This window comes from Pseudomonas sp. R19M (assembly GCF_050312585.1).
Classification (GTDB): Bacteria; Pseudomonadota; Gammaproteobacteria; order Pseudomonadales; family Pseudomonadaceae; genus Aquipseudomonas; species Aquipseudomonas palleroniana.
The window spans coordinates 113,784-169,917 of sequence record NZ_JBNPJV010000093.1 but is presented as its reverse complement, the minus strand read 5'-3'; the positions used below and the strand labels follow the sequence as shown (position 1 = coordinate 169,917).

Here is a 56,134-nt window from a genome sequence, read left to right as displayed (position 1 = left end):
TCGGGAAGGATGTGGCTGAACAGCGATTTGCCGTGTTCCTCTTCCAGCGCACGCGTCACGCCGACGATGATTGCATCGCCGGCGTCGCCCAGCAGCGACTCCAGGTCGTTGCTGTAATCTGCGTGCCCCAGCGCGAGCAGCGCGCAGCATTCACGTAGCGTGTCGAGCAGCGTGCTCCATTGCGCGGGCGTGGTCGGGCTGTGAGGGACCAGGCCGTAATATTTGAGCGCAAGATCGAAGCGCACCGAGCCGTCACTCTTGAGCCCGTCGCCAACGCGATGGAGGATGGCCAATAGCACCTCGGCATCCATCGTCCAGTAGGTGGGGATATCGCGCAGTACCACGGGTTGATTGCACAGCGTGAAAACCTCCGGGATGGGAGGTTTTGGATGCCTGGGGGTGTTGACGAGGGCGGTGAGGGAGTCCAGCAGCGTGTCGGTGTAGGGCGTCTGGGAGGGTTGCCGGTTGTGTAGGTATTCGACAAAGTCCTCGTCGGCCTCCAGCTTTTGCAGCGTGGTAAACGCGGCCTGGCATTGTCGGCCGAGCTCGGAACCGGGGAGCGGGCGGTAATAGAGGCTGGCAGCCGCTGCGCTGGAGGCGGAGCTGGCCAGCGGGGTGACTGCGTCGATCAAGTGGTACAGGGTGTCGAGTTGGGCGGGGCGTTTTCTGCAAAAAATCGATAACGATAGTGGGTCCATGGCGGGTCTCGGCCGAGTCGGTAAAACCCGATGTTAGGCAGGCGCTGCCGGGCCGGGACCTATATAGATACCTACCGGTATGTTGGTGACTTTTCCGACAAAAATACTAGGACTTTGTACCGCCTCGATGATTGGCGTAAACTGGCGGCAAGCCTGTGAGGAGTTTCCATGACTGCCATAACCATTACCGACGCCGCCCACGATTACCTGGCTGACCTGCTGTCCAAGCAGAACACCCCGGGTATCGGCATCCGCGTCTTTATCACCCAGCCCGGCACCCAGTACGCCGAGACTTGCATCGCCTACTGCAAGCCTGGCGAAGAGAAGCCGGAAGACACCGCCCTGGGGCTGAAAAGCTTCACCGCGTACATCGATGCCTTCAGCGAAGCCTTCCTGGACGACGCCGTGGTCGACTACGCCACCGACCGCATGGGCGGCCAGTTGACCATCAAGGCGCCCAACGCCAAGGTGCCGAACATCAACGCCGACAGCCCGGTCAACGAGCGTATCAACTACTACCTGCAAACCGAGATCAACCCGGGGCTGGCCAGCCACGGCGGCCAGGTGAGCCTGATCGACGTGGTGGATGACGGTATCGCCGTACTCAAGTTCGGCGGCGGCTGCCAGGGCTGCGGCCAGGCGGACGTGACCTTGCGTGAAGGGATCGAGCGCACGCTGCTCGAACGTATCCCGGAGCTTAAAGGTGTGCGCGATGTGACCGACCACACGCAGAAAGAAAACGCCTACTACTGAGTAAGGTGTTCACTGCGGACAAAAAAACGGCGCCCCGTGAGCGCCGTTTTTTATGCTTGAAATTCAGATAATTACGAGAACTATCTAACAAATAAGATCAACTGTGGGAGCGGGCTTGCTCGCGATTGCGGTGTATCAGTCACCAAGGCGCTGACTGACATTGCGCATTCGCGAGCAAGCCCGCTCCCACATTTTGGTCCGCCGTGCATTCAGGGGCGATAAAGGTGGGCGTGACCTGCGCGGTACAGCGAGGACTCACTGAACCCGTCATTGGCCAGCACCCGGCCCACCACAATCAGCGCCGTACGCCGGAAGCCCTTGAGCGCAACCTGCTCGGCGATGTCCGCTAACGTACCCACCACCCAATCCTGATCCGGCCAGGTGGCCCGGTGCACCACGGCAATCGGGCAATCCGCGCCATAGTGCGGCAGCAATTGGGCGACGATCTTCTCTAGATGATTGACCCCCAGGTGAATCGCCAGGGTGGTGCCATGGCGGGCCAGGCTGTCGAAGTCTTCCCCGGCCGGCATGCTGGTTTTATCTGCGTAGCGGGTCAGGATCACGCTTTGGGCGATATCCGGCAGGGTCAGCTCGGTTTCCAGCAGTGCCGCACACGCCGCCACGGCGGTCACCCCGGGAATGATCTGGAAGGGGATGCCCAACTCGCGCAAGTGCCGGATCTGCTCGCCAATCGCCCCATACAGGCTGGGGTCGCCCGAGTGGACCCGCGCCACATCCTGGCCGTTGGCGTGGGCGGTCTTGATCAGCTCGATGATCTGCTCCAGGTGCAATTCGGCGCTGTTGACCAGCGTTTGCGCCTGATGACCTTCCAATACCGCCGCCGGCACCAGCGAGCCCGCATAGATAATCACCGGGCAGCTGCGGATCAGCCGCTGGCCTTTGACGGTGATCAGTTCCGGGTCGCCGGGGCCTGCGCCGATGAAGTAGACGGTCATGGGGAGTTCCTGTTGAAAAACGGGCGAGCATGAAGATTGTTCATGATCGAGGAGGGCAATTATCGGGATTTCAGCCGGCGCACGCCAATGCAAAGGTGGCCTGGGGGGATTTTCGGCGGCTGATCAACAAGCGGGCAGGGGCGTTGGCGAGCTGCTCGGCCAAGGCCAGGGCGGCGCTTTCGGCAACGCCGTAACAGCCGGTATGGGCAAAGGCAATCGCGGATTTATGGCTCAGACGGTGTTCAAACGTCGCCAGGTGTTGCGCACTGAAACAGCGTAAGGGCAACCCCAACTGTTCGGCCAGCGCGAGCAATCCCGGTTCATGCTGTTTGTGATCGATACTCGCCAGTGCCGTGACCTGCTGGCGCTCGATACCGCCCTCGGCCAGGGCGGCGTCAAACAGCGCCAGCAGGGCGTGAACCTCACAGCCCCGCTGGCAACCCAGGCCGACCACCAAGGTCATGCCGAGTAGTGGCCGTCGCGATTGCGCCGGAACAACCAGGCGCTGATCAAGCCCAGGGCCAGCCAGAACAGCACGTTAGTCAATTGCGAGGCAATCTTGAACTGCGCTTCCAGGGCCTCCGGGGCCAGCATCGAATGCACTGCCGGCTGCGGCGCACCGATGATATGGGGCACGGCCAGGATCGCCACGCCCAACACTTTGAGCAGCCAACTGCGGCCAAACACAAGCAGCGCGATACCGGCAGCGGTGGAGGCGGCGGTACCGATCCACCAGATCTGGCGCTGGGCCAGGTCTGCCGCGGCGGTGCCCGGCAAGTCGGGTGGCAAGCCCAGGGTCGGGGCCAGTACGAACGTTGCGTAACCGGCCAGGCCCCACAGCAGGCCCTGCGCCGTGCGGGTAGGCGCGCGCAAGGTGTAGAGGCCGGCCAGCATCAGCGCGAAACCGACAGCGACCACCAGGTTGCCCCCGGTGGTAGACAGCACACGCTGCCAACCGTCTTCAGGCTCCCAGGCCTCGGCATCGTGGGTGTGGGCGGCGGCGCCTGCGGCATGTTCATGGGCGACTTCGGCCGTCGCCGGGGCCTTTTCAAAGGTCTCCGCCTGCAGAATCAGCGGGGCGACCCAGAAGCTTTGCAGCAAGGTCAGCAGCAAGGCGGCCAGCAAGCCGGTGAAACCTGCGGTTTGCGCAATACGCTTGATCATGTCGACAGGTCTCAGTGGCACGGGAACGCGGCGCTGTGGCGGGTATCGTGCGCGGCGTTATGCACCGCCTCGATATGCGAGAAACCGGCGAAGTAAACCAGGCACGCGCCGAGGATCGACGCACCGATGGCGGCCGTCAGGCGTTGGCTCAAGGTAGAAGTGCCACTGGTGGCGTGCGAAGTGCTGCTGATGATCGACATGGCGCGTCCCTTTTCTTCGGTTTCAGGGTGACACGAGCGCATGCAAACCCCGCGAGCCAGGCCCGCAGAGTTCTGAACAGCGCCCGCCCACCGCGGGTTTGTTATCTGATTTTTCGGGCCGGTCTCCGGGCTCGCGAGGGGCACTCTGCACAGAGGCCTGAAAGCATCGCCTTCCCATGCATTCGCACAGTGGCTGTGACACTTCGCTCGCTTACCGTTGCGGGGGCAGCACCGGACTTGCCATAGATGGCTCACCGGTTTCCCGTTTCACCCTTTGCAGGGCACCCGAAACAAGACACGTAGGAAAGCATGCAGGGCGACGGTAGTCAAATTGGTCGTGCCCCTGTAGCCTTGCATCTTCGAGGTTCTTCGGCCCAGGCCGGAGCTAAGAAGGGAACGCGGTTCAAGCCGCGGCTGCCCCCGCAACTGTGAAGGGTTCAACTGACTGCCACGCCACTGCCGATAACGCGGGAAGGCGCAGCCGGCGCCGGTCGCAAGACCCGCAAGCCCCAAGCCAGGAGACCTGCCTCGCAACCGATTTTCCAATTCAACCGGGCGGGGTGATCCGGTGACGAAATCCGCTGCTGCGCGCCGCCGCAGGGCCTGTCGTCCCGTCTGCCCGCCCCAAAAGGGCATCCGATGAAAACACTGGCCAAACTCCCCGTCACCATCGTTACCGGCTTTCTCGGCTCGGGCAAAACCACCTTGCTGCGGCATATGCTCGACAACGCCCAGGGCCGTCGTATCGCGGTGATCGTCAACGAGTTCGGTGAACTGGGGATCGACGGTGAAATCCTCAAGCAGTGCTCCATCGGTTGCACCGAGGAAGAAGCCAATGGCCGCGTCTACGAGCTGGCCAACGGCTGTCTGTGCTGCACGGTGCAGGAAGAGTTCTTCCCGGTGATGCGCGAATTGGTGGCGCGGCGCGGCGACCTCGACCATATCCTGATCGAAACCTCCGGCCTGGCCCTGCCCAAGCCGTTGGTGCAAGCCTTCCAGTGGCCGGAAATCCGCAGCGCCTGCACGGTTGACGCGGTGATCACCGTGGTCGACAGCCCAGCCGTGGCCGCCGGCACCTTCGCCGCCTTCCCGGACCAAGTGGACGCCCAGCGCAAACTGGACCCGAACCTGGACCACGAATCGCCGCTGCACGAGCTGTTCGCCGATCAACTGGCCAGCGCCGACCTGGTGATCCTCAACAAGACCGACCTGATCAACCCCGAAGATCTGGCCCGTGTGCGCCTGGAAGTGGCCGAGGAGTTGCCGCCGGCGGTGAAGATCATCGAAGCCAGCAGCGGCCGCTTGCCGCTGGACGTGCTGATCGGCCTGGGTGCCGGCTCCGAAGAACACATTGACGGTCGGCATAGCCATCACGATCACCACCACGACGGCGAAGAGGATCACGACCATGATCACGACGCCTTCGACTCCATCTCCATCGACCTGCCGCAAACCGACGAAGCGCTGTTGCTCGACGCCCTGACTCAGTTGGTAGTGCAACACGGCATCCTGCGCGTCAAAGGCTTCGCCGCGATTGCGAATAAACCCATGCGCCTGCTGATCCAGGGCGTAGGCACGCGCTTTGACAAGCACTTCGACCGTGCCTGGGGCGCCGATGAAGCGCGGACCACGCGCCTGGTACTGATCGGCCAGGAGCTGGATGCGGCGGGTCTCGAAGCGCAACTGCGCGCCGCCCTCAGCGTCTGACCCATGCACCTGCTCAGGACCCAGCCCGGTGGTTTCGTCTCGGACGACAATATCGCCGACCTTGGACAAACCCCCGCCGAACTGGTGATCCTGTGCAGCGGCGATTCCAGCCTGGCGCTGTTGGCCGAAGCGGCGCAGCAGTTACCCGACGATTACCCGAGCTTGCGCCTGGCCAACCCGATGCAGGTGCAGAATCACGCCTCGGTTGACCTGTATGTCGATGAGGTGCTGCGCCACGCCAAGGTCATCCTGATTTCGTTGCACGGCGGCATCGGTTATTGGCGCTACGGCATTGAGCGGTTAGTGGAGTTGGCCGAGCGTGGTGTGCAATTGATCCTGGTACCCGGCGATGATCGCCCGGACCCGGAACTCAGTGGGTTGAGCACCGTCGGCATGGAAGAACGCGACCGCCTCTGGCACTTCCTGCGCCAAGGCGGTTTGGGCAATGCCCTGGATTTCTATCGCTGCCTGGCCAGTACGTACCTGGGCCGCGATTACGCCTGGGCCGAGCCGCAGCTGTTGCCGCGCACGGCGATTTATCATCCCCAGCACGCCAACGCCTGCCTTAATGACTGGCAGCCGCAGTGGAACCCTGAGTTGCCGGTGGCGGCGGTGCTGTTTTACCGCTCCCATTTGCAGGCGGCCAATACCGGTTTTATCGACGTGTTCTGCCAGCGCCTGCAGGCGGCGGGGCTTAATCCGTTGCCGATGGCGGTGGCCAGCCTGAAGGAGCCCGGCTGCCTGGCGGTGGTCGAGGACTGGCTGGACGAAGTCAGCGCAGCGGTGATCCTGAACACCACCGGCTTTGCCCAGTCCAGCCCCGAAGCCCCGCATTTATACCCGTTTCGCCGCAATATCCCGGTGATCCAGGCGATCTGCGCGCAAGACAACCAGCCGGGCTGGGAGGCCAGCGAACAGGGGCTCGGCCCACGCGACCTGGCGATGCACATTGCCTTGCCGGAGCTGGACGGGCGTATCATCAGCCGGCCGATCAGTTTCAAGGACCTGGCGTGGCGCAGCGAGCGTAGCCAGTCGGACGTGGTGTGCTACCGCGCAGCCCCTGAGCGCATGGACTTTGTCGCCGAACTGGCACGCCGTTGGGTTGAGCTTGCGCGGGTGCCGAATGCACAGAAACGTATTGCACTGGTGCTCGCCAACTACCCGACCCGTGACGGGCGCATTGGCAACGGTGTGGGCCTGGACACCCCAGCGGCGGCGCTGAATATCCTGCGTGCGCTGCAAGCGCAAGGCTACCCGCTGCCGCACGCGTTGCCGGACAGCGGCACCGTGCTGATCCACCAATTGCTGGGCGGCGTCACCAACGATCTGGACAGCCTCGACCTGCGCCCTTGCCACCAGAGCCTGGGCCTGGACGATTACCAGGCGATGTTCGACCGCTTGCCCGAAGCCAACCGCCAGGCCGTGCTGGAACGTTGGGGGCCACCTCATAACGACCCGATGTGCCGCGATGGCCGCCTGATGATCGCCGGCCTGCGCCTGGGCCTGACCTTTGTCGGGATCCAGCCTGCGCGGGGCTATCAGGTAGACCCCAGCGCGGTGTACCACGACCCTGACCTGGTGCCGCCCCACGGCTATCTCGCGTTCTATTTCTGGCTGCGCCATACCTATGGCGCCCACGGCGTAATCCATGTGGGCAAGCACGGCAACCTCGAATGGCTGCCGGGCAAGGGCGTGGGCCTGTCGCAAACCTGCTGGCCTGATGCATTGTTGGGGCCGCTGCCGAATATCTATCCGTTTATCGTCAATGACCCGGGCGAGGGCGCCCAAGCCAAGCGGCGCACCCAGGCGGTGATCATCGATCACTTGATGCCGCCGCTGACCCGCGCCGAAACCTATGGTCCGTTGCGTGACCTTGAGTTGTTGGCGGATGAGTATTACGAGGCGCAGTTGCTTGACCCGCGCCGCGCACTGGAACTGCAGAAAGACATCCTCAAGTTGGTGCGCGAAACCCGTATCGACCAGGAGCTGGCGTTGGGCAGCGACGTGGACGCGGCCGTCTGGCTGCCGCGCCTGGACACCTATCTGTGCGACTTGAAGGAGTCGCAGATCCGTGACGGCCTGCATGTCTTCGGCGAATCTCCCGCAGGCCGCCTGCGTATCGACACCTTGCTGGCGTTGTTGCGTATCCCGCGTGGCGACGGCCGTGGTCCGCAATCGAGCCTGTTGCGCGTATTGGCCAAGGCTTTCGAATTGGGCTTTGACCCCCTCGACTGTGCCTTGGCCGAGCCCTGGACCGGGCGCCGGCCCGAGGTCTTGCAGGCGCTCGACGCGCAGTTGTGGCGCACCGCCGGCGATACGCGTGAACGCCTGGAACTGTATGCGGCGCGGTTGATCGAGCAGGCGCTGGAAGGTCCGCTGGAACAGTTGGAAGAACCGGGCTGGGAGGACGTGAAGGCGGTTATCGAGAGCCTGCGCTGGGTGGTGGCGCCGCGCTTGGATAGCTGCGGCCCGGCCGAGATGCGCGGCTTGCTCGATGCTCTGGGCGGTCGCTTCGTACCGGCCGGCCCCAGCGGTGCGCCGAGTCGCGGGCGCCTGGATGTGCTGCCCACTGGGCGCAATTTCTTCGCGGTGGATGTGCGCAACCTGCCGACCACCACGGCCTGGCGCATTGGCTTTCAGTCGGCCAACCTGATTCTGGAGCGACACCTGCAAGATCACGGCGACCATCTGCGTCAGCTCGGCCTGTCGGTATGGGGCACGGCGACCATGCGCACCGGCGGCGACGATATCGCCCAGGCCATGGCGCTGATGGGTGTGCGCCCGGTGTGGGCTACCGGTAGCCAACGGGTGGATGACTTTGAAATCCTGCCGATCAGCCTGTTGGATCGCCCACGGGTCGACGTGACGTTGCGGGTGTCCGGGTTCTTCCGTGATGCCTTCGCCAACCTGATCCGCCTGTTCGACGCGGCGGTGCAGGCGGTGGCCGCCCTGGATGAACCGGACGATATGAACCCGCTGGCGGCCAAGGTGCGCAGCGAGCGCGAGGCGCTGCTCAGCTCGGGCCTGGACGCAGAGGCCGCAGCCAGGCAGGCCGGCTGGCGGATCTTCGGCGCCAAGCCCGGTGCTTATGGCGCGGGCGTGCAGGGCGCCATTGACGGTCGCCTCTGGCAAAGCCGCGAGGACTTGGCCGAGGTTTACCTCAATTGGGGGGCGTACGCCTATGGTGGCTCGGATGAAGGCAGCGCCGCCCGCGAACAGTTCGCTCGGCGCTTGAGCCAGGTGCAGGCGGTGTTGCAGAACCAGGACAACCGCGAGCATGACCTGCTCGACTCCAACGATTACTACCAGTTCCAGGGCGGCATGCTCGCCGCCGTGGAAACCCTCAGTGGCGCCAAAGCCGCGAGTTACCATGGCGACCACAGCCAGCCGGACTTGCCGAAGATCCGTACCTTGAAGGAAGAGTTGAACCGGGTGATCCGTTCCCGTGCCGCCAACCCGAAGTGGATCGACGGGGTCAAACGCCACGGTTATAAAGGTGCCTTCGAAATGGCGGCGACGGTGGACAATCTGTTCGCCTTCGACGCCACGACGGCGCTGATCGATGATCATCAATACGCCTTGCTCGCCGACGCCTACCTGCTCGACCCCGACACCCGGGCCTTTGTGCAGCAGCACAACCCGGCCGCGCTGCGCGACATGACCGAACGCATGCTTGAAGCCCAGCAGCGCGGCCTGTGGCAGGAGCCGGGTGCGTATCGCGAGGCGTTGGAAAACCTGTTGCTGGATATAGAAGAAGACAGCTGATGACTGATACGCCACATTTCCCACTGGCCGCCGTGGTCGGCGCCGATGCATTGAAACTGGCGCTGTGCCTGGCGGCCATCGACCCGAAGATCGGCGGCGTGCTGATCGAAGGCCCGCGCGGCATGGCCAAGTCCACCTTGGCCCGTGGCCTGGCGGATTTGCTGGCCAGCGGTCAGTTCGTCACCTTGCCGTTGGGCGCTACTGAAGAGCGGCTGGTCGGCACCCTGGACCTGGACGCCGCGCTGGGCGAAGGCCGTGCGCAGTTTTCCCCCGGCGTGTTGGCCAAGGCCGATGGCGGCGTGTTGTACGTCGATGAAGTCAACTTGCTGCCGGATCATCTGGTGGACGTGCTGCTGGATGTGGCTGCCAGCGGCACCAACCTGATCGAGCGAGACGGCATCTCCCATCGGCATTCGGCGCGCTTTGTGCTGATCGGCACGATGAACCCGGAGGAAGGTGAGCTGCGCCCGCAGTTGCTCGATCGATTCGGCTTCAATGTGGCGTTGAGCGGCCAAACCTTGCCCGCCGAACGCGGGCAGATCATTCGGCGTCGGCTGGACTTTGACCGCGATCCTCACGCCTTCTGTGCGCAATGGGCCGGGCAACAGGCCGAGTTGCGTGAACGTTGCACCCAGGCCCGGGCGCGTCTAGACGGTATCGCGCTGGATGACCAGGCACTGGCAAAGATTACCGAGCGCTGTTTTGCGGCGGGTGTCGATGGCTTGCGTGCCGACCTTGTCTGGCTGCGCGGCGCCAGGGCGCATGCCGCTTGGCGAGGGGCTGATGCCATCGCCGACGAAGATATCGACGCCGTGGCCGAATTTGCCTTGCGCCATCGCCGTCAGGAGCAATCACCGCCTGCCGGTCCTCCCCATCAGGGCCAGTCGCCCAAGCAGTCCGATCCTTCTCCTGGCCAAGGCCAGTGGGGCGATATGCCTGCACCAGCACTGCCCACGGGTGCGCGCCGTGATGTGGCGGCCTGGCCAAAAAAGCCCTAGGCATTCGCCCTCGACTGGACGCGGGGGCGGATGCCCGGCCCAAAGCGGGGCGAGTGGGCAAAGGCGCGCAGGGCAGGGCGCGCAGCGCTCAGCAGGGGGCGGTCAATTGGCCGGGCACCTTGCTCGGTGGTCGCCCGCAAGCGCGCGAGGACTTGCTGTTTCATCTGCGTAGCCGGTCGGCGCATGAGTTGTGGTTGGTGATTGTCGATGCCTCGGCGTCCACGCGGCGTCATCGCGCATTAAGCGACGCCAAGGGCTTGCTGGCCCAACTGTTCGAAGACGCCTACCGACAGCGCGCGCGCATGGCGTTGCTGACGGCCAGCGGGCAGTCGCCGAAGTGGCAGGTGCAGGGGCTGAAAGCGGCCAAGAGCCTCGCAGGTTGGCTGGAGCAACTGGGTGCCGGTGGCGGTACGCCGTTAATGGCGGCACTGATCGAGGCCGGGAATTGGTTGGCGCAGCGGCGCAAGCGCTATCCTGCCGAGCAGCAGCGCTTGTTGGTGATTACCGATGGGCGGCTCAAGACGGTTGCCGGTTTGCCGTCGCTGGAGTGTCCGGGCTGGCTGGTGGATATCGAGCGTGGGCCCATCAGGTTGGGTCGGGCCCAGGAGCTGGCGACGGGCTTGCAGTTGGAGTATCGCCACATCGATCACTTGTAGTGAGCGGGGCAAGCCCTAATGCCAGTCAGTTAAGGCTTAACGCGGTCACTGTGGGAGGGGGCTTGCTCCCGATGGACTGCGTAGCAGGCCCATTTTTGAGGCCGCTGCGCGGCCTATCGGGAGCAAGTCGAATCGTCGCACCGCCCCTCCGACAATTTATTCATCGCCCGCTTTATCGCTTAACTGACTGGCATTAGGGCAAGCCCGCTCACTACAGACTCCCTGGCACGTTGGGCCAGAGATCCGCTACCAGGAACAGGCGCTCGGCTTCCTCCCAGTCTTCGCCGGTTTGCACCAGCCGCACCAACAACTGTGCCGGCGCCATCGGGTCCAGGTCGGCCAGCCAGTGGTGCATCTGTTCCACGCTCCACACTTCACTCGCGGGGTAATGTGCCGGCGCCAGCCATGCGTGGCGTGGCAGGGGTTGCCAGCGACCGGCTGGGCTTGCGCTGGAAAAATCCCGCCAGTCACGCTGATGCAGCCAGTGCCCGCGCAGATGCTGCGGATGGGCGCCGTGGGGCGGCTCGGCCTGGCCGGGCCAGGGGTACAGCAAGTAACCCCCCAGCCACAAATGCGCCTCCAGGCATTGGATGTCCAGCGTAGCGAGGGCTTCGCGGCTCTCGGCTTTGGCCGATATCGGCAATTGATGTTGAGCCAGGTGCGCCAGTTTGCGGTCCAGCCGGTCGTGGCACCCAGGGCCTAGCCATTGCGCGGTGTCCTGGCCGTTGCCGTGCTGGGGGCCGAGGTAAAGTTTGATCGCCAGTTCCAGGTGGTGCACGCCATCGCGGTCGCGCAACAGCATATCCAGCTCGCCCAGGGTGTGCCCGGCGCGGCGGATCGGCAGGTTGGCCGCCAATAGCTCCACGCCCGGCGCGTGTTGCACGGCGAATTGCCACAGGCGTTCGTAGTAGAGGCCCAGGCGCCGGGTGCGTGACAGGCTCAACCAATGCTGCAAGGCGCTGCTGTCTTGATCGAGAGTGCGCAACCAGTGTTCCAGCCGATCGGGCGCCTGCACCCAGTCGCTGCCGGCCAATGGGTGACGCTGAGGCCAGGGCGTTTGCGCAAGCATCGGCGGGGCCAGGATCACCCACGCCAGGTCGCGCACCTCGGGGTGGCGCAGTTGGCGGGGTAAATGATGCAAGTCAGGGAATACCGTCATGGTCCGAGCATAGCCTTTTACGCACCGGGCAGGTGGCTGAGAACCGTTGTCATCATGGTCGGGCAGCGACAAAGGGTTTTGCCTGGCGCGGCCTTTCGCCCATAATCGTTGTTTTTCGCCATACCCTACATCCCGCAGGAGCCCCATGGAGCAATTTCGCAATATCGGCATTATCGGTCGTCTGGGCAGTACCCAGGTGCTGGACACCGTCCGCCGGCTGAAAAAGTTCCTGCTGGAACGCCACCTGCACGTGATCCTCGAAGACACTATCGCTGAAATCCTGCCGGGCCATGGCCTGCAAACCTCGTCGCGCAAGATGCTCGGCGAAGTGTGCGACATGGTGATCGTGGTCGGCGGCGACGGCAGCCTGCTCGGCGCGGCCCGGGCGCTGGCGCGGCATAACGTGCCGGTGCTGGGGATCAACCGGGGCAGCCTGGGCTTCCTGACCGATATCCGCCCGGATGAGCTGGAAGTCGAAGTGGCCAAGGTGCTCGACGGCCATTACCTGGTGGAAAACCGCTTCCTGCTGCAAGCCGAAGTGCGCCGCCACGGCGAAGCCATCGGCCAGGGCGATGCCCTGAACGACGTGGTGCTGCACCCGGGCAAATCCACGCGCATGATCGAGTTCGAGTTGTATATCGACGGCCAGTTCGTGTGCAGCCAGAAGGCCGACGGCCTGATCGTCGCCACGCCCACCGGCTCCACGGCGTACGCGCTTTCAGCCGGTGGCCCGATCATGCATCCCAAGCTCGATGCCATTGTGATCGTGCCGATGTACCCCCATATGTTGTCCAGCCGGCCGATTGTGGTCGATGGCAACAGTGAGCTGAAGATCGTGGTATCCAAAGACATGCAGATCTACCCGCAAGTCTCCTGCGACGGGCAGAACCATTTTACCTGCGCGCCCGGTGACACCATCACGGTGAGCAAGAAGGCACAGAAGTTGCGCTTGATCCACCCGCTGGATCACAACTACTACGAAGTGTGCCGCACCAAGTTGGGCTGGGGCAGCCGCTTGGGGGGTGGAGGCGACTGATGCTCGATCCCGCGCGTAGCTACGACCTGATTGGTGACGTGCACGGTTGCGCCCATACCCTCGAGCACTTGCTCGACCGGCTGGGTTACCACAAGCAGGGCGGCACCTGGCGCCATCCCACGCGTATGGCGGTGTTCCTCGGCGATATCATCGACCGCGGCCCCCGCATTCGCGAGGCGTTGCATATCGTCCACGACATGGCCGAGGCCGGCCAGGCGTTGTGTGTCATGGGCAATCACGAGTTCAACGCACTGGGTTGGACCACCGCGGCACCGCCAGGCAGTGGCAAGCAGTTCGTGCGTGAGCACAACCCACGGCATGCACGCTTGATCCATGAGACCCTGACCCAGTTCGAGCATCACCCGGCCGACTGGCATGACTTCCTTGGCTGGTTCTATGACATGCCGCTGTTTGTCGATGCCGGGCGTTTTCGCGTGGTGCATGCGTGCTGGGACGACAGTTTTATCCAACCGTTGCGGGCGACTTTCCCGGACGGCTGCATCGACCAGCACTTCCTGCAGGCCGCCGCCGTGCCCGGCAGTTTTGCCTGCAACGCCTTCGACCGCCTGCTGCGTGGCACCGATATGCGCCTGCCCGATGGGCTGACGCTGACCGGTGGCGACGGCCTGACGCGCTCGTTCTTTCGCACCAAGTTCTGGGAGGACGACCCCAAGACCTACGGCGACATTGTGTTCCAGCCCGACGCCTTGCCAGAGCCGGTGGCGCGCACGCCGTTATCGTCCACTGAAAAAAACTCCCTGCTGCGCTATGGCGTCGACGAGCCGTTGTTGTTCGTCGGCCATTACTGGCGCAGCGGCAAACCGGCGCCGATCCGCCCGAACCTGGCCTGCCTGGACTACAGTGCGGTGCTGTACGGCAAGCTGGTGGCGTATCGACTGGACCAGGAAACCCGGCTGGACCCCCGTAAATTTGTATGGGTCGACGTTGAGCGGCCTGAGGTTATTGCATGAGCACCGTTGCTGTATTGCGCTTGCCCTTGAGCGCCGACCTGGGTGGTTTCGTCAAACTGCTGCAACGCATGCAGGTGCCTCATCGAGTCAGCGAGGAGGGCGGTGAGCAGGTGTTGTGGGTGCCCGAGAGCATCAGCGACGACGTGCGCGTGTTGTATCAGCGCTTTCCCGCCGGTGATCCGGACCAGCAACTGGACATTCCCGAGCAGGCGCCCGTCACCCGCCCAGGCTTTGTCCAGCAACTGCGCATGAGCCCGGTGACCGCGCTGGTGCTGTTGGCTAGCATGATCGTGGGCGCGGTGACCCTGCTCGGTGAAAACCTGCAAGCCATGGCCTGGCTGACCTTCCTGCCGTTCCGGGTCATGGGCGAATACATTCAGTTCACACCGCTGGCCGACAGCCTGGCCGCAGGGCAGTGGTGGCGGCTGGTCACGCCGATGCTGATCCACTTCGGCATCCTGCACCTGGCCATGAATGGCATGTGGTATTGGGAGCTGGGGCGCCGTGTCGAGGTGCGCCAGGGCAGTATCAACCTGCTGGGCCTGACCCTGTTGTTCAGCCTGGTCTCCAATTACGCACAATATGCCTATGGCGGCCCGGGCCTGTTCGGCGGGCTGTCCGGTGTGTTGTATGGCCTGCTCGGGCACTGCTGGATCTTCCAGTTATTGTCGCCCAACCCGGCCTATCGCCTGCCCCGTGGGGTGCTGGCAATGATGCTGATATGGCTGGTGCTCTGCATGTCGGGGCTGGTCTCGATGATCGGCTTCGGCGAAATCGCCAACGCGGCCCACGTGGGCGGCTTGGCCATCGGTTGCCTGACAGGTTTGCTGGGCGGGCTGTACAGCCGTCGCAAAGCGTCTATTTGATAAGGAAGAGCCTTATGTCCTCTTTTGCTGAAATGATCGAAAACATCACCCCGGATATCTACGAGAGCCTCAAGCTCGCCGTGGAAATCGGCAAATGGTCCGATGGCCGCAAGCTCACCGACGAGCAGCGCGAACTGTCCCTGCAGGCGGTGATCGCCTGGGAAATCCAGAACCTGCCGGAAGACCAGCGCACCGGCTATATGGGCCCGCAGGAATGCGCGTCCAAATCGGCGCCGGTGCCGAACATCCTGTTCAAGTCGGATGCGATCCATTGATTGAAATTGGTCGCGGTGCAGTCAGCAAAATGTCGGCGCAACTTGGTGAGCCGACTGTTCAGTATGCGTTTCGCCTGGGTGATACCGAGGTGCCGGTCAACCCGTTGATCGGTACTCACGTGCGCCTGGAATACCTCGGCGCCATCCATTGCAGCCATTGCGGCCGCAAGACCAAGACCAGTTTCAGCCAGGGTTACTGCTACCCGTGCATGACCAAACTGGCCCAGTGCGACCTGTGCATCATGAGCCCCGAGCGTTGCCATTACGACGCCGGCACCTGCCGTGATCCAGGCTGGGGCGAAAAATTCTGCATGACCGACCATGTGGTCTACCTGGCCAATTCGTCGGGGATCAAGGTCGGCATCACCCGTGCCACTCAACTGCCAACCCGTTGGCTTGACCAGGGCGCGAGCCAGGCGCTGCCGATCATGCGCGTCGCCACCCGCCAGCAATCGGGTTTCGTCGAAGACCTGTTCCGCAGCCAAGTGGCCGACAAGACCAACTGGCGCGCGCTGCTCAAGGGTGACGCCCAGTCGGTCGACCTCAAGCAGGTGCGCGAAGAACTGTTCAGCGCCTGCGCCGACGGCTTGCTCGGTTTGCAGGAACGCTTCGGTCTGCAGGCCATCCAACCGGTGACCGACATCGAACCCATCGAAATCCGCTACCCGGTGGAGCAATATCCCGCCAAGATCGTCAGTTTCAACCTGGACAAGAACCCGATTGCCGAAGGCACGCTGCTGGGGATCAAGGGCCAATACCTGATCTTCGATACCGGCGTTATCAATATTCGCAAATACACGGCCTACCAGCTCGCCGTGCATCAGTAGAAGGATGCCACCCATGCGCACCGAACAACCGAAGATGATTTACCTGAAGGATTATCAGGCGCCGGATTACCTGATCGACGAAACACACCTGACCTTCGAGTTGTTCGAGGACCACAGCCTGGTCCACGCGCAACTGGTGATGCGCCGCAACCCTGAGCGCGGCGCCGGCTTGCCGCCGTTGGTATTGGATGGCCAGCAGCTGGAGCTGCTGAGCGTGAACCTGGCCGACCAGGAATTGACTGACGCCGACTACCAGTTGACCGACAGCCACCTGACCGTGCACCCCAAGAGCGCCACCTTTACCCTGGACACCACGGTCAAGATCCACCCGGAAAGCAACACCGCGCTGGAAGGCCTGTACAAATCCAGCGGCATGTTCTGCACCCAGTGCGAGGCCGAGGGCTTTCGCAAGATCACCTATTCCCTCGACCGCCCGGACGTGATGAGCACCTTCACCACCACGGTGATCGCCGAGCAACACCGCTACCCCGTGCTGTTGAGCAACGGTAACCCGATCGCCAGCGGCCCCGGTGAAGACGGCCGTCATTGGGCAACCTGGGAAGACCCGTTCAAGAAACCGGCCTACCTGTTCGCCCTGGTGGCGGGTGATCTGTGGTGCGTGGAAGACAGCTTCACCACCATGACCCAGCGTGAAGTGGCGCTGCGCATCTACGTCGAGCCGGAAAATATCGACAAGTGCCAGCACGCCATGACCAGCCTGAAAAAATCCATGCGCTGGGATGAAGAAACCTACGGGCGCGAGTACGACCTCGATATTTTCATGATCGTGGCCGTGAACGACTTCAACATGGGCGCCATGGAAAACAAGGGCCTGAACATCTTCAACTCCTCTGCCGTGCTGGCCCGTGCCGAAACCGCCACCGACGCCGCGCACCAGCGTGTGGAGGCGATCGTCGCCCACGAATACTTCCACAACTGGTCGGGCAACCGCGTGACCTGCCGCGACTGGTTCCAGCTGTCACTCAAGGAAGGCTTCACCGTATTCCGCGATTCAGGCTTTTCCGCCGATATGAACTCGGCCACGGTCAAGCGCATTCAGGATGTGGCCTACCTGCGCACTCACCAGTTCGCCGAAGACGCAGGCCCGATGGCTCACGCTGTGCGCCCGGAAAGCTTTATCGAAATCTCCAACTTCTACACCTTGACCGTGTACGAAAAGGGTTCGGAAGTGGTCGGCATGATCCACACCTTGCTGGGGGCCGAAGGCTTCCGCAAAGGCAGCGACCTGTACTTCGAACGCCACGACGGCCAGGCGGTGACGTGCGATGACTTCGTCAAGGCCATGGAAGATGCCAATGGCGCCGACCTGAGCCAGTTCAAACGCTGGTACAGCCAGGCCGGTACGCCGCGCCTGGCGGTCAGCGAGTCCTATGACGCTGCGGCCAAGACCTACAGCCTGACGTTCCGCCAAAGCTGCCCGCAGACGCCGGACAAAGTGGAAAAACTGCCGTTCGTGATCCCGGTCGAGTTGGGCCTGCTGGACGGCAAGGGCGCCGGCATTGCCTTGCGCCTGGCCGGAGAGTCGAGTGCTGCCGGTACCTCGCGGGTGATTTCGGTAACTGAAGCCGAGCAGACCTTTACCTTCGTCGATATCGCCGAACAGCCGTTGCCTTCGCTGCTGCGCGGTTTCTCGGCCCCGGTGAAACTGAGCTTCCCGTATAGCCGCGATCAGCTGATGTTCCTGATGCAGCACGACAGCGACGGCTTCAACCGTTGGGATGCCGGCCAGCAACTGGCGGTGCAGGTGTTGCAGGAGCTGATCAGCCAGCATCAGGCGGGTCAGCCGCTGAAGCTGGATCAACGCCTGATCGAGGCCTTGCGCAGCGTGCTGAGCGATGAGCGCCTGGATCAGGCGATGGTCGCCGAGATGCTGTCGTTGCCGAGTGAAGCCTACCTGACGGAAATCAGCGAAGTGGCGGATGTCGATGCCATCCACGCGGCGCGTGAGTTTGCCCGCCAGCAGCTCGCCGAGCAGTTGTTCGAAGCGCTTTGGCTGCGCTATCAGGCCAACCGTGCGCTGTCCCGACAGACCCCGTATGTGGCGGCCGCCGAGCACTTTGCGCGGCGCGCCTTGCAGAACATCGCGCTGTCGTACCTGATGCTCAGCGGCAAGCCCGAAGTGCTGGCGGCCACCCTGGAACAGTTCGACGCCTGCGACAACATGACCGAACGCCTGACCGCGTTGGCGGTGCTGGTCAATTCGCCGTTCGAAGCGCAGAAGGCCCAGGCACTGGCGGTGTTCGCGGAAAACTTCAAGGACAACCCGCTGGTCATGGACCAATGGTTCAGCGTGCAGGCCGGCAGCACCTTGCCGGGCGGTCTGGATCGGGTCAAGGCGTTGATGGAGCACCCTGCGTTCAACATCAAGAACCCGAACAAGGTGCGGGCACTGATTGGTGCATTCGCCGGGCAGAACCTGATCAACTTCCATGCGGCCGACGGTTCGGGTTATCGCTTCCTGGCGGACTTGGTGATCCAGCTGAACAGTCTCAACCCGCAGATCGCTTCGCGCCAACTGGCGCCGCTGACACGCTGGCGCAAATATGACGACACCCGCCAGGCGCTGATGAAGGCGCAGCTGGAGCGCATTCTTGCGTCCGGCGAGTTGTCGAGTGATGTGTTCGAGGTGGTCAGCAAGAGCCTCGCATAACTCAGCTAACCCTTGTAGTGAGCGGGACAAGCCCTAATGCCTGTCAGTTAAGGCTTAACGCGGTCATTGTGGGAGGGGGCTTGCTCCCGATGGACTGCGTAGCAGGCCCATTTTTGAGGCCGCTGCGCGGCCTATCGGGAGCAAGCCCCCTCCCACAGGTTATCCATCGTCCGCTCTATCTCTTAACTGACAGGCATTAGGGCAAGCCCGCTCACTACAAGCAGGTTCAAGTGGGCGTGGGTTAAGTGAAGCCATCGGCTGCTGCCATTTTCTGACAGGGGCCTCTGCTAAGCTGCTGCACTTTTCGCTTTGCCGGGGTCGATATGTCGCGTACCACTCGTCTACTGACGTTGCTCCAAGCCCTGCGGGGCAAGAAACGGCCGGTGACTGCTGCTGTGCTGGCTGCGCAATTGGAGGTTTCGGAGCGCACTCTGTACCGCGATATCGCCGAATTGACGGCATTGGGCGCGCCGATTTTTGGCGAGGCTGGGGTAGGGTATGTACTGCGCGCCGGTCTGTTTCTGCCGCCCTTGATGCTCAATGCCGAGGAAACCGAAGCCATCGTGCTGGGCCTGCGTTATGTCGACCAGCGCGGCGATGACGTGCTGAGCCGCGCTGCCGCCAACGCCCTGGCGAAAATTGCGGATGTGCTCGACCCCGCCGCCCAGGAAGCGTTGCGCAACCCGACGCTCTTGCCCGGGCCGCCGGGCTTCGGCTACCCGGAAAACCGCGTGCCGCTCAACGTGTTTCGCGAAGCCATCAACCATCAAGCCAAGTTGCACATCGACTACGCTGATGCCAGCCAGACCCAGAGCCAGCGCCTGATCTGGCCGCTGGCGCTGGGTTTTCTCAATGAGGTGCGGGTCATTGTGGCGTGGTGCGAGTTACGCGGGGCCTATCGGACCTTTCGTACCGACCGTGTGGCTGCTGCGGCGAACCAGGGCGAGCGCTACCCAGGGCGACGCAGTGACCTGCTGCGAGGTTGGCGCAAGCTGATGGAACAACAGGCATCCGCACCCTTTACTCCTGACAAAAGCTGACACAAACCTGGCTTAGCATGGCGCCATAAATCACCAAAAAAGGAGCTGTGCCATGTCCCTTCCTGAGTTGGCCCCGGCCATCGCGGCCTATATCGAGGCGGCCAATACCTATGACACTTCGGCGGTTGCCCAGTGCTTTGCCGACGACGCCAACGTATTCGATGAAGGCGAGCATCAGGTCGGCACCGCCGCCATTGCACGATGGATGGAGGACACCGGGCGTCGCTACCAGCCTCGGGTCGAGGTACTCAAGGTTCAACACCGCACCGGCAAGGTGCTGGTCAGCAATGTGGTGCATGGCAATTTCCCCGGTAGCCCGCTGGAGCTGCGCTACACCTTTCGCCTGAACGAGCAGGGCAAGATTTCACGGTTGGATATCTCGCTGTAAGTCATACTGGCGGCCATGACATTCGACTCTCCGCTCGCCGCTTACCAACAGGCCATCAACCAGCAAGGTTTCGTGCCCGACGACGCCCAGCGTCGAGCGGTGGACGCCTTGCAGGCTTGCCACGCAGCCTTGCACCAAGGCCACTCGCCCATCACCGGGGTTTACCTGTGGGGGCCGGTGGGGCGTGGCAAGACCTGGTTGATGGACCAGTTCTACCAGAGCCTGAAAGTGCCTGCCCGGCGCCAGCATTTTCATCACTTCATGGGGTGGGTGCATCAACGCCTGTTCCAGCTCACCGGCATTCAAGATCCCTTGCAGGCATTGGCTCGCGAGTTGAGCCGCGAAGTGCGTGTGCTGTGTTTTGATGAACTGTTCGTCAATGACATCGGTGACGCGATCATCCTCGGTCGCCTGTTCCAGGTGATGTTCGAGGAAGGGGTAGTGATGGTCTGCACGTCCAACCAGCCGCCGGAGCAACTGTACGCCGATGGTTTCAATCGCGAACGCTTCCTGCCGGGTATCGAGGCCATCAAGCGGCATATGCAGGTGGTGGCAGTGGACGGCGCTGAGGACCACCGTTTGCATCCTGGAGCCGGCCTGCAGCGTTATTGGGTTAATCAGCCGGAGGCGCTTGCCACGCTGTTCAAGCAATTGAGCGAAGGGCAGGGGGTATCCGACGGGCCGCTCAGCGTGGGCCACCGAAGCCTCGCGGCCGTGCGCTTCAGCGACAGCGTAGTGTGGTGCCGCTATGCCGATCTGTGCGAGCAACCGCTGTCGGCAATGGACTTCATGCTGCTGTGCGATCGATTCAAGGCCATCCTGCTCGGTGAGGTTCCCTGCCTTAGTGCGCAGACCCGGCCAGGCCGCATCGCCCGTGGCACCGAAGATGGTGCGCAGCGTGTCGAAGCCGGTGATCGCGAATTACCGGCCCTGTCGGTGCACGATGACAGCGTGCGGCGCTTCATTGCGCTGGTGGATGAGTGCTACGACCGCAAGGTCCCGCTGTTTATCGAGGCCCAGGTGCCGCTCCAGCAGCTCTACACCGAGGGCTACCTGGAATTTGCGTTCCGGCGCACCTTGAGCCGCTTGCAAGAGATGCAGTTGCAGCGTTTCGGCGCCGGGGAAAAATCCACGTAAAACGTAGTTGGCGCGTTTTGGAAACGCACAACCTTCGTGCTTTCTGTCGGGCATTTGTAGTTAATCTCCTTCATCTGCGTCCGGCTCCACGCTTACAATCCTCGTTCTCAAAGGGAACCGGTTCCCTTGTTGTCGCAATCGAGGAAGGCAATGGACACCCCAGATATCCTGGTGCTGCAAGCCAGCTACACAAACCCTGTGCACGCCGAGGCCATTGGCCAAGTGCTTAATCACTACGCGCAGGACCCGATGGGCGGAGGCCATGCCTTGCCGGCCGACCTGTTGGAGCAACTGCCTGCCGAATTGGCCAAGCGCCCCCACGCATTCAGCGTACTGGCGTTTGTCGGTGGCGAGCCGGCGGGGTTGGTCAATTGCTTTGAAGGTTTCTCGACCTTCGCCTGTCGCCCGTTGGTCAACGTCCACGACGTCGTGGTGATGCAGGCGTTCCGTGGCTTGGGGCTGAGCCAGAAAATGCTGCAGAAGGTTGAAGAGATCGCGCGTCAACGCGGTTGCTGCAAGATCACTCTGGAAGTGCTGGAGGGTAACGCCGTCGCGCAATCGGCGTATCGCAAGTTTGGCTTTGAAGACTCGGTCTTTGATCCGGTCCACGGTCGCATGTTGTTCTGGAAGAAGTCGCTTTAATAAACACAGGCATAAAAATGGCGCCATCAAGTGGCGCCAAGTTAACCTTTGCCACAGGAGCGAAGTGGCATAGGGATATACGGATTAAGTCAGTGTTAAATCAACTTTTCGGAAGCGGCTCTGAACGGTTCTGTTCAACACTGGAGGCTTTTACCGACTTGCCATCGGCGGACGCAGTCTGTTCATTCGTGCCGTGGGTTTGCTGCTGGACCAGATTGAAGTTGTTGTAGAACTCTTTCGAACGCTCTGAACCGCCTTCGGCAAAGGCAGCGGCGGAAGTCAGGGTCATCAGGCTGGCAAGCATTAAAGTCGAAAGTTTCATGGCAGTATTCCCGTTAAGAGTGAAAGGTATCCAGTCGTTCCGTGATTAGATTCATGGAGCGACTATGGGCCTATCTTATTAACTGGGGGTTAACGCGGTGATGACCCGAAGTTAACGTTTTTGTTAACTTCGGGAGTATCGGAATAATCAGTCGATGATTACTTGAGAACGACGTCGGAAGCGTCCGCGGCTTTTGGCTTGAGCAAGCTGAAATCAATCAAGCTCTTCTGCTGGCGTGCATAGGGGTCGCCAATCAAGCGGGGGCGTGGCTTGAAGCTGTCGTTGACCAGGCTCTTGCTGCGGTCCCACTCATCGAAACTCAGCCCGGCCAGGTCGGCCCAGGTGTGGATCAGCTGTGCGCTGCTGTACGGGCGCTGCAAGTCTGCGGCGAAGCTCCAGTCGTGGGTTTCACGCCACTTGGGCGAGGCGTAGGCCATGAATGGAATCGTGTACATCGGCGCTGTCGGTTTGCCCTCGTTACGGCCCAGCGTGCTGTGTCCGGCCGAGTCGTAGACGTCCTCGCCGTGGTCCGACAGGTACAGCAGGAAACCGTTCGGATCGGTCTTGGCGTAGTCCTTGATCAGGCTCGAGACCACGAAGTCGTTGTACAGCACAGCGTTGTCGTAGCTGTTGTAGATCGGCAACTGTTCATCGCTGATGCCCTCGGGCACGCCCTGGCGATCGGTGAATCTCTCGAAGGTTTCCGGGTAGCGGTACTGGTAGCTCATGTGCGTGCCCAGCAGGTGCACCACGATGAACTTGCGCTCGGCGGTATCGGCCAGGGCCTTGGAGAAGGGTGCCAGCACGTCACCGTCGTATTGGCGAGCATTCTGGTTACGGTTGTTGTTCAGGTACACCTGCTCGTCGGCCTGCTCGGAGAAGGTCGTGAGCATGGTGTTGCGCTTGGTCATGGTCTGCTGGTTGGTGATCCAGAAGGTCTTGTAGCCGGCCTGTTTCATCACGCTGACGATCGACGGCGTCTTGAGGTAAAGATCCGGGTTCTCTTCGTCGGCGAAGGTCAGCACCTGTTGCAGCGCTTCGATGGTGTAGGGGCGCGGGGTGATGACGTTATCGAACACGGCCAGTTGGTCGCGCAGCTTGTCCAGCTCCGGCGTAGTGTTGCGCGGGTAACCGTAGAGGCTCATGCGCTGGCGGTTGGTGGACTCACCGATGACCAGTACCAGGGTCGACGGTTGGCCGGCCATGGTGTCCTTGAGGTTTTTCAAGGGGGGAATCTGGCTGGCACTGGTCAGCATGCCTTGCATGTTGTTCAGTTGCTCGGTGTAGCGGCGATAGGCAACGATCATCTGCCACGGTACCGCCGGCTCGATGCGGCTTTCGAAGCGCTCAATCGCTTGTTCCCGGGTGTCGCTGGTGGCGAATTGCTTGACCAGTGGGTAACCGACCACGGCTACGACGATCGCGACGGCGGCCAGTATCGACTGGCCACGAGGCAGGTAGACCGGGCGCAGGCGCGTCCACAGGAAAACCGCCATGGCGGTATGGGCGATGAACGCCAATATGATCCACCAGGCAAAGTATTGGGTGGCATATTCGCCGGCTTCAGAGATGTTCGATTCGAACATGATGAAGATGACGCTCTGGGAAAATTCCTGCTGGTAGATGAAGAAATAACCCAGGCTGGCCATGGAGCATGCCCACAGCACGACACCGATCAAGGCGGCGAGCAGGCGCGTGCGGCGCGGGAACAGCAACATGGGTGCCAGCCACAGCGCGCTCAGGAAGAAGGCTTGCCGGAACCCACTGAAGCCGGACGTGCCGGTCAGTTGGATGAGTAGTTGGGTAATACCCGAGAAATACCAGAAAAACAGAAACAGCCAGCCCAGGCCGGCCCAATCAAAGCCTTTCGCAGTCGTCGTGCTGCGTTTGAACATCGCCATCCAGCGCCCCATCAGTCAATGATTGCCGCGCACACGCGCACGGCATCAGGCCGCTCGGTAAGTGAGCGGCATCGCGGATCGGAAGTATCGGGACAGGTATGTGAAAACTTTGTGAGTTTTCTGTAGGCATTGCCTTGCAACGCTCTGGCGTGCGGCGCTTAGCAGAGTGCAGGCTTGGTGCCCGACGGCTGTTCCAGCTGGGCTTGCAGTTGCGAGCGTAGGCGCAGAACCTCTTGCTGCAACTGATCGCGTTCGTCTTTGAGCTGGCGCAGTTCATCGCGACGAACGGTGACGTAGAGGGTTTGCGGCGGTTTGGTCATTTGTACTGCGCTCATTGCTTACCTCGCAAATAGCCGGTAGATCGCGGTGCCCGAGTGCTCGGTTCGAGGTTCTCGGCATCAGTCGAGAGCAAGTCTGAATTCTTTTTTGGATCAAGGGAACTTTTTTATTTTTGGTGGTCGTGTGACTTTTGGTGGGGTGATGTTGAAACGATGGCGACTTTTTTGTCATGAAACTACACGGATCTGCTCTGGACTAATCCTCATTAGCCTCATTGCGCTATAAACTATGTCACACATTTTTTAGTAGTTAGGAGCATCAGCACATGCAACTGGGGATTATCGGACTAGGCCGCATGGGCGGTAACATTGCGCGGCGCCTGATGCTCAATGGGCATACCACCGTTGTATACGACCGTAACGAAGCATTCGTCAAAGGCTTGAGCGAGGAGGGCGCCACCGGCGTTGCCGACCTCAAGGCCCTGGTTGCCGGGCTGCAGAAGCCGCGTACCGTCTGGGTCATGTTGCCGGCAGGCGCGCCCACCGAAGACACCATCAGCGAACTGAGCACACTGCTTGAAGACGGTGACGCCATCATCGATGGCGGCAACACCAACTATAAAGACGATGTGCGTCGCGCCAAGGCCTTGGCCGAAAAGGGCCTGCACTACGTCGACGTGGGCACTTCCGGCGGCGTCTGGGGCCTGGAGCGCGGTTATTGCATGATGATCGGTGGCGACGCGCAGACCGTGCAGCGCCTGGACCCGATCTTCAAGAGCCTGGCGCCGGGTCTGGGCAGCATCCCCCGCACCAAGGACCGCGCCGCCGATGCCGACCCACGTGCCGAACAGGGCTACATCCACGCCGGCCCTGCGGGCTCCGGCCACTTCGTCAAGATGATTCACAACGGCATCGAGTACGGGATGATGCAGGCGTTCGCCGAAGGTTTTGACATTCTCAAGACCAAGAACTCGGAAAACCTGCCGGAAGACCAACGCTTTGATCTCAACGTCGCCGACATCGCCGAAGTGTGGCGCCGTGGCAGCGTGGTCTCTTCGTGGTTGCTGGACCTGACCGCCGACGCCCTGGCCACCGACCCGAAACTCGACGGTTACTCCGGTTCCGTCGCCGACAGTGGCGAAGGGCGCTGGACCATCGAGGCCGCCATGGAGCAAGCGGTGCCGGTGCCGGTGCTGTCCACTTCGTTGTTTGCACGTTTCCGTTCGCGCCAGCAGAGCACCTACGGTGACAAAATGCTGTCTGCCATGCGCTTCGGCTTTGGCGGTCACGTGGAGACTTCCAAAAAATGACCGCCAACGGCAAGAAACCCAAGGCCGAACCCGCCCCGCCCACCACACTGTTTCTGTTTGGTGCCCATGGGGATCTGGTCAAGCGCCTGCTCATGCCGGCGCTGTACAACCTCAATCGGGATGGGTTGCTGGGCGATGGCCTGCGTATTGTTGGCGTTGATCACAATTCTATCAGTGACGCCGACTTCGCCAAGAAGCTTGAAGATTTCATTCGCACCGAGGCGGCAAGCAAGGTCAGGGGCAGTGCTGGAAACGCATTGGACCCTGAGCTGTGGGCGCAGTTGGCCAAAGGTATCAGCTACGTCGAGGGCGACTTCCTCGACGACACGACCTACGCCGATATCGGCAAGAAGATCGCCGAAAGCGGCACCGGTAACGCGGTGTTTTACCTGGCCACCGCACCGCGTTTCTTCAGTGACGTGGTGCAGCGCCTGGGCAGTGCCGGGCTGCTCAACGAAACGGACGAGGCCTTTCGCCGTGTGGTCATCGAAAAACCTTTCGGTTCCGACCTGGCCACTGCCGAGGCGCTCAACGCGTGCCTGCTCAAGGTGATGAGCGAGAAGCAGATTTATCGCATCGACCATTACCTGGGCAAGGAAACGGTGCAGAACATCCTGATCAGCCGTTTCTCCAACGTGCTGTTCGAGGCTTTCTGGAACAACCATTACATCGACCACGTACAGATCACCGCGGCCGAAACCGTCGGCGTGGAAACCCGGGGTAATTTCTTCGAGAAAACCGGTACCCTGCGCGACATGGTGCCCAACCACCTGTTCCAGTTGCTGGCAATGGTGGCGATGGAACCTCCGGCAGCGTTCGGTGCCGATGCGGTGCGCGGCGAGAAGGCCAAGGTCGTCGGTGCTATCCGGCCGTGGTCCCTGGAGGAAGCCCGGGCCAACTCGGTACGTGGCCAGTACACCGCCGGCGAGATCGGCGGCAAGTCGCTGCCCGGTTACCGCGAAGAGGCGAATGTCGCGCCCGACAGCAGCACTGAGACCTTCGTTGCCCTCAAGGTGATGATCGACAACTGGCGTTGGGTCGGCGTGCCGTTCTACCTGCGTACCGGCAAACGCATGAGCATCCGTGACACCGAGATCGTGATCTGCTTCAAGCATGCGCCCTATGCCCAGTTCCGCGATACCGAGGTGGATGAACTCAAGCCGACTTACCTGAAAATCCAGATCCAGCCCAACGAAGGCATGTGGTTCGACCTGTTGGCCAAACAGCCCGGGCCGACCCTGGAAATGGCCAATATCGAATTGGGCTTCGACTACAAGGACTTCTTCGAGATGCAACCGTCGACGGGTTATGAAACCCTGATCTACGACTGCATGACCGGCGATCAGACCTTGTTCCAGCGCGCCGACAACATCGAGAACGGCTGGCGCGCCGTGCAGCCGTTCCTCGATGCCTGGAAAGAGGATGACGGCATCCAGGCCTACAAGGCCGGTGAAGACGGCCCGGCAGCCGCCGACGCGTTGCTGGCCCGCGATGGTCGTAGCTGGCACGCTCTGGGATGAATGACGTAGCGATTCATCCCATCCGATTCGTCTTGAGTGATATGGACGGGACGCTCTTGCGTCCCGATCATCAGCCCAGCCAACGCACCCTGGATACGGTACGCGCGCTGCGCGATGCCGGCGTGCTCTTCAGCCTGGCCAGCGGGCGGCCGCCCAAGGCCATGTTGCATATGATCGAGGCCTTCGGGGTCGATGTGCCGGTTGCGGGCTTCAATGGCGGCACGCTGATCAACCCGGACGGCAGCATCCTGGTCGCCCACCACTTGCCGGCGGAGGCGGCGTTGGTGACGTTGGCGCTGTTCTCCGGTGAGCCGGACGTAGAGGTCTGGGTATTTGCCGATGGCGACTGGTTGCGTCGCGACCCGCCAGGTCCGATGGTACAGCGTGAAGCCGATGGTCTTGGCTACGGTCCGAAAGTGGTCGAGAGCTTCGAGCCGTACCTGGATCGGGTCGACAAGATTGTCGCGGCCAGTCAAAACACCCAGTTGCTGGTGGAGCTGGAAGCACGCTTGCAGCCCAAAGTGCAGGGTTTGGCCCAGGTCTCGCGTTCGCAACCGGTTTATCTGGATGTGACGGCCATGCTGGCCAATAAAGGCGAAGCCCTGAAGACGTTGGCGGCGCACCTTGGCATACCGCTGGAGCAGACAGCCGCCATCGGTGATGGCGGCAATGATCCGGCGATGTTTCACGTGGCGGGTTTTTCGATTGCCATGGGCCAGGCGGAAGAAACCGTCAAGCGCCAAGCCAGTGTCGTCACCGGCAGCAATCTCGAGGATGGCGCGGCGCAAGCCTTTGAGCGCTTTATTCTTGCGGCGCGATAAACCCTTAAGTTCCAATGCCGAACTTGCGCTCGCTGTTCTACAGTGAGCGCAAGTTAGCGCAGCGGCTTACTTGGGCATTGCCCAGGACTGCAACTGGTAGCCATCTTTGTCGAGTTCGGCGCGGGCCTGCAACAACAAGTCTTCCAATTGTGCCGGGTCGGTATAGGCGCTCGACGAAAGTTGTTTGCTGCCAATACGGGTATTAGTGCGGTCGATGACGCTCAGGCTGAGGGCACCATTGCCATCGTGCCAGGCTACGCACTGAAAGGGCTGGAAAGCACGGTCTGCGATCAAAAGAGCTTCGTTGATGCGGAGCGGGGCGTTCATGTGAGTCGTCTCTCTCAATGCCCATTCAAGTGAAATGCCGTCGGTTGGGCTGACCGTGCGGCGGGTTACTTGTACTGATGCACGATGGCGGGGTACGGGTCACATGTTAAAACAAGAAATTTCGACTTTTCCTGATTAGAGTCATGTAAGCGGCTGTTTTGAAAGCTGAATGAAAGTTTGCGCGCGCCGCAACTTTTTTGTAAATGCGCTGAGAAAGTGGCTTTTTGCCGCCTCCTTATAGCGAATTAGTACAAAGCCTGCGTCAAGATCTTGCTAGGGTTATCAGCAGCTGCCACAAACTATTGTTTCTAAATAACTTTAGTCATTTTGACGTCAGGGAATAGTCATGGTTGTTACACCTGTCCAGCGCCGCCTGCTCGTGGTTGACCCCTGTGACGATTGCCACGGGCTGTTACCCGGTTTACGCAGCGCCGGCTGGGAGGTGGACAGTTGCGACCTGGAAGCCGTGGGCGAGCGATCCTGCGATGTCGGCCTGCTGCGTTTGCACCCCTCGCACCTGGAACGCCCGGAGGCGGTCAAGGAGTTGATCAGCCGCAGCGGTACCGAATGGATCGCCGTACTCAGCCAGGATGTGCTGCGCCTGCAAAACGTCGGCGATTTTGTCTGTGAATGGTTTTTCGACTTTCATACCTTGCCGTTCGACGTCTCCAGGGTGCAGGTCACCCTGGGCCGTGCCTTTGGCATGGCGCGCCTGCGTGGCAAATGCCACGCGCGGGTCGACGAGCCCGAGCATGAGCTGCTCGGCGACAGCCGCCCTATCCGCGAGCTGCGCAAACTGCTGGCAAAACTGGCGCCCACCGAGTCACCGGTGTTGATTCGTGGTGACAGTGGTACCGGCAAGGAGCTGGCGGCCAAGACCCTGCATCGCCAGTCACAGCGCCAGGGCAAGCCCTTTGTCGCCATCAATTGCGGCGCGATTCCCGAACATTTGATCCAGTCCGAGCTGTTTGGCCACGAAAAAGGTGCGTTTACCGGTGCCCATCAGCGCAAGGTCGGGCGGATCGAAGCGGCCCATGGGGGTACGCTGTTCCTGGATGAGATCGGTGACTTGCCCATGGAGTTGCAGGCCAACCTGTTGCGCTTCTTGCAAGAGAAACAGATCGAACGGGTCGGTGGCAGCCGGCCCATCCCGGTGGATGTACGGGTACTGGCCGCGACTCACGTCGACCTGGAAGCCGCCGTGGCAAAGGGCACGTTTCGTGAAGACCTGTATTACCGGCTCAATGTGCTGCAGGTGGTCACTGCGCCGTTACGCGAGCGTCACGGTGATGTAGGGATGCTGGCCAACCATTTTTCGCATTTCTACAGCCAGGAAACCGGTCGTCGTCCGCGCAGTTTCAGTGAGGATGCGTTGGTTGCCATGGGCGAGCACCTGTGGCCGGGCAATGTGCGCGAGTTGGCCAACCGTGTACGGCGCGGCCTGGTGCTGGCGGAGGGGCGGCAAATCGAAGCCGCCGATCTGGGTTTGCAAAGCCGGCAGGCAATCGCGCCAGTGATGGCTACACTGGAAGATTACAAGCACCGCGCCGAACGCCAGGCGCTGTGCGATGTGCTCAACCGGTACAGCGACAACCTGAGTGTCGCAGCCCGTGTACTGGGCGTATCCCGGCCAACGTTCTACCGGTTGCTGCACAAACACCAGATCCGCTAGGGCGGGTAAACCGAAAAGCCCCGCAACGACCCTTATCGTTGCGGGGCTTTTTCCTGTCGGGTCTTTCCTGATGAATGTGCGGGTTTTTCGCACCGCCGCTCCAGGCTGCAAAGCAGCCCTTTGCGTCAGAAGTAGTACGGGAACTTCAGGCTGAAACTGAACGAAGGCGCATCCGGCGTGATGCCGATGGCCAGGTTCGGCACGATGGTCAGGTTGTCGGAGGCCGCGATGGTCATGCCCACGTTGAAGTAGCCGGCATTGGCATCGCTGGAGACTACCGACTGCCAGTCGCGGCCGTCCGGCTTGAGCTTGCTCTGGCGCTGCACGAGGTCGGACACCGAGAACGACATGCTCATCTTCTCGTTGAGCGCGAAGGCGACGCCGGCGCCGATCTGGAAGCTGTCGCCCAGGCGCACCTTGCCGCCCACTTTCTGGTTAACGTCGCTGCTGATATCGTCAAACGACTCCTCGAAATTGTGGGTGTAGGACAGCGAGCCAAACAACACCGCCGGGTCGAAGGTCTTGACCAGGGAAATGCCGGGGGTGATCGACCAGACACCGTTACCCGTTGGCAGGCTTTCAGGCAGGAAAAGGTTGTCGTTGTCCGGTTGCTTGACGAGCTTGATGCCAAACGGATCTTTACCGGTCGGTGCCTTGACCCGCAGAGAAACCACTGCATCCGGCAGGCTCGGAGTTTCGTCGAGGAATTTGTACGCCACGCCGAAGTTCACGTCACCCAGGGTTGGATTGCGGGTGACTGAAGCTTCCGATGTCGCGGTGGCATCGTTGCCGGCGCCGCTCGACTGGTAGGTCGACTCGCGGTACACCACCGGCGCGTTCACGTCGAACTGCCAGCGGTTATCGACGTTGTAGCGCGCGGTCAGGTCAAGGGTCCAGCTATCGGACTTGATCCGGTCCAGGTTGAGATTGCCCAGGAAGATCGAATCCAGCGCCAGGAAGCCGTTGAGGGTCAATTGGCGCGCATCGTAGCGGGCATAGGTAATGCCGGTTTCAACGCTGAACTTGCCATTGCCGAAAAAGCCGCTGGCTTCGTTATAAAGGTTGCTCACACTTTGCGCGGGGGCCGAATCATCCTTGAGAGACTGCCCGTAGGAACTGCCGCCGCCTGCCGCGCCTCCGGACGCCGCTGCGGCACCTGTGCCGGCGACAGCCGTGCCGCCTTTCTTGAAGTCGGCGGGCGACTTGGCCAGGCGTCGCGGCGCGGGTGTTGCCGGTTGGTCTTCGACCTGGCGTACACGCTGTTCCAGCACCGCGAGGGCTTTTTGTTGCACTTCGTAACGCTGCTTGAGCTCGAGGAGCTCCTGTTTGAGGGTTTCGACATCGGTATCTGACGCTGCATACAACATGGATGCGGGCAGGAGTGTACTCAAACAGACCACCGCACGTAGCGATAACGATCGTTGCATGAAATAAGCCGTCCTTTTTAGTGCTTAAGTGTCGAGGGTCAGCGTAGTTCAATAACCGAGATTGCGTAGGCCTTTGAGTTGATCCAAGTTGCAGTTCAACGCGCGATTGTTCAGACCATTGTTCATCACGACATTGAGCTGGGTCATGTTGTTGACGAAGTTGGAGTTGCCGGTCAATACCGTACCTTGCAACACATTCCCGCCGCCGATCTGCTGTAGGCTGTTGCCTTGGTTATGATTGGCCTGGATCGCCATCTGCAGGCCGCCGTTGTTGGCTGACACGCTCACGCGGCCTGCCGCGCTGTCGCCGGTGACGGTACCGCCGGCGACCAGCACTTGCCCCGATTGCACGGCATTGGCAGGGGCGAAGCCGTTCTGGCTGATGTTGATGCCCACATCATTGTAGGCGGTGTTGCCATCGCCGGCCGTGCGTACGCTCTGGGTCACGCCCTGGCCGCTGCCCAGGCCCGCGCCGCCTACCACGTTGCCGGTACCGGTGTGCTGGTTCGTCCCGCTACCGGTGGCGCCGGTAGTCTGTACGTAGAACTGCGGGGTGATCGTGGTTTTGTCGATCTGCATGCTGGCCTTGCCGGTAATGGTGTCGCCCACGGCGTTGGTCCAGGTGCTGCTCATCACAATGCCGAAGCTGATGATTCGCCCCGGCATTACGTAACGGCCACGCAGATCGGCCATTTCCGAATCCTTGAGTTCGATCGGTTTGAACCCCGACGACGCATAAGCAGGCATTGAGGCTGCCAGACACAAGACGGTCAGCCAGCGGGAAGTGTTCATCTTCAGCTCCTGGAGCGTCCTGCTCCTTATTGCGCTTCTAGAAGAAGTCGCTTTGGATAAAACCGAAGTCCATCAGCTCGGTATCGGCCAGGGGCTTGAACTTGTTCATCATGTTCCTGGCGGTCAGCGGGGTGGGCGGGTCGAGCAAGACATTGGTCTTGTCGTAACCCTCACCCAGCACGGCGAATACGATGCCGTTCCAGCCCTTGACGAAGTCGTCCTTCGAGTAGCGTTTATGGCCCAGCACCGGGTCGCCGATATACACCCAGTCCTTGTCGGCGCGCTGCATCACCACAAAATGCTTGTAGCCTCGAATTTCCAGCAATACCACTACGGGGATTCTCACCGTTACCAGCGTCTCAGGCGCAATTTTGTAGCCTCGGGCACGCATGCCGATGCTTTCGAGATAGCGCTTCATGTCCAGCATGGAAAAGCCCTGGGTACGCACCAGGTTCTGGTCGGCGGTCACCAGCATGCCTTTGATGACATGATCTTCGTCGACGTCCAGCCAATAGGCTTGGCGCAGGATGGTGGCGAGTGCCGCGGCACCGCAGCTGAAATCGGTTTTCTGTTCCACCAGGTTGGCGAAGCGCCGCTCACGAATACTCTCGACCTTCTTGAAGATGACTGCACCGCCAGGCATGGCGGAAACCGCCATGGTGCCCGCCCACGTAGGGCCGGTGAGCAGCATCAGGAGGGTGAGGGTCGCGAGGCGCATGATCGTATGACCTGTTGGACACTGGAATAAAAAAGGGCCTTGTTGCCAAGGCCCCATTGCATCAGAAGCGCACGCCGCTGGCGCAGACACTGCAACCCTGGCCGATCGACAGGCTGTTGCTGCCTTGGTTACCACCGCCCGATTGCAGGTTCACACCCACGTTACCGGAGTTGTGGTTAACCGAGTTGTCGAGGCTGGAGTTGTTGGACACGTATTGAGGCTTGCTGCCCCAGCCATAGCCATGGCTGGTAGCCGCGGCGTTGAGGTAGGTGTTGTTGAGCGAGTTTTGCTCGGTGTTGGAGGCTGCCGCGATGTTTTTACCATCGGCGGTGGTGATCGCCAGGTTGTTTTTACCCTGGTTACCCTGGCCGGCTTGACCGTTGTAGCCCACGTTGCCGGAGTTATTGTTCACCGAGCTGTCCAGCGACGCATTGTTTTGCGTGCCTTTGTTGGTGAAGGTGTTGTGCTTGCTGGCTTGATCCACGTCGATCACTGCAAACACCGTTGCAAAGTCGCCTTTGGCACTGGAGATAGCACCGGCGTTGTCAGCTTGGTTGCCCGAACCCGCCTGCGCGTTTACCCCAACGTTACCGCTGTTATTGGTGACCGAGCCATCAGCCGAAGCATTGTTTTCGGTTTTGGTATCGTCGAATTTGTTGTGTGCACTTTTTTGCACATCGGTCACGACGGAGGCAACAGTACCGGTGGGTTGAGGGGCAGGGTGCCAGCCACCCCCTGCTTGAGCAGCAGCAGCCATGAGTGCGGCGAGAGCGAAAACCAGTGGTTTCAGAGCCATTTGAGGTTTCATGGTGTTTCTCCTTGCTTCTAATTAGTTGGTTAAGTGTTGGTACGGTCTAACGTGTGCTACCAAGCGCTTACTTGATAGTGATGCCCAGGGTGTTAGCCACTCGGTTCCCCACCCCGGCACTCTGGTTCACCTGAATCACTCCTCGGCTGCCGGTGAAGGCCTGGTCGCTTGTCACGACCTGGCGGCTGCCAGTGGTGGGGGTGAGCCCTGAGTCGGTTGCCAGCGTCGTGGTGTTCTGTTGCAACAAGACGCTGTCGTCGATGCTGAGCGGGGCAGGATTGACGCTGATCCGCACGGCATTGACTGATTGGTTATTGGCCCCGGCCGACTGGTTGAAGCCCAGTACACCGTTGCCGTTGCTGAAAGAGGTGCCCTGGATCGCCGCCTTGGCGTTCAGGGAGGGATCGACGCTGCCATCCATTCGCTGGATGTTGAGGGTGGTGGCCTGGCCGCCCAGGGTGACGGCGCGGTTGTTGGCCATCTGTTGCTGGTTGCCTGCAGCCTGGTTGATCGACAGGTTGCCGCCGTAGTCCTGCCCGCTGTTGTTGATTGTCGCGGTGTTGTCGGCCATGGCCGCAGCACTGCCCAGCAGGGCAAGTAGCACCAGGGAACGGTTCATCATTTGCCCCCCATCATGCTGCCGATGTTGTTCAGGGGGGCCATGCCGCGCTGGATCGAGTCGCTGATCTGCCCACCCACGCTGCTGCCTGCACCGTGACCGGCGGCAGAGCCGGCACCCAAGGTCGACATGCCGTTCTGAGTGGCTTGCAAGTGGGTCAAGTTGCTGCTGGATTGGACCGCTTGCACGATGCTCGAACCGCTGCTGATGCCGCCGATCGCCGCATCACTGAGCTCGCCCGTGGCGCCTATGACTTCCCGGCTTGGGTTGGCGTTGGCGGTGGTGGGGTAGGGGTCTGGCCCGAAAGGGGGGCGCCCATACATGTGACCTTGTACATCGCGGCCTGTCACGATAACGCCGTCACCCGCATAGCTCGGAACGCTGAGGCCGACACTGAGTGCACAGCTGATCAGCAGCATGTTCATCGAAACTTGAGTGAGTGTGGCCACGGCGGCATTCCTTATTCTTCGCGCTGACCCTAAACAGCGCTGTAAGGGATAGAGCAGAAGCTGTGCCGCTTTTTATTTATCGTTGTTATTCAAAGGGTTGAGTTTCTTGTAGGGCGAAGTGATGGCCAGGGTGTTTCATTGATGAAACAACAGCCCTCTGATGGGATATGCCCAGCCTTGTCTGAAGGTGTCTCAGCAATGAAACACTGCGCATGACAAAACGATGAATTCGCCTAGAGTGGGCGATCCAGAGGCGCAAGGTGTTTCAAAAATGGACACTGCGGGCACGAACGAAGCGGCCTTGGCAGGTAGAAGGCTCAACCTTTGGGGGCTTTACGCGGGATGGAATTGAGGACGGGGTTGCCTTCCAGGTTCTGGGTCAGGTAGACCGGCAGCACTTTAGGCAGGGACGGGATGAGGTTGTTGACCTCGTTGATGTTGTAGATGCCACCGATGCGAATCGCCCCGGTACTGGCGTCCGCCAGCATCACCGGTTTGTCCAGGTAGCGGTTGATCAAAGGTAATGCATCGGAAAGCGCCAGGTTGTCGAGGATCAGCTTGCCCTGGCGCCAGGCCAGCGCGGTATCGTCGGGGGCGGTCGCCTGCACGCGCGGTGTCGCGTCGCCGGGTTGATAGCTGGCCTGCATGCCAGGGTTCAGCGGTACGCTGGCGTGCAGGTTGTCGCTGGCGACCTGTACCGAGCCCTCCAACAGCGTCACCCGCACCTGGTCTTCATATTTCCAGACATTGAACTGGGTGCCGGTGACCCGCACCTGGCCTTCGCCGGCCTGCACGATAAACGGGTGGGCACGGTCGTGGCTGACGTTGAAGAAGGCTTCGCCTTTTTTCAGCGTGACCCGACGCTGGTCCTTATAGTTGCTGTAGACCAACTCTGTGCCCAGGTTGAGTTCCACCTGGCTGCCATCGCCCAGGGTGACCTGGCGCAACCCGTGCGTGGCGTCATAGCGTTCATAAGCGCTGGGCACCCAGCCCGCTTCCCAGCCGGTGAAGGCCGCCAGGGGCAATGCCACCAGGCTGATCGCCGCTGCGACCGCATAAGTGCGCCAACGGCTGCGTGGCTTGAACGGCAGCGGTACTGCCCCAGCGCTGGGCTCATGGCGTGGCAGGTGGTCGGCGACGTCCCAGATCTCCAGCATCGCCGCGTATTCAAAAGCGTGCAGGGGGTGGGCGTCGTGCCATTGGGCAAAAGCCTGACGTTCAGCGTGCGTGCAATCGCTGGCGTGCATGCGCATGCACCAATGCGCGGCCGCATCGGTGATGGCGTCATATTCGGCTTCTGAAAGGGACTTTTCGGTCATCAACTCATCCTGATTTCGCACATTCTAACCTCCGTAGCAGGATGACGAGAACTGCCATCATGGTGATTGCATTTCAATTGGGAGTGGTTCTCGTTTGTTGCCTTTCTGACGCCTGGGTGTCTCCACAACTCTGGTGCCAAGCTGAAACCTTGTGGCGAGGGAGCTTGCTCCCGTGGCGGCCTATGAGCCGACCTGTTGGAGTGACCGAGTACATATCCATTGCTGCGGTAACGGCGGCTTAGGGTTCCGCTCTTACAGCGGGTCACTTTTGGAAGGACCCAAAAGTAACCAAAAGGTCCTTGCCCCACCACTCGGCACCTCGCTCAGGCTCGGTGTGCCCGAACACAGGCTTGAATCCGTGGGCCGCCGCCACGCGCCATCCATGGCGCGGGGCGGCTAACCCGGCGTCCTGCCGGGTTACCCACGGATTCAAGCCTGCGTTCGGCCAGCGTGGTTTGACGGGGCGCTTTAGATCAAAAGCAAGATCAAGATCAAAAACACGGGATCAGGGCCATCATTTGTGTAGATACCTATGCTTCTGAATGCACCAAAAAACGCAGGTTGACAGTGGGCTTGCCCCCCGGTGTTTAATCGTCGGCCTGGCTACCCAGTCTTGTTGCCCCTTCCAATCATAAAATCGGAGCTTCAGATGTCACAGGTCCATGAGCGGGCGTTGGTCCGCATCGGTTTTGCCGAGCTGGTGGCGTTGCTGCATCGGGTCTTCGTACTGCACGGTACCTCGCCGCAGGTGGCCGCGACCTTGGCCCGCAACTGTGCCGGCGCCGAGCGCGATGGCGCGCATAGCCACGGGATTTTCCGTATACCCGGTTATGTCAGCACCCTGGCCAGCGGCTGGGTGAATGGCAAGGCCGAACCGGTGGTCACCGATGTCGCTTCAGGCTTTGTGCGGGTGGACGCCGGCAATGGTTTCGCCCAGCCGGCGCTTGAGGCTGCGCGCCCGCTGCTGGTGGAAAAAGCCCGCAGTGCCGGAATTGCACTGTTGGCCATTCATAACTCCCATCACTTTGCCGCGTTGTGGCCGGACGTCGAGCCGTTCGCCGAAGAGGGGCTGGTGGCGTTGAGCGTGGTCAACAGCATGACCTGCGTGGTGCCCCATGGCGCCGACCGTCCGTTGTTCGGTACCAACCCGATTGCTTTCGCCGCCCCGCGTGCCGATGGCGCGCCGATTGTGTTTGACCTGGCGACCAGCGCCATCGCCCATGGCGATGTACAGATCGCGGCACGCAAGGGCGAGCGCCTGCCGCCAGGCATGGGCGTGGACAGCCTGGGCCAGCCGACCCAGGATCCGAAGGCCATATTGGAAGGGGGCGCGTTGCTGCCCTTTGGCGGGCACAAGGGTTCGGCCTTGTCGATGATGGTGGAGTTGCTGGCGGCGGCCTTGACCGGCGGCAATTTTTCTTTCGAATTCAATTGGGCCGACCATCCAGGGGCGCGCACGCCCTGGACGGGGCAGTTATTGATTGTGATCGACCCGAGCAAGACCGCCGGGCAAAGCTTTGCCGAGCGTAGCCAGGAATTGGTGCGCCAGATGCATGCGGCAGGGTTGCGGCGGTTGCCGGGGGATCGGCGTCATCGCACACGGGAGCGGTCGGACGCGCAGGGTATCGAGGTGGATGCCGAGGAGTTGGCGCGGTTGCGAGAGCTGGCCGGCGAATAAAACAGGCTGCGCCAGCGCTGGCGCAGCCCGGATTCGATCAGTTGCGGCGACCCAGCAACAGGCCGACGACCAGGCCGAAGCCTGCGGAAATCGCCACGGTCTGCCATGGGTGGCCACCGATGTAGGTTTCGGTGGCATCGACCACCGGCTTGCTGCGTTCACGCACGTTGGACACCGAGTCCAGCGCTTGCTTGAGTTTGATGGCAACCTGCTCGCGCAGGGTTTCTCCTTCTTCACCCACCAGGGATGCGCTGCTCTTGAGCAGCTTGTCCGACTCTTCGATCAGCGCGGTCAATTCGCTGAAGGCTTGATCCTTGATTTGGTCTTCGACGGCTTGGGCAGCGGTTTTGCGGGCCATTGGGTGACTCCTTGCAAGTGGATGTGACAGTGAACAATGGAGTATCGGGCCTCGGCAAAAGTTGCAGTTTTTTTGCGCCGGGGCCGTTCAAGGCTAAATCCGGACCAGGAAGTTTCGACCTACAGTGTAAGATGTCGCCTATTTGTGCAGCAGGTAATTCAACATGAGCTTCAATCTCGCCAACAAGACCCTCGCCGAACGCGCCGAGCTGGAAGATGAAAAGTCCCGACTTTACGAGCTGTGGCAAACCAACCTGGGCAAGGCCAAGGGGGAGGCCGCGCGGCTGTTCGGCGAGCGTGCCAAGCGCAAGGGCAAGTGGGCCGAATGGGTCCGTGCGGAACTCGACGGCATGTCGCCGCCGGAGTTTTCCAACATGGTGCGCAGTGAGGTCAACAAGCTGATGGCGGCGGCTAAATAAAGCACGCCACAATCGCCTCGCGTACCTTCAGCAACAGGGGGTCGAGCTGGGCCTGGGTGCGCCAGCCCAACTCCACCGGATAGCGCGGCAGCGCCAGCGGGCAGGGCAGTACGCGCAAGCCGGTCATGCGCGCAATCGCCTCGGCGGCGTGCCCCGGAATGGTGGCGACCGCCTGGCTGCCCTTGAGCAAGTACGGCAGCGCCGCAAAGTGGCTGGTGGATGCACACACCTGGCGGCTCAGCCCCTGCGCCGCCAACCCCTCATCGGTAATCCCGATAAACCCGCCCGACGACACCAGCACATGTTCGCGTGTGACGAACTCGTCCAGGCTGATGCTGGCCTGGTCCGAGTCCACCAGGCAGCGGTAATCACCTTCTCCCACGACTTGGCGACTGAGCCGGCCTTGGGCGAAACCACCGGCGGTGATCGCCAGGTCGAGGGTGCGATCAAGCAGGGCGGCTGCGACAATCTGGCTGTGGGTCTGACGGAAAATCACCCGCAGTTTCGGTGCGCGTTGTGCGATTGCCTCCATCAGCCGACGGCCATAGGCAATCTCGAAATCATCGGACAAACCCACCACCACCGAGCGTCCCTGATACTGCTGGTTACCCGGGTCGACCATTGCCAGGCTTTGGCGACAGCGGTCCAGCGCTTCGCTGATGACCGGTTTCAATTGATTGGCGCGCAACGTCGGCGCCAGGCCACGTCCGGTACGCACAAACAATTGGTCGCCATACACCTCGCGCAGGCGTCGCAAACCCGCGCTGATGGCCGATTGCGTGACGCCCAGGCGCAAGGCCGCCCGGCTGGCACTCGACTCGTCGTGCAGGGCTTCGAAGGTTTTCAGCAGGTTCAGGTCGACCTGGGTGATATTCATTTGGCTCATATCATTTAGCACTGAGGTGGGCTTTATTCATGATCGAGGCTGGCGGGAAAATGGGCAACCCCCCTCATTCGGAGTGAACCTGATGCCTGTTTCGATAGTGGCTGCCCTGCAAATCGGTGCCTTGCCTGGCGGCAAGGCCGAAACCCTTGAGCAAATCCTGGCGTATGAGCAAGAAATCAAACGCAGCGGCGCACAACTGGTGGTGATGCCGGAAGCCCTGCTGGGCGGTTATCCCAAAGGTGAAGGGTTTGGCACGCTATTGGGTTACCGCCTGCCCGAAGGTCGCGAAGCTTTCGCCCGCTATTTTGCCAATGCCATTGATGTGCCGGGCGCGGAGACGCAGGCGCTGGCCGAGTTGTCGGCGCGTACGGGGGCGAACCTGGTGCTCGGCGTGATCGAGCGCAGTGGCAGCACCTTGTATTGCACCATGCTGTATTTCGAACCGACGGGCGGCCTGGTGGCCAAGCACCGCAAGCTGATGCCCACCGGCACCGAACGATTGATTTGGGGCAAGGGCGACGGCTCGACCCTGCCGGTGATCGACAGCGCCATAGGGCGCATCGGCGGCGCCGTGTGCTGGGAAAACATGATGCCGTTGCTGCGCACGGCGATGTACGCCAAGGGCGTCGAAGTGTGGTGTGCGCCGACCGTGGATGAACGCGAGATGTGGCAAGTCAGCATGCGCCATGTGGCCCACGAAGGTCGCTGTTTTGTGGTCAGCGCCTGCCAGGTGCAGCCATCGCCCGAGGCGCTGGGTGTGGAAGTGGCCAACTGGCCGGCGCAGCGCCCGTTGATCGCGGGCGGCAGTGTGATTGTCGGGCCGATGGGCGATGTACTCGCCGGGCCATTGCGCGGTGAGGCAGGCTTGTTGACGGCGCAGATCGATACGGACGAACTGGTGCGTGCGCGCTATGACTACGACGTGGTGGGGCATTACGCCCGGCCGGATGTGTTTGAGTTGACGGTCGATGAGCGGGCCAAGCCGGGCGTACGCTTCATCGCTGACTGAACACCGCTCAGCTGTGTGGGAGGGCCGGCTCCCACATTTGCAGCCTCATTGGCTCAGGCGTGGGTATTCCAGCCATTGCTCGCGAGTCATTTCCCAGAGGTCCCGCGGGAAGGTGCCTTCAACGAACTCGCCTTGATCCGTGCGCACCCGGCGCATCCCTTCACGCTCGGAAATCCGGCGCGACGCCAGGTTCGGCGCCGCCTTGGGCACCCTCAACAGTGGCCGCTCCAGTACGCCAAACCAGTAGTCGTTCACCGCCGCACAGGCTTCGCGCATCAAGCCTTGCCCTTGCCATTGTGGGCCGAGCCAAAAACCACGGTTGTTATCGTGTTCGTCCATCAGGCTGATATTGCCGATTAACTTGTCCGGCGCGCTTTTCAGGCGGATCGACCAATGCCATTCCTTACCACGGGCCATGGCGGGCAGGGCGATTTGTTCCAGATAGGTGCGTGCACCATCGGCCGGGTAGGGCCAGGGCACCAGGGCATTGAGGTAGCGCACGACTTCCCAGTGCGGGAATTGCTGTTGGATGCCCTCGGCGTCGGCCAGGGTCAGTGGTCGAAGGATCAGTCGTTCGGTGAGCAAGGTCGGTTGCATGGTCGTTACCAGGTAGCCGTGTTCGGCAGGTCCAACGTGCCACGCTCCACAAAGCGCATGGTGCCGAACAACCCGCCCGCCAGCTTGCCGCGCAGCACGTAGGGCAGGTTGTTCAGGCTTTGGGTCTGGCTCAGGCCCAGGGTTTGGCGCAGTACGGAAAATGCCGAAACACTTACCGGCACCATCAGCACAGTCTCGGAAAAGCGCGGCACCGAGCCGGCCTGGTCACTCACGCCTGATGCCAGCGGCCGGCCATTGACGTCCAGGTCCAGGGCGATGCCGTTGTAGTCGATGGCCGTTTCATTGGGGTTCTGCACCCGCAACTTCACGGCGAAACGCACTTCCAGGTCCTGGCTTTGCAGGGGCTCGATCCCCACCACCGTGATGTTGACCGGGTCACGGTGGGGGAACAGCGCGCAGGCGCTCAAGGTCAGCAGCAGTAACGATAGAACCATGAGCTTGCGCATCTGAAAGTTGCTCCTATTGCGTAACGTCCGGGTCTTGCATGACTTTGAGGGTAGAAGACTCCGGGTCGAATTCGTCTTCTTCCAGCTCTATGAACTCTTCGGGCAGGAAAATGTTCAGCAAGATCGCACAAAATGCGCCCACGGTGATCGGCGATTCAAAGATGTTGTGCAGGGCCTTGGGCAGGTCGCGCAACACTTCCGGCACGGCGGCGACGCCCAGGCCCATGCCCAGGGATATCGCCACGATCAGCACGTTGCGTCGGTGCAGCCCGGCTTCGGCGAGTATCTTGATTCCGGCCACGGCCACGGTGCCGAACATGATCAGCGTCGCGCCACCGAGCACCGGCTTGGGCATCAGTTGCAGTACCGCGCCGATCATCGGGAACAACCCCAGCAACACCAACAGGCCGGCGATAAAGTACGCCACGTAGCGGCTGGCCACACCGGTCAGCTGGATCACGCCGTTGTTCTGGGCGAAGGTCACCATCGGCAGGCTGTTGAAGGTGGCGGCCATGGCCGAATTGAGGCCGTCGGCCAGCAGCCCGGACTTGATGCGCTTGATGTACAGTGGGCCCTTGACCGGCTGTTGCGAAATCATCGAGTTGGCGGTCAGGTCACCGGCCGCTTCAAGCGGCGAAATCAGGAAGATCACGGCAACCGGGATAAACGCGACCCAGTCGAACGAGAACCCGTACTTGAACGGCACCGGTACGCTGATCAGCGGCACCTGGGGCAGGGCGGCCATGTCCACGCGGCCCATCCACCAAGCCACGACAAAGCCCAGGGTCAGGCCAATCACGATCGAACCCAGGCGCAGGAACGGGTTGCTGAAGCGGTTCATAACCACGATGGTCAGCAGCACCAGTGCCGCCAGCCCCATGTTGCCCGCCGCGCCCAGGTCGCTGGAGCCGAAGCCGCCGGCCATGTCGGTGACCGCCACCTTGATCAGCGACAAACCCATCAGGGTAATGATGGTGCCGGTGACAACCGGAGTGATCAGTTTGCGCAGTTTGCCGATGAACTGGCTGAGCACCACTTCGATAAAGGCTGCAAAAAAACAGATACCGAAGATCGTCGAGAGAATTTCATCGGTCCCGCCGCCCCGGGCCTTGACCATGAAGCCGGCGCTGAGGATCACACTGATAAACGAAAAACTGGTGCCCTGCAGGCACAGCAGGCCGGAACCCACCGGGCCGAACTTGCGCGCCTGCACAAAAGTCCCCAGCCCCGAGACGAACAGCGCCATGCTCACCAGGTACGGCACTTCACTACCCAGTCCCAGAACACCGCCTACAATCAGGGTGGGCGTGATGATCCCGACGAAACTGGCGAGCACGTGCTGCAACGCGGCAAAAATCGCTGCGGTGAAGTGCGGACGGTCTTCCAGGCCGTAGATCAGGTCGGATTTATAGCGCGGTTGGGGGGCATGAGCGTCAGACAAAATGAGGGCTCGGGTCAGAAAATGGAGACGCAGGATGCCAGAAACTGCTAATCGTCAGAAGTGTAAAAAAATATTTATAAAGACCCTGCATAAACCGCCGGTGCTTGCCGATAGCCTGGGCAGGTCACCTATCAATTACAACAATGGTGACCAAGGTCTGAGCCGCGCGTTGACGCCGACGGATCGTTCGCGGCAGGGACGCATGCAAACACATCTTATGAGAGCGCATCTATGTCCCTTCGCCATCTGAATATTGCCCCTCGAGCTTCTCTCGGTTTTGCATTGATTGCCTTATTGGTCGTGGTATTGGGAATGTTTGCGGTTAACCGCATGACGTTGATGCGTCAGGCGTCGGCGGACATGGCCACCAACCAACTGCCCAGCGTCACTTATCTAGGGGTTATCACGGAGAACGTACTGCGCTTGCGTATCCTGTCATTTCGGGTGCTGGTCAACCGTGAGGCGGCGGGCCTGCAGGAGGCCGAAACCCGTATCGGTGTATTGCTTGATAAAGTGAAAACCGCTCAGGCCGGTTATGCGGTGATGCCAGCCGGCCCGGAGGAGGCGGCCTTGTACAAGACGTTTATCGTCACCCTGGACAACTACATCAAGGCCCAGGCCGAGATGCTGGCTTTGTCCAAGCAAGGCAAGCTCGATGAGATGCGTACCCTGATCAACACCCGCATCAAGGACGGCACCGATCAGATGGGTGAACAGTTGAACAAGCTGATCGCGATCAATGTGGCCGATGCCCGGCAGGCCAATGATGATGCCGAGCAGAGTTATCAAAGTGCCATCATTGGTGTCATCGTGGTCTCGGTAGTAGCCGCTTTGCTGACAGTGTGTCTGGCCTGGGCGCTGACCAGGAGCATCGTCACGCCATTGCGCAAAGCCGTGGAAGTGGCCGAGACCATCGCCGGTGGCAACCTCAGCAAAGTGATCGAGGACGATGGCAAGGACGAACCGGCGCGTTTGCTCAGTGCCTTGTCCGCCATGCAAGCCAACTTGCGCCAGACCATCCAGCATATCGCCGGCTCCGCCACACAGTTGTCCTCCGCCGCCGAAGAGCTGAGTGCGGTCACCGAGGAAGCGTCCCGGGGCCTGCAACAACAGAACAATGAAATCGACCAGGCCGCCACGGCCGTCAACGAAATGACCGCTGCCGTGGAAGAGGTGGCGCGTAACGCGGTGTCGACCTCCGAAGCGTCCGGCCAGTCCAACCAGGCCGCCCGTGCGGGACGCGACCGCGTGGTCGAAACCGTCGAGGCCATCCAGACGATGACCCAGGATGTGCAAAACACCTCGGTGCTGATCGAAGGCCTGGCGTCCCAGGGGCGTGATATCGGCAAAGTGCTGGACGTGATTCGCGCGATTGCCGAACAGACCAACCTGCTGGCGCTCAACGCGGCGATTGAAGCGGCCCGCGCCGGTGAAGCCGGGCGCGGTTTCGCGGTGGTGGCCGACGAAGTGCGGGCGCTGGCCCATCGCACCGCACAGTCGACTCAAGAGATCGAAAAAATGGTCGCCGGCATCCAGAGCGGAACCGGCGAAGCCGTGCAGTCGATGCAGCACAGCAACCAGCGTACCCATGCCACCCTGGAAATGGCTCGCGCCGCCGGTGTGGCGCTGGAGCAGATCACTCAATCGATCAGCCTGATCAACGAGCGCAACCTGGTGATTGCCAGTGCCTCGGAAGAGCAAGCCCAAGTGTCCCGCGAAGTGGACCGCAATCTGGTCAACATCCGCGACCTGGCGACCCAGTCGGCGGCGGGTGCCAACCAGACCAGCTCGGCCAGCCATGAACTGTCGCGCCTGGCGGTGGACCTGAATGGGATGGTGGCGCGCTTCGTCATCTGACCTGCAATAAGGCCAAAATCTGTAGGAGCGAGCTTGCTCGCGAAAAACGTCAACGATGACGCGTGTTTCCTGAATGAACGCGGCGTCTGAGGGTTTTTCGCGAGCAAGCTCGCTCCTACAAAAAGTCTTCCCCCCCTCTCTGCTATGGCTTCCACGCCCCAGGGTTCACCAGGTTCGTCGGCTTTTCCCCGGCCAGCGCCTGCAACAGATTATCCACAGCACACTTGGCCATTGCCTCGCGCGTCTCTTGGGTTGCCGAGCCGATATGCGGCGTGGCGACCACGTTGTTCAAACGCAGCAACGGCGACTCGTGATTAAGCGGCTCACGCTCGAACACATCCAGCCCCGCCGCGCGGATGGTGCGCTGCTGCAAGGCTTCGACCAACGCCGCTTCGTCCACCACCTTGCCCCGCGAGATGTTGATGAAGATCGTCTCCGGCCCCATCCGCCTGAATGCTTCGGCGCCAATCAGCTTCTCGGTTTCGGCGGTCAGCGGCAAGGTCAGGCAGACAAAGTCAGCCTCTTGCAGCAAGTCGTTCAGGCTGCGGTACTGCGCGCCGAAACGCTGTTCCACCTGCGGCTTGGGCGAGTGGCTGTGGTAGATCACCGGCATGCCGAAGCCGAAATGCCCGCGCTGCGCCAGGGCTTCACCAATGCGCCCCATGCCGATGATGCCCAGGGTTTTGCCGTGCACGTCGGTACCGAAGTGCGCCGGGCCGATGTTCTTGTTCCATTGGCCGGCGCGCACCATGTCGGCCAGCTCGACCACCCGGCGTGCGGTGGCCAGGATCAACGCAAAACCGGTGTCGGCGGTGGTTTCGGTGAGCACGTCCGGGGTGTTGCTGAGCAGGATGCCGCGCCGGGTCAGGTAGTCGATGTCGTAGTTGTCGACCCCCACCGAGACGCTGGCCACCGCTTCCAGGTAGGGCGCCAGGTCCAGCAGTCTGGCATCCAGGCGCAGGCTGGCGCCGAGCAGGCCATGGGCGCTGGGCAACGCGTCGCGCAGTTTGGCCAGGCCCGTGTCGTCCAGCGCGTCGATCAGCGTGACATCGGCCTGTTCATGCAGGCGAGCCATCAGCGGCGCGGAGAGTTTTTTGTACAGCACAACAGACTTTTTCATGAGGTTTTGACCTTCAACTCCAGGGTTGGCGCCCGTACGCGATCGCTGGCGCCGGGCTTGAGGAAAATCGTCAGCACCACCGACAGCAGCAACGCGCCGCTCATCAGCAGGTACGAGGCGCCGGGCGAGCCGGTGCTGCTATTGAGGTAACCCACCAGGTACGAACCACCGAATGAACCCAGCGCGCCCATGCTGTTGATCAGCGCCATGGCGCCACCGGCGACGTTGGCCGGCAGGATTTCCGGGACGATGGCGAAGAACGGACCGTAGGGCGCGTACATGCAGGCTCCGGCGATCACCAGCAAGGTGTAGGACCACCAGAAATGTTCGGCGCCAAGCGTGTAGGAGCCGTAGAACGCGATGGAGGCAATCAGCAACGGTGGCCACACAAAGCGTTTACGCTTTTGCAGTTTGTCCGAGCCCCACGACACCACCAGCATGCCGATCACCGCCGCGAGATAAGGCAGGGCCGACAACCAGCCGGCCTCGACCATATCCATTTTCAAACCCGCCTTGAGGATCGACGGCAGCCACAACACAAAGCCGTACACGCCGATGCTCCAGCAGAAAAACTGCAGGGCCAGCACGATCACCTTGGGCGAGCGGAAGGCTTCGGCGTAGTTCTTCACCGCCTTGATGCCCACCTGCTCGGCGGCCAGGGCGGTCTCCAGATCCTGTTTCTCGCTGTCGCTGAGCCATTTGGCATCCTTGGGCCGCTCATCGGCCAGGCGCCACCAGATAAAGGCCCAGATCACCGCCGGCAAACCTTCGATGATGAACATCCAGCGCCAGCTGAAGTGCTGCACCAGGTAGCCCGAGACCACCGACATCCACAGCATGGTCACCGGGTTGCCGAGAATCAGGAACGTATTGGCGCGCGAGCGCTCGGCACGGGTGAACCAGTGGCACAGGTACACCAGCATCGCCGGCATCACGGCCGCTTCAACCACCCCGAGCATGAAGCGGATGGCGATCAGCATATAGGCGTTGGACACCACGCCCGTCAGCGTCGCCAGGCCGCCCCACAGGATCAGGCTGACAAAGATCAGCTTTTTAACGCTGCGCTTCTGGGCATACATCGCTCCCGGCACCTGGAAGAAAAAGTAGCCCAGGAAAAACAGCGCGCCGAGCAGCGACGACATTCCGGGGGTGATCATCAGGTCTTCGGCCATCCCGGAGGCGGCGGCGAAGCCATAGTTGGCGCGGTCCAGATAGGCCAGGCTGTAGGTGATAAAAACGATCGGCATGATGTACCACCAGCGGCGGGTGGCGAGTTTCACGGTATCCATGGTGTTGCTCCTGAGCTTGTTGTAGTTGTTGCAACAGGTTGTGGTGTGCGGGCTTGCCCCGCGCCGGGCTGCGGCGCCTTTGCTCAGCTCGCCTTCTGTGCCAGCGGCAGGTCTGCCCTGAACGGCAAGCCTTCCATATCGCCACGGCTCTGCACCGCACGGCTGCCGATCCAGTTACCGCGCTGCACGGCCTCGGGGAAACTGAGGTTTTCCAGCAGGGCACTGACCATGCCGACGGCGAAACCATCGCCGGCACCGACGGTATCCACCACGGTTTCCACCGGCACGGCGGCGATGAAACCTTGGTCCATGCGGGTCCGGTAGTAAGCCCCGTCCGGCCCCAGCTTGATGGCCACGGCCTCGGCGCCCTGGTCCAGGTAGAAGGCGGCAATATCGGCCGGGTCATCAAAGCCGGTGAGCAGACGGCCTTCGCTCAAGCCCGGTAATACCCAGTCGGCCAGGGCGGCGAGGGCATTGATCTCGCGGATCATCTGCTGCTCGTCGGGCCATAGCGATGGGCGCAGGTTCGGGTCGAATGACACGCTGCGCCCGGCCTTGCGCATTTGCATCATCAACTCGCGGGACAGTGCTCGCGTGGCGTCGGACAAGGCCGCTGGAATGCCGGTGGCGTGCAGGTGGCGCGCTTGCAGCAATGCCGGTTGGATGGCCTCGATAGACAAGTGGCTGGCCGCCGAGCCTTTGCGAAAGTATTCGACCTGGGGATCGGCGCCGCCGTCTTCACGGGACTTGAGTTGAAAACCGGTGGGGTGCAGCGGGTCGACCGCTACGTGGCGGCAGTCCAGCCCTTCTTTTTTCAGGCTGTCGAGCACAAAACGGCCCAGGGAATCATTGCCCACCCGGCTCAGCCAGGCCACGTTGAACCCCAGGCGCGACAGGCCGATGGCGACATTGCTGTCGGCCCCGGCAATGCGCTTGTGAAACTGCGCCACCTGCGCCAGGTCGCCGGTCTGTTCGGCGACGAACATCGCCATGGTTTCACCAAACGACAGGATATCGAGCTTAGACATGGGCATTCTCCAGACGGGGCTGGCCAAGGGTGGCGAGGGCGGCGACCTGCTGGGCGGTGACCTGGACCAGGTCATCGCCTTGCAACGGAAATTCCACGGCCCGCGTAATACCTTGGGTCATGTGCTTGAGCAGTTGTTCCCACAAATGCAGGTCGGTGGGGCCGGGCGGCAGGGCGACGAGCTTGCCGTCCTGGCGACGGGCCACGGCTTTGCAGTGCAGGTAGTCCACATGCCGGCCGAGCAGGCGGGCGGCGGTGAGGGCGGACTGGTCCTGCCACTGCCAGTTGCCGATGTCGAAGGTCATCTTGACCGGCAGGCCGAGGCGCTCCACTTCACTGAAAAAGCGTTGCATCGGCTCGATACGCCCACCGTGCAACGTCTGGTCGTTTTCCACCAGGAGACGGACCGGGTGACGGCTGAGCAGGGCGTGCAGGCTTTGCAGGTCGTTGGTGTCGGTAAAGTAACCCAGCGACACCTTCAACCAGCGCGAACCGAAAGCCAGGGCGCGATCCAGGGTCGCGGCCAGTTCAGCATTGGGCTGGGCGCGACCGGCGACCCAGAGTTCCAGGGGCGATGAGAACACCGATTCCAAATGCTGCTGCGCCGCTGCCTGGGCCAGTTCGCCAGGGTGCTCGTCGGTCAACAGTTCTTCGCGCCATTCGATGCGTTGGGCACCGGCAGCGCTGAGCACCTGGACAAAACTCAATTGGCCCTGCTGGCGGACCAGGTCGGCGCCGTAGCTGGAAAGGCTGATGGAGACGGGGTATTTATGCATTGTTGTGTACCTCTGAAACCGGTTTCATTTTTTTGTGCAAAGGAAGGTGCAAAGAAAGGTGAAAGACATTTAAAGGCGCCGAGTGGAGCCCCGCACGATCAACTCGGGCAGGAAGTCCAGGGTGCGCGTGGGATCGGTGTCGCCGCGCAAGCGCTTGAGCAAACAGTCAAACGCACTGGCGCCGATCGCCTCGGTCGGCTGGGCGAGGGCGGTGATGCCGCTGCCCACCAGCGGATACCAGTCCAGGTCATCCAGGGCGAGCAGGCCAACGTCGTCGAACAGGTGGCAGCCCAACGCCTTGAGCGCACGGGTGCAGGCCAGCGCGGCGACGCCGTTGGCGCAGAACAGCGCCTTGGCGCCGGGCTTGGCGAGAAAGGTGTGCAGGTTGTTTTCCAGGGCGTCATCGAGCTCCAGCACTTTGCCGGTCAACCCCGGGCGGCGCTCGATCTCGGCAATGAAACCGGCCTGGCGCTCCAGGCGCGAGCTGGTGCCGTCGGCCGCTTCACTGACCATCAATACATCGCGGTAGCCCTGCTGCTGCAGATGCTCCAGCGCCATGCGCACGGCGGCCGGGTTATCCAGCCCCACCAGGTCGCTGTGCAGCGGCTCGACCTTGCGGTCCACCAGCACCAGGGGCATTTCCCGTTGCAGCTCCAGCAATTGGTCGAGGTGATGACCGAGGGTGTTCACGATCAGCCCTTCGATGTTGTACGAACGCAGTGCCGCCAGGTGCTGGCGCTCCTGCTCGTCATCGCGGTCGGTGTTGCACACCACCAGGCTGTAGCCGTGCCGGCGGCAGGCGGTTTCGACGCCATGCATCACCGCAATGGAATAGGGGTTGCGGATATCCGCCACCAACATGCCGATCAGGCGTGTGCGCCCACGTTTCAGGCCACGGGCCATCTGGTTGGGGCGGTAGCCGAGGGCTTCGATGGCTTGTTCGATGCGCAGGGCAATGGCATCAGAGAGCAGCGCGCGGTCATCGCCGATAAAGCGCGACACGCTGGCCTTGGAGACCCCGGCGCGCTCGGCGACGTCGAGCATGGTCACGCGGCTGCGCTGGGCGGCGGAAAATGGAGTCACGGCAGAACCTTTCTTATTGGATTTGGTGTTTCACTGAAACCGGTTTCAGAAAACACTAGTCAACCGGCCTCGTCAAGAATTTCTTGGTGATGGCTCTGTCGCCAGACGCTGAAAAGCGGACGAATGGCGCTGCTACCTGTGAAATCTGACAGTATCAGCCGGCGTAAAGGAGGTGTTCAATTGCACCAACAGCGCCTGAGCCGTCTGAGTTTTTAGACAAAAAGGCGCATCGAGAGTGATTGAGTTGCGGGAGGTTTCGATGACCACTTCCAATACAACCCAGCCGAATGCTAATGGTCCTTCGGGCCCTGGCGGTATCCTCGTGCTGGATAAGCCAAAAGTCGTCGATGCACTACCGGATGGGTTGATCCCCGCAAAATTTTATTTCGACGATTTGAAGATCTCGCTTGAAACGCCTTGGGCGGTTTTACCCGCTACAGGCAGGTTCCAATATGTGATTTTTGAGTGGGCTGTCCATGGCGCCAGACCCGCCGATACCCCCCCGTTCGAACTGGTTGGCCCGCTGACGGATGCCGATTTTCCCATATCGCTGACGATTCCTCGGGCCTTTTTACTGAGCAGCGCTGTCGTTGATCTCAGGTATCGGATCCATAACACCCGGCCAGATAGTCCCAGCGTCGATACCTCTGAAACGGTGACTATCAGAATCGACCGCGATGCCCCTGGTGCTGGCGCGTTCCTTCCTCCTGCGATTTTCCCGATAGATCCGATAACTCAGGACTACCTGGACAACAATCCCATGGTGCCCATGGAAATCCCTCCGGGCTATCGAGGACGTGAGGTCGGTGACAAGGTACATATGTATTTTTCTGACCTGAATATGCTGCCAACGGGCTTGCCGACACTGACCTCGCTACCGCTGACGAGTGCCAATGGCCGCATTTTTGTAGAGGTGCCCAACGACGTGTTCCGCAGGTTCCCGGGTGCTCTCTGGCTGTTCTGTTTTTATCGTCTGGAGGACCGTGCCGGAAATGTGAACCCGGAATTTTCACAGGTGGCGCGGGTCGGGCTGCAAACCGACCTTCCTCCCATCATGTACACACGCCCCCGGTTTCCCCAATCCGAGTCCCACCCCAACCGGTATTTGACCTGCAGCACTCAGCCGCCGATTTGGTTAGGGGTCGAGGTGCACATTCCCCCCGATCCGAACATCCTTGATGGGGATTTGATCACGCTCAGGTTTCAAGGGTATGGCCAATACCCTGATGTCAATCCAGACCCCAACATTGTGGAAACCCTTGAGCATTATTGGGACGCGGGAGGGGATGCAGCCGGCTTCAACTTCTGGATCCGTGATGTGGAACGTCTGATCCGCCCATTGAAAGAGAACGCAGGTGGGGAGGCTAGCTATTTGGTGTCCAGAGCGGGGGCGATCATAGGCCGCTCCGCCTCCAGGTTCGTGCAGTTCGACCGTGTGGTGCTGACGTCACCACCGCCGCCCGACCCCATCTACTGCTGGATTGACGGTAATGGCCCCGAGCCTTGAGCCGAGTCACCCCAGCGCATGAATGTTGGGCTACATCGCTCTGATGGATGCTTTTTCGAGTCAGCGTGGTTGGCTGAATGCCATCGACGGGAGCGAGCGTGTCTGTTTAAAACACCAAGGAGAGACCGAAATGACTAAAAAACGTGGTTCGACTACTGCACCTGCGCCTTTGGTTCTCAATGCGCCTACGATCGTTGAAGCGCTGGATGATGCAACCGGCCTCATTCCTGCGTCGGTTGCACCTGTAGGTATTAACGTGGAATTGAGTACGGGGGTAGCGTCAAGGAACACCGATTGGATGAGCATCGAGATTCGCGCTACTGATGTGATTCCGCCCACGTGGGTCACCTTGGTAGCGCCCTATCAACTAACCGCCATTACCCCCCCGGTTCCGCCCGTTATCAACAGGTTCGTGCCCGCGCCGGCACCCCAGTTTCGACACGGTTTCTACCAGCTTAGAAATACCCAGTACCGTAATCAAGCGGGCATACCGGGAACCCCCGTCGACAGCTCCAATCCGGGGGCATTTCGGGTCGATACCATTGCGCCTTATGCCGTTGAGTCATCCCGTGAGCAACCGACTGTTCCGGAGTTTGTCAACGCGCCGCCGGGCACCGTGATCACCAATGCGTTCCTGATACAAGAAGGTGGCCTGGAGATCCGCATTCCAGCGAACGGTTATCCCTCGCAGCCGGGGCAATTCGAACAAGGGGACAGGTTTTTTGTTTACTTCAGCCCGGTAATGGACCCGCGTCCCGAGCATTTGGTCAGCGATCCACTAGGGATACCGATGCTGACTACGGGGGGCACTTTCTTCCTGCCGGCCGCTCAGATAATTTTGAGTGGTTTGTACTATGTTTTCTACGTCATCCGTGATCGGGCCGGTAACATCAGCCGCCCTTCGTTCAATGATTTTCGTACCGTTGCACTGCTTGACGATCCCCAGCCATTGTCAGTCCGCATTCCATTGGCGCCCGCCCCGCTCGACGGCAGTACCGATGATCTGCTCGATATTGCGGATTATGTGCAAGGTATTGACGTTCATATTGAAGAGTACCTTCATCATGCGATCGGGCTGGACAGGTTCGAGTTGCAATGGGGTACGCAGCCATATGGGACGCAAACGCCAGCGCTTAGCGGGTTTGACGTTATCTTCAGTAATATGAACGACGCGATCAAGGCCGCATATACCGCAACACTGGGGCCGCAGACTGTGATCGTGCGCTATCGTATCGACCGAAATGGCGTTCTCTTTGACTCTCCCAACAAAACCGTGCGACTTGATTTGTCGGTGGAAGGCGCGATTCTTCCTGGCACCCTTGAGCCGGGAGATGTAAACCCTGGACTGCAACTGGCACAGGTGTATGGTGCGGTTTCGACTCCCGAGTTGAACACCCTGCGCATCGTCGACGCGAATCAACCTGTCACGATTGTGATTCCGCTCTGGACCGTTGCAGCGGCGCCCCATGCGAACAACAGGTTTTTCCTGTTCTGGGGCGTCACCCGAGAGCGCGTCGGGCCTTTTAACCTCAGTACCCTGACGCCCGGGGCGGATGCGACGTTCACCATCCCGTGGGACGTAGTGGCTAGACATGGTAATGGCATGCAGCCGGTCAGCTACGTAGTCACCGGCCCCGGCACCACTAATGAAAACCCATCGGGTGTTACCACCGTCAACGTGATCGATGCCGTGACGGAGATATTGCAAGCTGCTCAATTCCGGCATCTTGATGCCAACGCTGAGTGGAGCTGCGTGTCCTTGCAGAGTCGTGGCCCTGGGGTGCCACCGACGCTCTTTGCCGAGCTTTTCATTCCAGCAGATCCAAGACTGGTGGTCGGTAATGATGTGAGAGTAACCGTGACTATTTGGAGCGAGGCCTTTGGTTTTCCACCGGGCCCATTCACGCAAGTCTTTACCCACCCATCGTTGAGCCAGGATGACGTGGATAATGGCTTCATTGTCGAAATTATTTACGGTGCATTCCTCAAGCAGTCTGTGATTGGGCCTTGCGAAGTGACCTACAGCACAGTGGTGAGCAGCGGAGCGACCGGTAACAGTGAACTGGCCGAGGTTTACTCGGTATTTTCCAATCCGGAGACCTACTGCGACGGTATGACTATCGTGAGACCTTAAGCGAGCTGTTCGTTGGAACCGTCAAAGGGAAGCGTCGCTTCCCTTTGACGTATCCGGCAGTTGGTAGTTGAAAATAGGCATTCTAGAAGCTGAGCTCGCAGGTTCACCTCGATCGCCTTATATTTCTGAAGCTATGTATTGCCCGCCGCTACATCCTGTTCAGATTAATCCTACATCCTTGGGTAAGTTCACTCAGTAATCTCTGCGCCGCACAGGTAAGGCTCCATTCCGAGGGAACGAGCCAAACCGTTTCAAAGGCACTAGCCCAGAGAGTGAAAACCTATGTCCGTGTTAACCAACTTCGAGCTCAAACCCTTGAGCAAGATGATGAAAGTTCCAACTATTACTTTTCTTATGTTTGCCGCTTTTCAATCGAGCGCACACGCTGTTCAACTGATTGGCGAGTCAAAAACCATTGAGGCCGGTGAACTACCCAATGACTGGCAACTGGATATGAAGTCCGAGCTGACCGTTAATGGTGCCCGGGCACAGCATATTCTGGTCAACGATTCGGCGTTGATTGTCAATGCGGGCAGCCTGATTGATGATGTCCGTGCCACCCAGGGATCGTCCGTCAGCCTGAACGGCGCTACCGTCGATTCATCTCACGCTGTGTTCGGCGCAGTACGCCTGGATGACAGCAATGCTCTCATTCATGACAGCAACATCACTAGCCATACCACCGTAGGCCTGCAAACATTCCAGAGCTTCGACTCCGATAAAGGGGGCGTTGCCGAAGTATTCAATAGCACCATTCGTGGCCATATCGGCGGGGCGATGGCGGCGGGCAATAGTGAACTGCACTTCAGTCAAAACACATTGGTTGAAGGCACCGGCGCCGACAGTTTTGGCGTGTTTGTCGACAGGGCAACGGTCACTGCCAGCCAAAGCCGAATCATCGGCGGCAAAAACGGCGTGTTGTTCTCTGATGACTATGACGAAGGCGGCGTGGGTAAACTGGTGCTGGATAACTCCAGTGTCGAGGGCCGCAGCGGTTCCGCCATCGTGGTTAATGGTGAGCAGGGTTCGACCCCACGAGCAGAAATCGATGTGCGTAACGGCTCCACGTTGATCGGTGGCAACGGCACATTGCTGGAAGTTAACGGCGGCGCCACGGCGAGTATGAATGTCGACAACAGCCAATTGAAGGGTAACGTCATTGTCGAGGATGGCAGCAGCGCAGATTTGAAGCTGCAGAACCACGCCAGCCTGACCGGCCAATTGCAGAATGTCACCCGCCTGGATATCGGCGACCAGTCTTTTTGGGAACTCACAGGCGACAGCCAGGTTGGCGCACTGAGCCTGGCGGGCGGTACGGTGAAGTTCGGTCACACCGACGCGTTCTATCAGCTGGATCTGGACAGCCTCGACGGCAACGGCACCTTCGTCATGGGCACCGATTTCGCGCGTGGCGTCACGGACTTCCTGAATATCGAAGGCGAGGCCAAAGGCAATCACCGCCTGTTGCTCGCGGCCAGTGGTGCGGAACCGGTCAATCCGGAGGATATTCGCATCGTGCATACCGGCGGAGGCGACGCGCAATTTTCCCTGGTCGGTGATGTGGTCGACGTAGGTGCTTACTCCTACGGCCTGAAGAAGGAAGGCACTGACTGGTTCCTTGACCCGAACAACCGCGTGATAAGCCCAGGCACTCGCTCGGTACTGGCCTTGTTCAATACCGCACCGACCGTATGGTACGGTGAGGCGACCTCACTGCGTACACGCATGGGTGAGTTGCGTTTCGAGCCGGGTCAGGCGGGGGTGTGGATCCGGGGCTATGGCAATAAGTACAAGGTGGCCGACAGCACGGGTGTTGGTTACAGCCAGAACCAACAGGGCTTTACCTTGGGCGCCGATACTCCGTTGGCCGACAGTCAGTGGCTGGTGGGGGTAATGGCGGGTCACAGCACCTCGGACTTGAACCTCAAGCGCGGCACTTCCGGTAACGTGAAGAGCTACTACCTGGGTGCCTACGCGACGTGGTTGGACGAGGAAAGCGGTCTGTATTTCGATGCGGTCGCGAAGGTCAACCGGTTCCATAATGAGTCCAAGGTTGGGCTCAGTGACGGAACTTCGTCCAAAGGCAAGTACAACAACACCGGTGGCGGTTTGTCGGCGGAGGTCGGTCGCAACATCAAGTTGGACGATGGGTTCTTCGTCGAGCCGTATGCGCAGATGTCCACCGTAGTCATCCAGGGCGGCAGTTACAGCCTGGATAACGGTCTGCAAGCCAAGGGCGAGCGCACCCGCTCGATACTGGCCAAGGCCGGTGCGACCGTGGGGCGTGACATCCAA

53 protein-coding genes and 2 riboswitches (2 of these 55 only partly in view) are annotated in these 56,134 nt (G+C 60.9%); of the genes, 26 read left to right on the top strand and 27 right to left on the bottom strand.

Annotation, left to right across the window (positions count from 1 at the left end):
- Positions 1-698, bottom strand: the 5' portion of a protein-coding gene (locus ACQRBT_RS24310; RefSeq protein WP_412046812.1) for an SET domain-containing protein-lysine N-methyltransferase. The gene continues 3,694 nt to the left of window position 1, outside the view; 698 of the gene's 4,392 nt are visible here — the first part of the coding sequence; its start codon is at positions 696-698; its stop codon lies beyond the left edge, outside the window.
- Between the two features lie 168 nt (positions 699-866).
- Here ACQRBT_RS24310 and nfuA point away from each other — a divergent pair, with 168 nt between their 5' ends.
- On the top strand, positions 867-1,451 hold the full coding sequence (gene nfuA / locus ACQRBT_RS24305) for a Fe-S biogenesis protein NfuA (RefSeq protein WP_060757121.1): 585 nt from the start codon (positions 867-869) through the stop codon (positions 1,449-1,451).
- A 209-nt stretch (positions 1,452-1,660) separates the two neighbouring features.
- Here the strand turns inward: nfuA and cobM are convergent, their stop codons facing one another.
- The 4 genes from cobM to ACQRBT_RS24285 all read right to left on the bottom strand — a co-directional run bounded on the left by cobM (position 1,661) and on the right by ACQRBT_RS24285 (position 3,771).
- A complete protein-coding gene (gene cobM, locus ACQRBT_RS24300; protein ID WP_244383714.1) occupies positions 1,661-2,407 on the bottom strand; it encodes a precorrin-4 C(11)-methyltransferase in 747 nt (248 codons plus the stop codon).
- 70 nt (positions 2,408-2,477) lie between these two features.
- Complete coding sequence (locus tag ACQRBT_RS24295) at positions 2,478-2,870, bottom strand: cobalamin biosynthesis protein (protein WP_198761889.1); 393 nt, start codon at positions 2,868-2,870, stop codon at positions 2,478-2,480.
- A complete protein-coding gene (locus ACQRBT_RS24290; protein WP_412046813.1) occupies positions 2,867-3,571 on the bottom strand; it encodes a CbtA family protein in 705 nt (234 codons plus the stop codon). The genes ACQRBT_RS24295 and ACQRBT_RS24290 overlap by 4 nt, the downstream gene beginning before the upstream one ends.
- An 11-nt stretch (positions 3,572-3,582) precedes the next feature.
- Complete coding sequence (locus tag ACQRBT_RS24285; protein ID WP_412046814.1) at positions 3,583-3,771, bottom strand: CbtB domain-containing protein; 189 nt, start codon at positions 3,769-3,771, stop codon at positions 3,583-3,585.
- Positions 3,772-3,870: 99 nt separating this feature from the next.
- A riboswitch (cobalamin riboswitch) is annotated at positions 3,871-4,075 on the bottom strand.
- 41 nt (positions 4,076-4,116) lie between these two features.
- Positions 4,117-4,316, top strand: a riboswitch (cobalamin riboswitch).
- A 94-nt stretch (positions 4,317-4,410) separates the two neighbouring features.
- Between ACQRBT_RS24285 and cobW the strand changes: the two genes are divergently transcribed.
- The 4 genes from cobW to ACQRBT_RS24265 are packed head-to-tail and all read left to right on the top strand — an operon-like array spanning position 4,411 to position 10,897.
- A complete protein-coding gene (cobW, locus tag ACQRBT_RS24280) occupies positions 4,411-5,478 on the top strand; it encodes a cobalamin biosynthesis protein CobW (protein WP_090371491.1) in 1,068 nt (355 codons plus the stop codon).
- 3 nt (positions 5,479-5,481) lie between these two features.
- Entirely contained in the window at positions 5,482-9,243 is a 3,762-nt protein-coding gene (cobN, locus tag ACQRBT_RS24275) for a cobaltochelatase subunit CobN (RefSeq protein WP_412046815.1), read from the top strand.
- Entirely contained in the window at positions 9,243-10,241 is a 999-nt protein-coding gene (locus ACQRBT_RS24270) for an ATP-binding protein (RefSeq protein ID WP_244383711.1), read from the top strand. Before cobN ends, ACQRBT_RS24270 begins: the two co-directional genes overlap by 1 nt.
- Before the next feature lie 53 nt (positions 10,242-10,294).
- Entirely contained in the window at positions 10,295-10,897 is a 603-nt protein-coding gene (locus ACQRBT_RS24265; RefSeq protein WP_412046816.1) for a vWA domain-containing protein, read from the top strand.
- 211 nt (positions 10,898-11,108) lie between these two features.
- Here the strand turns inward: ACQRBT_RS24265 and ACQRBT_RS24260 are convergent, their stop codons facing one another.
- Positions 11,109-12,056 (bottom strand): DUF1853 family protein, encoded by a 948-nt coding sequence (locus ACQRBT_RS24260; RefSeq protein WP_411983895.1) that lies wholly within the window; start codon positions 12,054-12,056, stop codon positions 11,109-11,111.
- Between the two features lie 145 nt (positions 12,057-12,201).
- Between ACQRBT_RS24260 and ACQRBT_RS24255 the strand changes: the two genes are divergently transcribed.
- The 10 genes from ACQRBT_RS24255 (at position 12,202) to ACQRBT_RS24210 (ending at position 21,909) form a co-directional block, all read left to right on the top strand.
- Positions 12,202-13,092 carry an NAD(+) kinase gene (locus ACQRBT_RS24255; RefSeq protein WP_003217892.1) on the top strand — a complete coding sequence of 297 codons (891 nt, stop codon included), beginning with the start codon at positions 12,202-12,204 and terminating at the stop codon, positions 13,090-13,092.
- Entirely contained in the window at positions 13,089-14,063 is a 975-nt protein-coding gene (locus ACQRBT_RS24250) for a metallophosphoesterase (protein WP_372241686.1), read from the top strand. The genes ACQRBT_RS24255 and ACQRBT_RS24250 overlap by 4 nt, the downstream gene beginning before the upstream one ends.
- Positions 14,060-14,929, top strand: a complete 870-nt coding sequence (locus tag ACQRBT_RS24245; protein ID WP_412046817.1) for a rhomboid family intramembrane serine protease — start codon at positions 14,060-14,062, stop codon at positions 14,927-14,929. Before ACQRBT_RS24250 ends, ACQRBT_RS24245 begins: the two co-directional genes overlap by 4 nt.
- A 14-nt stretch (positions 14,930-14,943) precedes the next feature.
- Entirely contained in the window at positions 14,944-15,204 is a 261-nt protein-coding gene (locus ACQRBT_RS24240) for a YeaC family protein (RefSeq protein ID WP_060757109.1), read from the top strand.
- Positions 15,201-16,031: a DUF2797 domain-containing protein gene (locus ACQRBT_RS24235; RefSeq protein WP_090371477.1), complete on the top strand. Its 831-nt coding sequence runs from the start codon at positions 15,201-15,203 to the stop codon at positions 16,029-16,031. The genes ACQRBT_RS24240 and ACQRBT_RS24235 overlap by 4 nt, the downstream gene beginning before the upstream one ends.
- A gap of 13 nt (positions 16,032-16,044) precedes the next feature.
- Positions 16,045-18,702, top strand: coding sequence for an aminopeptidase N (gene pepN, locus ACQRBT_RS24230; protein ID WP_412046818.1), 2,658 nt, complete (start codon positions 16,045-16,047; stop codon positions 18,700-18,702).
- Between the two features lie 323 nt (positions 18,703-19,025).
- Positions 19,026-19,742 carry a helix-turn-helix transcriptional regulator gene (locus tag ACQRBT_RS24225; RefSeq protein WP_060757106.1) on the top strand — a complete coding sequence of 239 codons (717 nt, stop codon included), beginning with the start codon at positions 19,026-19,028 and terminating at the stop codon, positions 19,740-19,742.
- Positions 19,743-19,794: 52 nt separating this feature from the next.
- Entirely contained in the window at positions 19,795-20,130 is a 336-nt protein-coding gene (locus ACQRBT_RS24220; protein ID WP_060757105.1) for a nuclear transport factor 2 family protein, read from the top strand.
- A 15-nt stretch (positions 20,131-20,145) separates the two neighbouring features.
- Entirely contained in the window at positions 20,146-21,267 is a 1,122-nt protein-coding gene (zapE, locus tag ACQRBT_RS24215) for a cell division protein ZapE (protein ID WP_060757104.1), read from the top strand.
- A 150-nt stretch (positions 21,268-21,417) separates the two neighbouring features.
- Positions 21,418-21,909 carry a GNAT family N-acetyltransferase gene (locus tag ACQRBT_RS24210; RefSeq protein WP_060757103.1) on the top strand — a complete coding sequence of 164 codons (492 nt, stop codon included), beginning with the start codon at positions 21,418-21,420 and terminating at the stop codon, positions 21,907-21,909.
- A 100-nt stretch (positions 21,910-22,009) separates the two neighbouring features.
- Here ACQRBT_RS24210 and ACQRBT_RS24205 read toward each other — a convergent pair whose 3' ends face one another.
- The 3 genes from ACQRBT_RS24205 to ACQRBT_RS24195 form a co-directional block, all read right to left on the bottom strand.
- The gene (locus ACQRBT_RS24205; protein ID WP_060757102.1) at positions 22,010-22,231 is read right to left on the bottom strand and encodes a hypothetical protein; all 222 of its coding nucleotides are present in this window, start codon (positions 22,229-22,231) and stop codon (positions 22,010-22,012) included.
- Between the two features lie 158 nt (positions 22,232-22,389).
- Positions 22,390-24,132: a phosphoethanolamine transferase CptA gene (locus tag ACQRBT_RS24200; protein ID WP_060757101.1), complete on the bottom strand. Its 1,743-nt coding sequence runs from the start codon at positions 24,130-24,132 to the stop codon at positions 22,390-22,392.
- A gap of 158 nt (positions 24,133-24,290) precedes the next feature.
- Positions 24,291-24,467, bottom strand: a complete 177-nt coding sequence (locus tag ACQRBT_RS24195; RefSeq protein ID WP_158510695.1) for a DUF6026 family protein — start codon at positions 24,465-24,467, stop codon at positions 24,291-24,293.
- 269 nt (positions 24,468-24,736) lie between these two features.
- Here ACQRBT_RS24195 and gnd point away from each other — a divergent pair, with 269 nt between their 5' ends.
- Genes gnd through ACQRBT_RS24180 form a run of 3 tightly spaced genes read left to right on the top strand, consistent with a single transcriptional unit; the run spans position 24,737 to position 28,061 of the window.
- Complete coding sequence (gnd, locus tag ACQRBT_RS24190; protein WP_412046819.1) at positions 24,737-25,720, top strand: phosphogluconate dehydrogenase (NAD(+)-dependent, decarboxylating); 984 nt, start codon at positions 24,737-24,739, stop codon at positions 25,718-25,720.
- Positions 25,717-27,240, top strand: a complete 1,524-nt coding sequence (zwf, locus tag ACQRBT_RS24185; protein ID WP_412046820.1) for a glucose-6-phosphate dehydrogenase — start codon at positions 25,717-25,719, stop codon at positions 27,238-27,240. Before gnd ends, zwf begins: the two co-directional genes overlap by 4 nt.
- Positions 27,237-28,061 (top strand): HAD family hydrolase, encoded by an 825-nt coding sequence (locus ACQRBT_RS24180; protein WP_411983900.1) that lies wholly within the window; start codon positions 27,237-27,239, stop codon positions 28,059-28,061. Before zwf ends, ACQRBT_RS24180 begins: the two co-directional genes overlap by 4 nt.
- 66 nt (positions 28,062-28,127) lie before the next feature.
- Here the strand turns inward: ACQRBT_RS24180 and ACQRBT_RS24175 are convergent, their stop codons facing one another.
- Positions 28,128-28,388, bottom strand: coding sequence for a hypothetical protein (locus tag ACQRBT_RS24175; RefSeq protein ID WP_025857279.1), 261 nt, complete (start codon positions 28,386-28,388; stop codon positions 28,128-28,130).
- A 346-nt stretch (positions 28,389-28,734) separates the two neighbouring features.
- Here ACQRBT_RS24175 and ACQRBT_RS24170 point away from each other — a divergent pair, with 346 nt between their 5' ends.
- Entirely contained in the window at positions 28,735-30,060 is a 1,326-nt protein-coding gene (locus tag ACQRBT_RS24170) for a sigma-54 dependent transcriptional regulator (protein ID WP_244383707.1), read from the top strand.
- Positions 30,061-30,185: 125 nt separating this feature from the next.
- Here ACQRBT_RS24170 and ACQRBT_RS24165 read toward each other — a convergent pair whose 3' ends face one another.
- The 7 genes from ACQRBT_RS24165 to ACQRBT_RS24135 form a co-directional block, all read right to left on the bottom strand.
- The gene (locus ACQRBT_RS24165) at positions 30,186-31,487 is read right to left on the bottom strand and encodes a hypothetical protein (RefSeq protein WP_104993470.1); all 1,302 of its coding nucleotides are present in this window, start codon (positions 31,485-31,487) and stop codon (positions 30,186-30,188) included.
- A 48-nt stretch (positions 31,488-31,535) separates the two neighbouring features.
- Complete coding sequence (locus ACQRBT_RS24160) at positions 31,536-32,279, bottom strand: hypothetical protein (RefSeq protein WP_060757095.1); 744 nt, start codon at positions 32,277-32,279, stop codon at positions 31,536-31,538.
- Positions 32,280-32,316: 37 nt separating this feature from the next.
- Entirely contained in the window at positions 32,317-32,997 is a 681-nt protein-coding gene (locus ACQRBT_RS24155; protein WP_090371448.1) for a C39 family peptidase, read from the bottom strand.
- A gap of 61 nt (positions 32,998-33,058) precedes the next feature.
- Positions 33,059-33,805, bottom strand: coding sequence for a hypothetical protein (locus ACQRBT_RS24150; RefSeq protein ID WP_161549502.1), 747 nt, complete (start codon positions 33,803-33,805; stop codon positions 33,059-33,061).
- A 67-nt stretch (positions 33,806-33,872) separates the two neighbouring features.
- The gene (locus ACQRBT_RS24145) at positions 33,873-34,424 is read right to left on the bottom strand and encodes a hypothetical protein (protein ID WP_060757205.1); all 552 of its coding nucleotides are present in this window, start codon (positions 34,422-34,424) and stop codon (positions 33,873-33,875) included.
- Entirely contained in the window at positions 34,424-34,873 is a 450-nt protein-coding gene (locus ACQRBT_RS24140) for a hypothetical protein (RefSeq protein WP_060757092.1), read from the bottom strand. Before ACQRBT_RS24140 ends, ACQRBT_RS24145 begins: the two co-directional genes overlap by 1 nt.
- A 317-nt stretch (positions 34,874-35,190) precedes the next feature.
- Positions 35,191-36,192, bottom strand: a complete 1,002-nt coding sequence (locus ACQRBT_RS24135) for a FecR family protein (RefSeq protein WP_412046821.1) — start codon at positions 36,190-36,192, stop codon at positions 35,191-35,193.
- Between the two features lie 649 nt (positions 36,193-36,841).
- On the opposite strand from ACQRBT_RS24135, the gene ACQRBT_RS24130 reads away from it, so the two are divergent.
- Entirely contained in the window at positions 36,842-37,870 is a 1,029-nt protein-coding gene (locus ACQRBT_RS24130; RefSeq protein WP_060757090.1) for an Ldh family oxidoreductase, read from the top strand.
- Between the two features lie 37 nt (positions 37,871-37,907).
- Here ACQRBT_RS24130 and ACQRBT_RS24125 read toward each other — a convergent pair whose 3' ends face one another.
- Positions 37,908-38,228: a DUF883 family protein gene (locus tag ACQRBT_RS24125; protein WP_016979401.1), complete on the bottom strand. Its 321-nt coding sequence runs from the start codon at positions 38,226-38,228 to the stop codon at positions 37,908-37,910.
- A 163-nt stretch (positions 38,229-38,391) separates the two neighbouring features.
- Here ACQRBT_RS24125 and ACQRBT_RS24120 point away from each other — a divergent pair, with 163 nt between their 5' ends.
- Complete coding sequence (locus tag ACQRBT_RS24120; RefSeq protein WP_060757089.1) at positions 38,392-38,646, top strand: hypothetical protein; 255 nt, start codon at positions 38,392-38,394, stop codon at positions 38,644-38,646.
- On the opposite strand, the gene ACQRBT_RS24115 is transcribed toward ACQRBT_RS24120, so the two are convergent.
- Positions 38,639-39,532, bottom strand: a complete 894-nt coding sequence (locus tag ACQRBT_RS24115; protein ID WP_081087101.1) for a LysR family transcriptional regulator — start codon at positions 39,530-39,532, stop codon at positions 38,639-38,641. The two genes, ACQRBT_RS24120 and ACQRBT_RS24115, sit on opposite strands and share 8 nt — an antisense overlap.
- Positions 39,533-39,614: 82 nt before the next feature.
- On the opposite strand from ACQRBT_RS24115, the gene ACQRBT_RS24110 reads away from it, so the two are divergent.
- Complete coding sequence (locus tag ACQRBT_RS24110; RefSeq protein ID WP_244383701.1) at positions 39,615-40,541, top strand: carbon-nitrogen hydrolase family protein; 927 nt, start codon at positions 39,615-39,617, stop codon at positions 40,539-40,541.
- A gap of 45 nt (positions 40,542-40,586) precedes the next feature.
- Here ACQRBT_RS24110 and ACQRBT_RS24105 read toward each other — a convergent pair whose 3' ends face one another.
- From ACQRBT_RS24105 to ACQRBT_RS24095, 3 genes are read right to left on the bottom strand one after another with little or no spacing between them, the layout of a single operon-like run.
- Complete coding sequence (locus ACQRBT_RS24105) at positions 40,587-41,138, bottom strand: GNAT family N-acetyltransferase (protein WP_161549506.1); 552 nt, start codon at positions 41,136-41,138, stop codon at positions 40,587-40,589.
- Between the two features lie 5 nt (positions 41,139-41,143).
- Positions 41,144-41,605, bottom strand: coding sequence for an LEA type 2 family protein (locus ACQRBT_RS24100; RefSeq protein ID WP_412046822.1), 462 nt, complete (start codon positions 41,603-41,605; stop codon positions 41,144-41,146).
- Between the two features lie 13 nt (positions 41,606-41,618).
- The gene (locus ACQRBT_RS24095) at positions 41,619-43,046 is read right to left on the bottom strand and encodes a nucleobase:cation symporter-2 family protein (RefSeq protein WP_412046823.1); all 1,428 of its coding nucleotides are present in this window, start codon (positions 43,044-43,046) and stop codon (positions 41,619-41,621) included.
- Positions 43,047-43,277: 231 nt separating this feature from the next.
- Here ACQRBT_RS24095 and ACQRBT_RS24090 point away from each other — a divergent pair, with 231 nt between their 5' ends.
- Entirely contained in the window at positions 43,278-44,903 is a 1,626-nt protein-coding gene (locus ACQRBT_RS24090; RefSeq protein ID WP_412046824.1) for a methyl-accepting chemotaxis protein, read from the top strand.
- A gap of 142 nt (positions 44,904-45,045) precedes the next feature.
- Here ACQRBT_RS24090 and ACQRBT_RS24085 read toward each other — a convergent pair whose 3' ends face one another.
- The 5 genes from ACQRBT_RS24085 to ACQRBT_RS24065 all read right to left on the bottom strand — a co-directional run bounded on the left by ACQRBT_RS24085 (position 45,046) and on the right by ACQRBT_RS24065 (position 50,198).
- Entirely contained in the window at positions 45,046-46,023 is a 978-nt protein-coding gene (locus ACQRBT_RS24085) for an NAD(P)-dependent oxidoreductase (RefSeq protein WP_412046825.1), read from the bottom strand.
- Positions 46,020-47,312 carry an MFS transporter gene (locus tag ACQRBT_RS24080; protein ID WP_090371428.1) on the bottom strand — a complete coding sequence of 431 codons (1,293 nt, stop codon included), beginning with the start codon at positions 47,310-47,312 and terminating at the stop codon, positions 46,020-46,022. Before ACQRBT_RS24080 ends, ACQRBT_RS24085 begins: the two co-directional genes overlap by 4 nt.
- 83 nt (positions 47,313-47,395) lie before the next feature.
- The gene (locus ACQRBT_RS24075; RefSeq protein WP_060757080.1) at positions 47,396-48,340 is read right to left on the bottom strand and encodes a sugar kinase; all 945 of its coding nucleotides are present in this window, start codon (positions 48,338-48,340) and stop codon (positions 47,396-47,398) included.
- Entirely contained in the window at positions 48,333-49,115 is a 783-nt protein-coding gene (locus tag ACQRBT_RS24070) for a sugar phosphate isomerase/epimerase family protein (RefSeq protein ID WP_161549511.1), read from the bottom strand. Before ACQRBT_RS24070 ends, ACQRBT_RS24075 begins: the two co-directional genes overlap by 8 nt.
- Before the next feature lie 69 nt (positions 49,116-49,184).
- The gene (locus ACQRBT_RS24065) at positions 49,185-50,198 is read right to left on the bottom strand and encodes a LacI family DNA-binding transcriptional regulator (protein WP_412046826.1); all 1,014 of its coding nucleotides are present in this window, start codon (positions 50,196-50,198) and stop codon (positions 49,185-49,187) included.
- Between the two features lie 259 nt (positions 50,199-50,457).
- Between ACQRBT_RS24065 and ACQRBT_RS24060 the strand changes: the two genes are divergently transcribed.
- The 3 genes from ACQRBT_RS24060 to ACQRBT_RS24050 all read left to right on the top strand — a co-directional run.
- Positions 50,458-51,705, top strand: coding sequence for a hypothetical protein (locus tag ACQRBT_RS24060; protein ID WP_104993483.1), 1,248 nt, complete (start codon positions 50,458-50,460; stop codon positions 51,703-51,705).
- Between the two features lie 130 nt (positions 51,706-51,835).
- Entirely contained in the window at positions 51,836-53,839 is a 2,004-nt protein-coding gene (locus tag ACQRBT_RS24055; protein ID WP_412046827.1) for a hypothetical protein, read from the top strand.
- A gap of 282 nt (positions 53,840-54,121) precedes the next feature.
- On the top strand, positions 54,122-56,134 hold the 5' portion of the coding sequence (locus tag ACQRBT_RS24050) for an autotransporter outer membrane beta-barrel domain-containing protein (protein ID WP_060757075.1). The gene runs 252 nt beyond the window's last position; the window shows 2,013 of its 2,265 coding nt (coding positions 1-2,013); it begins with the start codon at positions 54,122-54,124; the stop codon falls past the right edge of the window.

Excerpts from the sequence above, each read along its gene's own strand:
- nfuA (WP_060757121.1), top strand. The coding sequence starts at position 867 with ATGACTGCCATAACCATTACCGACGCCGCCCACGATTACCTGGCTGAC.
- cobM (WP_244383714.1), bottom strand. The coding sequence starts at position 2,407 with ATGACCGTCTACTTCATCGGCGCAGGCCCCGGCGACCCGGAACTGATC.
- ACQRBT_RS24295 (WP_198761889.1), bottom strand. The coding sequence starts at position 2,870 with ATGACCTTGGTGGTCGGCCTGGGTTGCCAGCGGGGCTGTGAGGTTCAC.
- ACQRBT_RS24290 (WP_412046813.1), bottom strand. The coding sequence starts at position 3,571 with ATGATCAAGCGTATTGCGCAAACCGCAGGTTTCACCGGCTTGCTGGCC.
- ACQRBT_RS24285 (WP_412046814.1), bottom strand. The coding sequence starts at position 3,771 with ATGTCGATCATCAGCAGCACTTCGCACGCCACCAGTGGCACTTCTACC.
- cobW (WP_090371491.1), top strand. The coding sequence starts at position 4,411 with ATGAAAACACTGGCCAAACTCCCCGTCACCATCGTTACCGGCTTTCTC.
- cobN (WP_412046815.1), top strand. The coding sequence starts at position 5,482 with ATGCACCTGCTCAGGACCCAGCCCGGTGGTTTCGTCTCGGACGACAAT.
- ACQRBT_RS24270 (WP_244383711.1), top strand. The coding sequence starts at position 9,243 with ATGACTGATACGCCACATTTCCCACTGGCCGCCGTGGTCGGCGCCGAT.
- ACQRBT_RS24260 (WP_411983895.1), bottom strand. The coding sequence starts at position 12,056 with ATGACGGTATTCCCTGACTTGCATCATTTACCCCGCCAACTGCGCCAC.
- ACQRBT_RS24255 (WP_003217892.1), top strand. The coding sequence starts at position 12,202 with ATGGAGCAATTTCGCAATATCGGCATTATCGGTCGTCTGGGCAGTACC.
- ACQRBT_RS24245 (WP_412046817.1), top strand. The coding sequence starts at position 14,060 with ATGAGCACCGTTGCTGTATTGCGCTTGCCCTTGAGCGCCGACCTGGGT.
- ACQRBT_RS24240 (WP_060757109.1), top strand. The coding sequence starts at position 14,944 with ATGTCCTCTTTTGCTGAAATGATCGAAAACATCACCCCGGATATCTAC.
- pepN (WP_412046818.1), top strand. The coding sequence starts at position 16,045 with ATGCGCACCGAACAACCGAAGATGATTTACCTGAAGGATTATCAGGCG.
- ACQRBT_RS24225 (WP_060757106.1), top strand. The coding sequence starts at position 19,026 with ATGTCGCGTACCACTCGTCTACTGACGTTGCTCCAAGCCCTGCGGGGC.
- ACQRBT_RS24220 (WP_060757105.1), top strand. The coding sequence starts at position 19,795 with ATGTCCCTTCCTGAGTTGGCCCCGGCCATCGCGGCCTATATCGAGGCG.
- zapE (WP_060757104.1), top strand. The coding sequence starts at position 20,146 with ATGACATTCGACTCTCCGCTCGCCGCTTACCAACAGGCCATCAACCAG.
- ACQRBT_RS24210 (WP_060757103.1), top strand. The coding sequence starts at position 21,418 with ATGGACACCCCAGATATCCTGGTGCTGCAAGCCAGCTACACAAACCCT.
- ACQRBT_RS24205 (WP_060757102.1), bottom strand. The coding sequence starts at position 22,231 with ATGAAACTTTCGACTTTAATGCTTGCCAGCCTGATGACCCTGACTTCC.
- ACQRBT_RS24200 (WP_060757101.1), bottom strand. The coding sequence starts at position 24,132 with ATGGCGATGTTCAAACGCAGCACGACGACTGCGAAAGGCTTTGATTGG.
- ACQRBT_RS24195 (WP_158510695.1), bottom strand. The coding sequence starts at position 24,467 with ATGAGCGCAGTACAAATGACCAAACCGCCGCAAACCCTCTACGTCACC.
- gnd (WP_412046819.1), top strand. The coding sequence starts at position 24,737 with ATGCAACTGGGGATTATCGGACTAGGCCGCATGGGCGGTAACATTGCG.
- zwf (WP_412046820.1), top strand. The coding sequence starts at position 25,717 with ATGACCGCCAACGGCAAGAAACCCAAGGCCGAACCCGCCCCGCCCACC.
- ACQRBT_RS24180 (WP_411983900.1), top strand. The coding sequence starts at position 27,237 with ATGAATGACGTAGCGATTCATCCCATCCGATTCGTCTTGAGTGATATG.
- ACQRBT_RS24175 (WP_025857279.1), bottom strand. The coding sequence starts at position 28,388 with ATGAACGCCCCGCTCCGCATCAACGAAGCTCTTTTGATCGCAGACCGT.
- ACQRBT_RS24170 (WP_244383707.1), top strand. The coding sequence starts at position 28,735 with ATGGTTGTTACACCTGTCCAGCGCCGCCTGCTCGTGGTTGACCCCTGT.
- ACQRBT_RS24165 (WP_104993470.1), bottom strand. The coding sequence starts at position 31,487 with ATGCAACGATCGTTATCGCTACGTGCGGTGGTCTGTTTGAGTACACTC.
- ACQRBT_RS24160 (WP_060757095.1), bottom strand. The coding sequence starts at position 32,279 with ATGAACACTTCCCGCTGGCTGACCGTCTTGTGTCTGGCAGCCTCAATG.
- ACQRBT_RS24155 (WP_090371448.1), bottom strand. The coding sequence starts at position 32,997 with ATGCGCCTCGCGACCCTCACCCTCCTGATGCTGCTCACCGGCCCTACG.
- ACQRBT_RS24150 (WP_161549502.1), bottom strand. The coding sequence starts at position 33,805 with ATGAAACCTCAAATGGCTCTGAAACCACTGGTTTTCGCTCTCGCCGCA.
- ACQRBT_RS24145 (WP_060757205.1), bottom strand. The coding sequence starts at position 34,424 with ATGAACCGTTCCCTGGTGCTACTTGCCCTGCTGGGCAGTGCTGCGGCC.
- ACQRBT_RS24135 (WP_412046821.1), bottom strand. The coding sequence starts at position 36,192 with ATGACCGAAAAGTCCCTTTCAGAAGCCGAATATGACGCCATCACCGAT.
- ACQRBT_RS24130 (WP_060757090.1), top strand. The coding sequence starts at position 36,842 with ATGTCACAGGTCCATGAGCGGGCGTTGGTCCGCATCGGTTTTGCCGAG.
- ACQRBT_RS24125 (WP_016979401.1), bottom strand. The coding sequence starts at position 38,228 with ATGGCCCGCAAAACCGCTGCCCAAGCCGTCGAAGACCAAATCAAGGAT.
- ACQRBT_RS24120 (WP_060757089.1), top strand. The coding sequence starts at position 38,392 with ATGAGCTTCAATCTCGCCAACAAGACCCTCGCCGAACGCGCCGAGCTG.
- ACQRBT_RS24115 (WP_081087101.1), bottom strand. The coding sequence starts at position 39,532 with ATGAGCCAAATGAATATCACCCAGGTCGACCTGAACCTGCTGAAAACC.
- ACQRBT_RS24110 (WP_244383701.1), top strand. The coding sequence starts at position 39,615 with ATGCCTGTTTCGATAGTGGCTGCCCTGCAAATCGGTGCCTTGCCTGGC.
- ACQRBT_RS24105 (WP_161549506.1), bottom strand. The coding sequence starts at position 41,138 with ATGCAACCGACCTTGCTCACCGAACGACTGATCCTTCGACCACTGACC.
- ACQRBT_RS24100 (WP_412046822.1), bottom strand. The coding sequence starts at position 41,605 with ATGCGCAAGCTCATGGTTCTATCGTTACTGCTGCTGACCTTGAGCGCC.
- ACQRBT_RS24090 (WP_412046824.1), top strand. The coding sequence starts at position 43,278 with ATGTCCCTTCGCCATCTGAATATTGCCCCTCGAGCTTCTCTCGGTTTT.
- ACQRBT_RS24085 (WP_412046825.1), bottom strand. The coding sequence starts at position 46,023 with ATGAAAAAGTCTGTTGTGCTGTACAAAAAACTCTCCGCGCCGCTGATG.
- ACQRBT_RS24080 (WP_090371428.1), bottom strand. The coding sequence starts at position 47,312 with ATGGATACCGTGAAACTCGCCACCCGCCGCTGGTGGTACATCATGCCG.
- ACQRBT_RS24075 (WP_060757080.1), bottom strand. The coding sequence starts at position 48,340 with ATGTCTAAGCTCGATATCCTGTCGTTTGGTGAAACCATGGCGATGTTC.
- ACQRBT_RS24070 (WP_161549511.1), bottom strand. The coding sequence starts at position 49,115 with ATGCATAAATACCCCGTCTCCATCAGCCTTTCCAGCTACGGCGCCGAC.
- ACQRBT_RS24060 (WP_104993483.1), top strand. The coding sequence starts at position 50,458 with ATGACCACTTCCAATACAACCCAGCCGAATGCTAATGGTCCTTCGGGC.
- ACQRBT_RS24055 (WP_412046827.1), top strand. The coding sequence starts at position 51,836 with ATGACTAAAAAACGTGGTTCGACTACTGCACCTGCGCCTTTGGTTCTC.